The sequence below is a fragment of the Candidatus Villigracilis sp. genome, from assembly GCF_057083605.1.
The window spans coordinates 1-57,671 of the sequence record NZ_JBXMTI010000114.1 but is presented as its reverse complement, the minus strand read 5'-3'; the positions used below and the strand labels follow the sequence as shown (position 1 = coordinate 57,671).

The 57,671-nt window shown below is 48.4% G+C and carries 47 protein-coding genes and 1 tRNA gene (1 of these 48 running past the window's edge); 39 read left to right on the top strand and 9 right to left on the bottom strand.

What is annotated here, in order from left to right:
• On the bottom strand, positions 1-288 hold the 5' end (the start) of the coding sequence (locus tag AC14M5_RS16870; RefSeq protein ID WP_484030861.1) for an ATP-binding protein. Its footprint begins 3,153 nt before the window's first position; only the first 288 of its 3,441 coding nucleotides appear in the window; its start codon is at positions 286-288; its stop codon lies off the left edge, out of view.
• A 267-nt stretch (positions 289-555) separates the two neighbouring features.
• Between AC14M5_RS16870 and AC14M5_RS16865 the strand changes: the two genes are divergently transcribed.
• The 15 genes from AC14M5_RS16865 to hpf all read left to right on the top strand — a co-directional run bounded on the left by AC14M5_RS16865 (position 556) and on the right by hpf (position 16,442).
• Positions 556-1,458 (top strand): DMT family transporter, encoded by a 903-nt coding sequence (locus AC14M5_RS16865; RefSeq protein WP_484030860.1) that lies wholly within the window; start codon positions 556-558, stop codon positions 1,456-1,458.
• The gene (locus AC14M5_RS16860; protein WP_484030859.1) at positions 1,455-2,363 is read left to right on the top strand and encodes a diacylglycerol/lipid kinase family protein; all 909 of its coding nucleotides are present in this window, start codon (positions 1,455-1,457) and stop codon (positions 2,361-2,363) included. The genes AC14M5_RS16865 and AC14M5_RS16860 overlap by 4 nt, the downstream gene beginning before the upstream one ends.
• A gap of 95 nt (positions 2,364-2,458) precedes the next feature.
• Positions 2,459-3,064: a GNAT family N-acetyltransferase gene (locus AC14M5_RS16855; RefSeq protein WP_484030858.1), complete on the top strand. Its 606-nt coding sequence runs from the start codon at positions 2,459-2,461 to the stop codon at positions 3,062-3,064.
• Positions 3,061-4,314, top strand: coding sequence for a hypothetical protein (locus AC14M5_RS16850; RefSeq protein ID WP_484030857.1), 1,254 nt, complete (start codon positions 3,061-3,063; stop codon positions 4,312-4,314). The genes AC14M5_RS16855 and AC14M5_RS16850 overlap by 4 nt, the downstream gene beginning before the upstream one ends.
• 8 nt (positions 4,315-4,322) lie before the next feature.
• A complete protein-coding gene (locus tag AC14M5_RS16845) occupies positions 4,323-5,888 on the top strand; it encodes a hypothetical protein (RefSeq protein WP_484030856.1) in 1,566 nt (521 codons plus the stop codon).
• Complete coding sequence (locus AC14M5_RS16840; protein ID WP_484030855.1) at positions 5,857-7,347, top strand: hypothetical protein; 1,491 nt, start codon at positions 5,857-5,859, stop codon at positions 7,345-7,347. Before AC14M5_RS16845 ends, AC14M5_RS16840 begins: the two co-directional genes overlap by 32 nt.
• Before the next feature lie 60 nt (positions 7,348-7,407).
• Positions 7,408-8,109 carry a response regulator gene (locus tag AC14M5_RS16835; protein WP_484030854.1) on the top strand — a complete coding sequence of 234 codons (702 nt, stop codon included), beginning with the start codon at positions 7,408-7,410 and terminating at the stop codon, positions 8,107-8,109.
• 4 nt (positions 8,110-8,113) lie between these two features.
• Positions 8,114-9,121 (top strand): histidine kinase, encoded by a 1,008-nt coding sequence (locus tag AC14M5_RS16830; RefSeq protein ID WP_484030853.1) that lies wholly within the window; start codon positions 8,114-8,116, stop codon positions 9,119-9,121.
• A 154-nt stretch (positions 9,122-9,275) separates the two neighbouring features.
• Complete coding sequence (locus tag AC14M5_RS16825) at positions 9,276-10,340, top strand: CpaB family protein (RefSeq protein ID WP_484030852.1); 1,065 nt, start codon at positions 9,276-9,278, stop codon at positions 10,338-10,340.
• Positions 10,341-10,372: 32 nt separating this feature from the next.
• Complete coding sequence (locus AC14M5_RS16820; RefSeq protein WP_484030851.1) at positions 10,373-11,614, top strand: CpaE/TadZ family protein; 1,242 nt, start codon at positions 10,373-10,375, stop codon at positions 11,612-11,614.
• Between the two features lie 11 nt (positions 11,615-11,625).
• Positions 11,626-13,077 (top strand): TadA family conjugal transfer-associated ATPase, encoded by a 1,452-nt coding sequence (locus tag AC14M5_RS16815; protein WP_484030850.1) that lies wholly within the window; start codon positions 11,626-11,628, stop codon positions 13,075-13,077.
• A gap of 59 nt (positions 13,078-13,136) precedes the next feature.
• On the top strand, positions 13,137-14,090 hold the full coding sequence (locus AC14M5_RS16810; RefSeq protein ID WP_484030849.1) for a type II secretion system F family protein: 954 nt from the start codon (positions 13,137-13,139) through the stop codon (positions 14,088-14,090).
• Between the two features lies 1 nt (position 14,091).
• Complete coding sequence (locus AC14M5_RS16805; protein ID WP_484030848.1) at positions 14,092-15,057, top strand: type II secretion system F family protein; 966 nt, start codon at positions 14,092-14,094, stop codon at positions 15,055-15,057.
• A 49-nt stretch (positions 15,058-15,106) separates the two neighbouring features.
• Complete coding sequence (locus AC14M5_RS16800; RefSeq protein ID WP_484030847.1) at positions 15,107-15,835, top strand: ComF family protein; 729 nt, start codon at positions 15,107-15,109, stop codon at positions 15,833-15,835.
• Between the two features lie 43 nt (positions 15,836-15,878).
• Entirely contained in the window at positions 15,879-16,442 is a 564-nt protein-coding gene (hpf, locus tag AC14M5_RS16795; protein ID WP_484030846.1) for a ribosome hibernation-promoting factor, HPF/YfiA family, read from the top strand.
• 178 nt (positions 16,443-16,620) lie between these two features.
• On the opposite strand, the gene AC14M5_RS16790 is transcribed toward hpf, so the two are convergent.
• Both AC14M5_RS16790 and AC14M5_RS16785 read right to left on the bottom strand, forming a co-directional pair.
• A complete protein-coding gene (locus AC14M5_RS16790; protein ID WP_484030845.1) occupies positions 16,621-17,349 on the bottom strand; it encodes a prolipoprotein diacylglyceryl transferase in 729 nt (242 codons plus the stop codon).
• Position 17,350: 1 nt separating this feature from the next.
• A complete protein-coding gene (locus AC14M5_RS16785; protein WP_484030844.1) occupies positions 17,351-17,893 on the bottom strand; it encodes a peroxiredoxin family protein in 543 nt (180 codons plus the stop codon).
• Between the two features lie 275 nt (positions 17,894-18,168).
• Between AC14M5_RS16785 and AC14M5_RS16780 the strand changes: the two genes are divergently transcribed.
• The 7 genes from AC14M5_RS16780 to AC14M5_RS16750 all read left to right on the top strand — a co-directional run bounded on the left by AC14M5_RS16780 (position 18,169) and on the right by AC14M5_RS16750 (position 26,253).
• Entirely contained in the window at positions 18,169-18,972 is an 804-nt protein-coding gene (locus tag AC14M5_RS16780; protein ID WP_484030843.1) for a DUF429 domain-containing protein, read from the top strand.
• Between the two features lie 21 nt (positions 18,973-18,993).
• A complete protein-coding gene (gene tkt / locus AC14M5_RS16775) occupies positions 18,994-20,964 on the top strand; it encodes a transketolase (protein ID WP_484030842.1) in 1,971 nt (656 codons plus the stop codon).
• A gap of 130 nt (positions 20,965-21,094) precedes the next feature.
• Positions 21,095-21,553 (top strand): ribose 5-phosphate isomerase B, encoded by a 459-nt coding sequence (rpiB, locus tag AC14M5_RS16770; RefSeq protein WP_484030841.1) that lies wholly within the window; start codon positions 21,095-21,097, stop codon positions 21,551-21,553.
• Between the two features lie 97 nt (positions 21,554-21,650).
• Positions 21,651-22,061, top strand: a complete 411-nt coding sequence (locus AC14M5_RS16765) for a four helix bundle protein (protein WP_484030840.1) — start codon at positions 21,651-21,653, stop codon at positions 22,059-22,061.
• Between the two features lie 73 nt (positions 22,062-22,134).
• The gene (locus AC14M5_RS16760; RefSeq protein ID WP_484030839.1) at positions 22,135-24,804 is read left to right on the top strand and encodes a bifunctional transaldolase/phosoglucose isomerase; all 2,670 of its coding nucleotides are present in this window, start codon (positions 22,135-22,137) and stop codon (positions 24,802-24,804) included.
• Between the two features lie 73 nt (positions 24,805-24,877).
• Entirely contained in the window at positions 24,878-25,900 is a 1,023-nt protein-coding gene (locus AC14M5_RS16755; protein WP_484030838.1) for a transposase, read from the top strand.
• A gap of 14 nt (positions 25,901-25,914) precedes the next feature.
• The gene (locus AC14M5_RS16750) at positions 25,915-26,253 is read left to right on the top strand and encodes a 4a-hydroxytetrahydrobiopterin dehydratase (protein ID WP_484030837.1); all 339 of its coding nucleotides are present in this window, start codon (positions 25,915-25,917) and stop codon (positions 26,251-26,253) included.
• Between the two features lie 297 nt (positions 26,254-26,550).
• On the opposite strand, the gene AC14M5_RS16745 is transcribed toward AC14M5_RS16750, so the two are convergent.
• Complete coding sequence (locus AC14M5_RS16745; protein WP_484030836.1) at positions 26,551-28,830, bottom strand: hypothetical protein; 2,280 nt, start codon at positions 28,828-28,830, stop codon at positions 26,551-26,553.
• A 614-nt stretch (positions 28,831-29,444) separates the two neighbouring features.
• Positions 29,445-31,007, bottom strand: a complete 1,563-nt coding sequence (locus AC14M5_RS16740; RefSeq protein ID WP_484030835.1) for a glycoside hydrolase family 36 protein — start codon at positions 31,005-31,007, stop codon at positions 29,445-29,447.
• Positions 31,008-31,425: 418 nt separating this feature from the next.
• Between AC14M5_RS16740 and AC14M5_RS16735 the strand changes: the two genes are divergently transcribed.
• The 11 genes from AC14M5_RS16735 to AC14M5_RS16685 all read left to right on the top strand — a co-directional run bounded on the left by AC14M5_RS16735 (position 31,426) and on the right by AC14M5_RS16685 (position 44,042).
• Entirely contained in the window at positions 31,426-31,932 is a 507-nt protein-coding gene (locus AC14M5_RS16735) for an Lrp/AsnC family transcriptional regulator (RefSeq protein WP_484030834.1), read from the top strand.
• Between the two features lie 18 nt (positions 31,933-31,950).
• Positions 31,951-33,249 carry a guanitoxin biosynthesis PLP-dependent transaminase GntE gene (gene gntE / locus AC14M5_RS16730; RefSeq protein WP_484030833.1) on the top strand — a complete coding sequence of 433 codons (1,299 nt, stop codon included), beginning with the start codon at positions 31,951-31,953 and terminating at the stop codon, positions 33,247-33,249.
• Between the two features lie 75 nt (positions 33,250-33,324).
• The gene (locus AC14M5_RS16725) at positions 33,325-34,635 is read left to right on the top strand and encodes an aminotransferase class III-fold pyridoxal phosphate-dependent enzyme (protein ID WP_484030832.1); all 1,311 of its coding nucleotides are present in this window, start codon (positions 33,325-33,327) and stop codon (positions 34,633-34,635) included.
• A gap of 76 nt (positions 34,636-34,711) precedes the next feature.
• Positions 34,712-36,178, top strand: coding sequence for a CoA-acylating methylmalonate-semialdehyde dehydrogenase (locus AC14M5_RS16720; RefSeq protein ID WP_484030831.1), 1,467 nt, complete (start codon positions 34,712-34,714; stop codon positions 36,176-36,178).
• A gap of 70 nt (positions 36,179-36,248) precedes the next feature.
• Positions 36,249-37,610: an aminotransferase class III-fold pyridoxal phosphate-dependent enzyme gene (locus AC14M5_RS16715; protein ID WP_484030830.1), complete on the top strand. Its 1,362-nt coding sequence runs from the start codon at positions 36,249-36,251 to the stop codon at positions 37,608-37,610.
• 123 nt (positions 37,611-37,733) lie between these two features.
• Entirely contained in the window at positions 37,734-38,849 is a 1,116-nt protein-coding gene (locus tag AC14M5_RS16710; RefSeq protein WP_484030829.1) for an ABC transporter ATP-binding protein, read from the top strand.
• A gap of 2 nt (positions 38,850-38,851) precedes the next feature.
• The gene (locus AC14M5_RS16705; RefSeq protein ID WP_484030828.1) at positions 38,852-39,775 is read left to right on the top strand and encodes an ABC transporter permease; all 924 of its coding nucleotides are present in this window, start codon (positions 38,852-38,854) and stop codon (positions 39,773-39,775) included.
• Positions 39,772-40,668 carry an ABC transporter permease gene (locus AC14M5_RS16700; RefSeq protein WP_484030827.1) on the top strand — a complete coding sequence of 299 codons (897 nt, stop codon included), beginning with the start codon at positions 39,772-39,774 and terminating at the stop codon, positions 40,666-40,668. Before AC14M5_RS16705 ends, AC14M5_RS16700 begins: the two co-directional genes overlap by 4 nt.
• 85 nt (positions 40,669-40,753) lie before the next feature.
• Positions 40,754-41,905, top strand: coding sequence for an ABC transporter substrate-binding protein (locus tag AC14M5_RS16695; protein ID WP_484030826.1), 1,152 nt, complete (start codon positions 40,754-40,756; stop codon positions 41,903-41,905).
• Positions 41,906-42,126: 221 nt separating this feature from the next.
• A complete protein-coding gene (locus tag AC14M5_RS16690) occupies positions 42,127-42,594 on the top strand; it encodes an Lrp/AsnC family transcriptional regulator (RefSeq protein WP_484030825.1) in 468 nt (155 codons plus the stop codon).
• Between the two features lie 245 nt (positions 42,595-42,839).
• Positions 42,840-44,042 (top strand): saccharopine dehydrogenase family protein, encoded by a 1,203-nt coding sequence (locus AC14M5_RS16685; RefSeq protein ID WP_484030824.1) that lies wholly within the window; start codon positions 42,840-42,842, stop codon positions 44,040-44,042.
• Positions 44,043-44,084: 42 nt separating this feature from the next.
• On the opposite strand, the gene AC14M5_RS16680 is transcribed toward AC14M5_RS16685, so the two are convergent.
• Positions 44,085-44,855, bottom strand: coding sequence for a hypothetical protein (locus AC14M5_RS16680; RefSeq protein WP_484030823.1), 771 nt, complete (start codon positions 44,853-44,855; stop codon positions 44,085-44,087).
• Positions 44,856-45,146: 291 nt separating this feature from the next.
• Between AC14M5_RS16680 and AC14M5_RS16675 the strand changes: the two genes are divergently transcribed.
• The 4 genes from AC14M5_RS16675 to AC14M5_RS16660 all read left to right on the top strand — a co-directional run bounded on the left by AC14M5_RS16675 (position 45,147) and on the right by AC14M5_RS16660 (position 51,710).
• Entirely contained in the window at positions 45,147-47,054 is a 1,908-nt protein-coding gene (locus AC14M5_RS16675; protein WP_484030822.1) for an aldehyde ferredoxin oxidoreductase family protein, read from the top strand.
• Between the two features lie 139 nt (positions 47,055-47,193).
• On the top strand, positions 47,194-48,480 hold the full coding sequence (locus AC14M5_RS16670) for an aspartate aminotransferase family protein (protein ID WP_484030821.1): 1,287 nt from the start codon (positions 47,194-47,196) through the stop codon (positions 48,478-48,480).
• 67 nt (positions 48,481-48,547) lie between these two features.
• Entirely contained in the window at positions 48,548-49,906 is a 1,359-nt protein-coding gene (locus AC14M5_RS16665; RefSeq protein ID WP_484030820.1) for an aspartate aminotransferase family protein, read from the top strand.
• 76 nt (positions 49,907-49,982) lie between these two features.
• The gene (locus tag AC14M5_RS16660) at positions 49,983-51,710 is read left to right on the top strand and encodes an aldehyde ferredoxin oxidoreductase C-terminal domain-containing protein (protein WP_484030819.1); all 1,728 of its coding nucleotides are present in this window, start codon (positions 49,983-49,985) and stop codon (positions 51,708-51,710) included.
• Between the two features lie 198 nt (positions 51,711-51,908).
• On the opposite strand, the gene AC14M5_RS16655 is transcribed toward AC14M5_RS16660, so the two are convergent.
• Together AC14M5_RS16655 and AC14M5_RS16650 are read right to left on the bottom strand one after the other, a co-directional pair.
• Entirely contained in the window at positions 51,909-54,128 is a 2,220-nt protein-coding gene (locus tag AC14M5_RS16655) for a sensor histidine kinase (protein ID WP_484030818.1), read from the bottom strand.
• A 210-nt stretch (positions 54,129-54,338) separates the two neighbouring features.
• Positions 54,339-54,411 (bottom strand) — tRNA-Thr (locus tag AC14M5_RS16650).
• A gap of 114 nt (positions 54,412-54,525) precedes the next feature.
• Between AC14M5_RS16650 and AC14M5_RS16645 the strand changes: the two genes are divergently transcribed.
• Positions 54,526-55,779 (top strand): glycosyltransferase, encoded by a 1,254-nt coding sequence (locus AC14M5_RS16645; protein ID WP_484030817.1) that lies wholly within the window; start codon positions 54,526-54,528, stop codon positions 55,777-55,779.
• Positions 55,780-55,834: 55 nt separating this feature from the next.
• Here the strand turns inward: AC14M5_RS16645 and AC14M5_RS16640 are convergent, their stop codons facing one another.
• Complete coding sequence (locus AC14M5_RS16640; RefSeq protein WP_484030816.1) at positions 55,835-56,596, bottom strand: NYN domain-containing protein; 762 nt, start codon at positions 56,594-56,596, stop codon at positions 55,835-55,837.
• Positions 56,597-56,901: 305 nt separating this feature from the next.
• Here AC14M5_RS16640 and AC14M5_RS16635 point away from each other — a divergent pair.
• Positions 56,902-57,671, top strand: a 770-nt coding sequence (locus AC14M5_RS16635; protein WP_484030815.1) for a hypothetical protein, incomplete at its 3' end; no start/stop codon positions are given.

The following is a 57,671-nucleotide window of genomic DNA, read 5'->3' as shown; positions in this document are numbered from 1 at the left end:
AATGTGATCGCGGGCAAACTCAGGCGTGGACTTGCTCATCACGGTATTGTGGCGTGTGACCTCATCCGATTTCGCAGACTTGCCTTTGCGATCCAGCTTCAGGATGCAATGCTCTACGCGTTTCGTATCGTTTGACGATACGCTGACAAGATAGACAACCGCGCCAGACCAGCCTCCAACCAATAGTTGAAGCGGCGCGACAATTATCTTGTATGTTTCCTGTGCCAGATGAATGACGTGTTGATATTCTTCGGGCAGGGATTGAAAATCGGTTGTCAATTCAGGCACAGTATTTAATCTCTTTTCACTAGTCAAATAAAACGTCAGATACGATTCTTGCGAAATGATAAAATACTCTGGTAGGGTGTTATACCGAATGATTCTGTAAAGTCCCATTGTGGGATAATGTCAATACAAATTATAACCTCGCCTCCGCTGATGGGCAATCAAGCACAGGATTTATTTTACTCACGTGCTTACAAGCAGGTTTACTTTTATTTATCGCCATGGCCATGCGGCAATACTTGAACACGATCATTTAGTGGAAGGAAAACAATGCGGTTTAAGGCAGATATAACTCTCTTAATAGTTTCCATCATCTGGGGTTCCGCCTTCGTGGCTCAGCGCGTTGCGGGGCAGATGGGAAGTGTTTATCAATTCAACGGAGCGCGTTATCTGCTGGCGGCGCTGGTGGTCTTGCCGTTTGCATTTCGTGTAGGTCGGATTGCCAATCCGACCTACCTGCCACGTGCGCAATACAAATGGATGTTCGTTGCGGGCTTCTTTTTGTTTATGGGGAGTGCATTGCAACAATTGGGGATGGTCTACACCACGGCTGGAAACGCTGGCTTCATTACTGCTTTGTATGTGGTGCTCGTTCCCATTGCGTTGTTCATTTTCTGGGGCGAAAAGCCGCATTGGTTGTCGATAGTTGCAGTTGTATTGGCCGGGGCGGGGGCATTTCTCCTTTCGACAGGTGGCAGGTTCGAGGTCCGCACCGGAGACGCGCTTGAATTGATCGGTGCATTGTTCTGGACGTTACACGTCATCGTGCTGGGTAAGTATGCATCCAAGTTTGAGGCGATGTCCTTTTCCCTCGGTCAACTGATCGTGTGCGGACTCCTGAACCTCGCTGTTGGTGTATTCGTCGAGCCGCTGATGTCATTTAGCTGGCCGTTAATGTTTGCAATTGCTTATACAGCAATTTTCTCACTTGGTTTATGTTACTCGCTTCAAGTCTGGGCACAGCGCCATACTCCTCCAGCAGATGCGGCTCTGATCCTGAGTCTCGAATCCGTTTTTGCTGTTCTGGCTGGCTGGTTATTGCTAAATGAGACGTTGGTTGCCATCCAAATTTTTGGTTGTGTGTTGATCTTCATTGCAGTTTTGCTGTCACAATTCAAGGAGTGGAGTCTACGGGGTACAATTGATTATGACCACACCGTGGAGGGCAGATGACCGCCATCGTAGTATTAAACCCTTACTCGAATCGTTGGAAGGCAAAGGCTCGCTGGCCTGAAGCTGAGGCTGCGCTCAAAGCCGCAGGTGTTGACTTTGAAGTGGTCGCCTCTGAGCGCAAGGGCGCGTTAGTTGCACTTGCTGAAGAAGCTGCACGCGCAGGGTTTTCGCCTGTTATCGCGGCGGGCGGAGATGGAACCATCGGCGAAGTCGTTAATGGCATGATCCGCGCAGTTGCCGGCTCGGTGGAATACCCGATTGGTCCGCTTGGAATTATCCCTCTCGGTTCAGCGAATGATCTGGTGGATAATCTCGGCATTCCAAGGGATTTGAGCGCAGCCGCCAAAACCATTGCGGCAGGTAAAACGGATTTGATCGATATCGGCAAATGCAATGACCGATATTTTGCGAACAATTCTGCGGCAGGTTTGGAACCCTACGTCTCCACCAAGCAGGAAAAAATCCATTGGATAAGAGGCGTACCTCGTTATCTTGTCGCTGCAATTCAAGGCATTATGGATAAGCCCGAGTGGCACTCAAAACTTGAATGGGATGGCGGTTCCTTTGAAGGCCCGATTTCGTTGATCTCAATTGGGAACGGGCCGCGCACAGGTGGTATCTTCTTTATGTCTCCACATGCCGACTTGCGCGATGGCAAGTTGACATTTTCTTATGGCTATCGCGGAACGCGTCTCGGATTATTTCAGGCCCTGCCTCGTGCGATGAAACCCGATAAAGGTAGTTTCGTCGAAATGGATGGCATGTACGAAGTCAACGCAACGCGCCTCTCCATTGAACTGGATAAGCCATCTCCTGCACACACAGACGGTGAATTATTTCCCGAATGGGTGAAAAGCTTGAAATACGAAATCTTCCCGCAACGGTTAAAAATCCTCCTGCCATAGTAATGTAAATACGGAAAGCTAAATACAAAAATTGCATACTCTATGGATGAATTCATGGTTACGAATTATCCAACACGCAGTTTCATCCTTCCTCAATGACTGAACCTCTCGATCTTTCCTTCCACCCCCTCACGCAAAAACTTTGGCGTGATTTTGAGCTATTGTTTGGTGATAACGGCGCTTGTGGTGGTTGCTGGTGTATGTTCTGGAAATTGCGCGGGAAAGACTTCAGCGAGAATACCGGCGACTCGACCAGGCAAATGCAAAAGTCCATTGTGGATGCGAAAATTGTCCCTGGCTTGCTGGCTTATTCCGAGGGTTATCCCGTTGGTTGGATCGCAGTCGAACCGCGCAGCGCTTATCCAAAACTTGCGCATTCGCGTGTGCTAAAACCAATCGATGATCAGGAAGTATGGTCTGTCACTTGTTTCTTTATTGAAAAGAAGCATCGCCAGCAAGGCATCGCAGTTGAATTGCTGAAAGCCGCAGTCGAATATGTAAAAGGTCGCGGCGGCAAAATTGTGGAAGGTTACCCCGTGGATTCGGAAGAGGTTCAGCCAGCGCCCTTTGTCTTTACCGGTACTGCATCGGCATTTATCAAAGCTGGGTTCAAGGAAGCTGCACGCAACTCGCCCACACGTCCCATCTTTCGTTACATTATTTCCTCTCCCTCCGGGGGAGGGCAGGGTGAGGGGCAATGACATTTCAACCTCCATCCAAATCCCTCACTTCGCGTGACTACATATTTATTGCGCTGGTTGTGATCCTGTTTTTGATCATCTCATCTGCATTGGTCTTTGCAAATCTCACTCTCACGGGCGGCGGAGATTTTTATGTCCATTGGGTTGGGAGTCGTTCTTTTCTTTTTGAAAAAATTGATCCATATAGCGGACAGGTCCCTGTACAGGTTCAGGAATTGGTTTATGGAGACTCAGCGAAGGCGGGCGATGAGACTTACATTCTGGATACACCCTTTCACATTCTCCTGCTCTATTTTCCTTTTTCGCTTCTCTCCAACCCTCAGCTTGCCCGGGCGATATTTACCTTAATCCTCGAACTGGCCTTGTTCACCCTTACCCTGCTAAGCCTGCGCCTCACAGACTGGGAAGCGCCGCGTTACTTTTGGGCTCTGTTTTTATTATTTTGTATTTTCAATTACTATTCTTTTCAAGCCATTCTTGAAGCAAGTCCCGTCTTATTGCTTGGCTTGATCTATGCAGGCATTTTGCTTGCCCTGCGCGCCGAGCAGGATGAACTTGCAGGCGCATTGATGGCTGTCTCTTTATACTATTGGGAAGTTGGCGCACCGTTTTTGTTCTTGGTCGCCTGGCGCGTTTACAGTGAAGGGCGCGCAAGAGTGTATGCAGGCTTTGGAATGCTTTTGCTTGTATTACTGGCCATTTCTTTTCTCTGGTATCCAAATTGGATCATCCCTTATCTGCGTGCCGGCATGAATAACCTGCGCGAAGATTTTGGCTTCTCGATCCACGAGGCTTTTGCCCGAATATTTCCAACTCAAAGCGACACTGTCACATGGATTTTTATCGGCATCCTGATTATTGCCCTCGGCTACGAATGGAGCGCGGCTCACAACGCAGACTATAGAAGATTCTATTGGGTTTGCTGCCTGTCACTTGCAGCTTCACCCTTGCTGGGCTTCCGCACAGAAATGGAACACCTCGCTGTATTAGTGATTCCACTAGCACTCATCTTCGCTGTTGTTTATGACCGTTGGCAGCGCTTCGGAACTTTTTTGACGATCCTGCTCCTATTGGCTGTTTTTATACTTCCCTGGGCTATGTATTTCTTTGCCCTGCCTCGCTTTGGTGACTTGACTCAGAACATCATCTTCCTCTTTCTTCCATTATTCACCGTCATCGGCTTATACTGGATCCGCTGGTGGGCGATTCGTCCTCCACGAGTCTGGAGCGACATGGTATCTCGTCAGTAGGATTCGTAATGTCATTTCGTGCTTACTTCCTTCTTTTTATATCTGGCTTGATTCTGCCTCTCATCATCGCACAATTTCAGCCTGCCCCAGGCTACCTTGATTCAGATTATTATTTTGCGGGTGGAATTCAACTTTTTAAAGGGAACGGCTTCACCGAACCCTACTTATGGAACTATCTTGACGGAACTACCTCCTTGCCACATCCATCACACACATACTGGATGCCTCTGGCTTCCATCATCTCTGCTTTGGGTATGTGGATGACGGGTGATGCCACTTATGCTTCGGCGCGATTGCCTTTCATCATTATTGCCGCTTTGGTTGTGCCTGTCACCGCGGCCTTCGCTTATTCATTTTCCAAAAAACGCGACCTTGCGATCATATCTGCACTATTAGCGATTTTTTCCATTTACAATGCGCCTTTCGTTGGCGTAACGGATAACTTTAGTCTCTTCATGTTGTTTGGTGGTCTGTATTTCATCTTTTCCACCAAGCTGATTGAAGACCCGTCCCGTCAACGATATTGGCTTTTCCTCGGCTTGTTGGCGGGGTTGTTCGCCTTATCCCGCACTGATGGGTTGCTTTGGCTTGGGCTCACATTCCTGTTCATTTTGTGGCGTGCCCCTAAGGACTCTTTTTCACGAATTACGAATTACACACTACGCAATTCCCTCATAGCTTTCCTCGGCTTTCTCTTCATCATGGCTCCCTGGTATGCGCGGAACTTAAATGCTTTCGGAACCATCATGGCTCCTGGTGGAAGCCGCGCTCTCTGGCTTGAAAACTATAACCAGACTTTTATCTATCCACCTGAAGAACTTAGCAAAGAATCCTTTCTGGCAATTGGTTGGGACAAAATCATTGCAGCCAGAATGTGGGCACTGGGCATCAACCTACAAAGCGGATTTGCTGCGCATGGCGGCATCATATTATTTCCGTTCATTATTGCAGGCATCATTTATTATCGTAAAGATGAGCGGGTAAAACTTGCTGGCATCGCCTGGTTGATCCTATTTCTTGTAATGACATTCATTTTTCCATTTGCCGGTGCGCGCGGAGCATTTTTTCATGCAGGCGCGGCCCTCCAACCCATGTGGTGGACTCTTGTGCCTTTGGGTCTTGATGAGATTCTACTGTCGTTGAGAAAACGCAACTGGGGCAACGACCAGACCAAAGTTATATTCCGAAGCGCGCTGGTCATGATCGCGATCATCCTCACGGCCTTTGTTGTCAATCTTCGTTTGTTCAGTTTGGGGTGGGGTGAGGGCGAGTCGAATTACCCTGCTGTGGAGCAATTCCTGCTCACGAATGGGATCAAGCCTGATGATGTTGTGATCGTGCGTAATGCACCGGGTTATTATCTTGAAACAGAACGTTCCGCAATTTCAATTCCATATGGCGGCGAAGATGCGATCCTTGCGGTTGCAGATCAATTCGATGCAGGTTATCTGGTGCTTGAACCGCAGGCTGCACTTTCGCAAATAAAAAGTTTGATGGAAAATCCGCAAGCGAATAACAATTTCATTTTTTTAGGCGAGGTCAATGGTTCACACATCTTCAAGATCGACCAATGAAATTTCACAACGTGATTTGATAATCATCGCATTCGCGGCGTTGTTGATCGCGCTTATCTATTTGCTTACAAGCCGCTTCACCTACGCAATTGGCTTCCCCCTCGATGATTCGTGGATTCATCAAACCTACGCGCGCAACCTAGCATTGAATGGCGAATGGGCATTTCGCAGCGGCATTCCATCCGCGGGCTCCACCTCGCCATTGTGGTCGGCGTTGCTTGCCATCGGTTTTTTGTTAAAACTTGGGCCATACATCTGGGCTTATTTCCTCGGCATCTTAACTTTATTCGCACTCGCAGTTCTATGTGAATGGGCAGCTCGCAAACTTGTGAATTCTTATCGCCCTCGTTTCCCATGGGTCGGCATTTTTATTGCACTAGAATGGCATCTCGTTTGGGCGGAGATGTCTGGCATGGAAACTTTACTGCATGGATTGATCGTCACAACTGTTCTCGTTTTGCTGATGACGAACTCGCCTCGCTACTTGACCCTGGGCCTGCTCACCGGTTTATCAGCCTGGGTTCGCCCCGACGGTTTGACTCTGCTCGGCCCCGCTCTGATGACGATTTTTTTCATCGAACAGGATACCCGCTCACGTCTGACAGCGATGCTACGTTACACCATTGGGTTCGGTTCTCTTTTTGGATTGTACTTATTATTTAACCTTGCCATTGGCGGCACGCCCATGCCAAATACTTTTTATGCAAAGCAAGCGGAATATGCATCCTGGCAAATGCTGCCAATTCTTGAGCGTCTTGGGCAAATGTCACTGCAATTGCTGGTGGGCCCAAGCCTGGTATTGATTCCCGGTGTTGTCGGTTGGCTGCTAAAGTCTATTCGGGAACGCATGTGGGGCAGCCTTGCCGCGCTGATCTGGTGCGCAGGTTACCTTTGGCTTTATATTTCACGTCTCCCTGTTTATCAACACGGGCGTTATCTCATGCCTGCCATGCCAATATTTTTCCTCTTTGGTTTATTGGCTTTTGCTGAATTTGATAGCGGTAAAATGTTCGCTCGTTATCATTGGGTGGCGCAAACATTCTGGCGCGGCAGCATTGCCATGCTCACTTTTGCATTTATCTTTCTTGGTGCGAATTCCTATGCACGGGATGTAGCGGTTATTGAAAGTGAAATGGTGGCTACGGCAAAATGGGTCTCTGAAAACCTGCCCGCCGATTCGACCATTGCTGCGCATGATATTGGCGCGCTCGGGTATTTTGATAACCATGAATTGATTGATCTTGCCGGTTTGATCTCGCCAGAAGTTATTCCATTCATCCGTGATGAACCGCGGCTAGTGGAATTTTTAAATGAAAAAGGCGCGGATTATTTAATCGCTTTTCCTGAGTTTTATCCTCTTTTGTCTGAAGAGGGGGAGCAAGTCTTCACAACGAATAGTGAAATCACCTTGAAATTCGAGCGGCAAAATATGGTTGTCTATCTGTGGAAAAGCCCTTAATGGGTTAAAATAGTAACGTTTCATAAAACCAACTTCCATAAAAGAGAGAATGGGCAAGGGATGAACCAGATAACACTACTGATCGTTGATGATCATCCATTATTCCGCCAGGGCGTTGTAGACGCTTTGTCGCTGGAACCAGACATGCGCATTATCGCCCAATCGGCCACCGGGGATGACGCGCTGGAGTTGATCCGCGCCAAGAAGCCGACGATTGCGGTTCTGGATGTCAACCTGCCCGGTATGAACGGTCAGCAAATTACCCATCAGGTATCTCAGGATAAATTAGGCACTCGTATCATACTGATGACTGGCTATGATGATGTAGAGCAGGCCATCCATGCTGCGCTTGCGGGCGCACATGGCTACTGTTCCAAGGATATCGAGCCGCAAACTCTTTCCCGAATTATTCGTGAAGTTGCGGAAGGGAAATATGTTTTTGCAGGTAATGTATTTACCCGACGTGAGTTGGAATTATGGGTGGAAGAAAGAATGGAAGGCGCGCGCCGCTCATACAGTGAGCCTGGCACGCCTTTTCACCCCCTCTCGGATCGTGAAATGGAAGTACTGGCTTGTGTGGTGCGCGGAATGAGCAATAAAGAGATCGCCACCATGTTGGGAATCAGCCATCAAACTGTCAAGAATCACGTCACTGCCATCTTGCGAAAATTCGGCGTCGAGGATCGTACCCAGGCTGTTGTGTATGCTTTGAAGCGTGGTTGGGTAACACTAAAAGACACCGATATGCGTCATCAGGAATGATCTAATGAGCGATACAGAATTAATGGATTACCAGAGTGAACTTAAGGAAACCCAACGCGCCTTGCGTGAAGTCACGTTGATGATCGAACAAAGCCAGGGCGAGCTATCAAAGATAACTCAGCGTAATGCGGCGATTTCGTCCCATCTTCAGCAGGTACAAAAACAAGGGGCGGCTGTCGAAGAACTTAAAATGGCATATGATTCCGCCCTGGATGTTCAACAAAGACTTTTCGTGATGCGTGGGCAATTAGAGAAGCTTCAAAATGACAAAACACATCTTGAAAAATATGCGGCTGTTTTAGAAAAAACAGTTTCGGGGACGGGTGAGGCTGTGGCCTCCTCCACCACTTCTGGAAGTACCAAAGGCCAAATGGCTGGAATTGAGATGATCGTTAATGCCCAGGAGGCGGAACGCCAGCGCTTATCGCGCCAGATGCATGATGGCCCCGCCCAGGCTCTTTCCAATTTTATCTTGCAGACTGAAATCGCAATGCGCCTATTGGATATCGACCCGGCACAGGCAAAGGAAGAATTGGGGAATCTAAAGACCTCGGCCATGGGCACTTTTCAAAAAGTGCGCAATTTTATTTTTGAATTACGTCCAATGATGCTGGATGATTTGGGATTAACCCCGACCCTCCGAAAATATACCGATGCATTTAAAGAACAAACTGGGCTGGATGTAAGCCTGACAGTTACCGGCACTGAACGCCGCCTTGAGCCTTATTTGGAAGTGATGATCTTTCGCGCTGTCCAAGAATTACTTGGAAATGCAGCTCGTCATAGCCAGGCCACTTTGGTCAAGGTTCAAATGGATATCGGAGCTGATCTGATCCGGGTTAGTGTGGATGATAACGGTAAGGGCTTTGACCCGGAAACGTTAAAAGAGTCAACTAATTTGGGCTTGAAACTTATTCGTGAGCGGGCAGAAATGCTGGGTGGGAATTTTGAGGTTGACAGCGTTGCCGGCTCCGGCGCCAGGATATCCTTTACAGTACAGGCAAAAATCTAATCATTTTTTCGCTGTTTTTGCAACTTAACAATATTGTAGTTTGAAAGACCAGTATTTCCTCGTTTGTCCGTAATATGTTTTTGCTATTTTTCTTGTATAATGAATATGTTATAAAATGTCTGATTAATATCGAATTCGAGGTAAGGAGAAGAATATGCGACGCGGTCGAACTCTCATTCTGGTACTTCTGATTATCATCATTGGTTTGGTGGTGGGTGTTGTAGCCATCCGTCAATATTTAATTACACAACAGGAGGAAAATCAGCCTGTATACGTTGATGTATATTACGCCGCTCAGAATATTCCACAGGGCGGCGAAATTACAGCGGAGGTACTTGCCACGATGAGAATTCCTCAGGAAAATGTTGTCGAGGTCATGTACACACGCGATGAACTGCCGGCGTTGACCAGTAATAAAGTGGCAAAGTTTCCTCTGGACCAAGGTGTCGTGATCACCGAATCGATGGTCAATGACGCATCGGCAGCGGTGCCGATCTCTGGGCCTCAATGGGCTTCATTGATTCCGCCAGGCATGACCGCAATGTCTATTCCTACCAGCCGCCTAGCCCTATCAGCGTATGCGATCAATGATGGCGCGCATATTAATATCAATGGTTGTTTCCTCTTTGTAGATGTTGATCCCGTCTTCCAGACAATATTGCCTAACCTAACCGGCACGCTAACTGGAACCGGCTTTGTGCCAGATACATTGCCCGTACTATCATTGGGCTCGAGTGCTTCTGGTTCGCCACAAGGCAGGCTGGAATTGGACCCGTCGGTTCAACAGCCATTTTATCTGGTTCCGTCCGAGGCGCAACGGCCCAGGATGGTTTGTCAAATGCTGCTTCAGGATGTGGTTGTGATGAAACTGGGTAATTTCCCGCTTATACCGACGGCTACAACCACCACTACCCAGCCAACCGACCCAAATGCTCAGCAGGCACAACCTGCAGCTCCTGACATCATTACCTTGATCGTATCACCTCAAGACTCCATTACGCTTTCCTATTTAATGTATACCAATGCACAGATTTCGATGACATTGAGGAATCCAACCGATCAGGCACGTCAGGCAACCGAAGCCTCCACTTTGCAATTCCTGCTTAGCCAATACAATATCCCTGTTCCTGCAAAACTTCCTTACGCAATGCAACCAGCTATCACCGACTTGATATCCCCGTTCTTACCGAATGATACAGTAACCGTACCTCCTCAATAAGGAATGGTTTTTAGGAATGGAAGTAATTTAATATGGCTTCAGACAAAATTCGAGTGCTTATTGTTGATGATATAGCAGAAACTCGTGAGAACATTCGCAAATTATTACAGTTTGAAACTGATGTGGATGTTGCCGGCGTTGCGAGGTCTGGCAAGGAGGGGATTCAGCTTGCACAGGAGTTGGACCCGGACGTTGTGTTGATGGATATCAACATGCCTGATATAGATGGGATTACCGCTACAGAAGAAATACGGAAGAAATCCCCCTATATGCAAATTGTGATCTTGTCGGTGCAGGGCGATCAGAATTATATGCGGCGGGCAATGTTGGCAGGTGCTCGTGACTTTTTAACAAAACCTCCAATGGGAGATGAGTTAATTTCCGCAGTCCGCCGTGCAGGCGAGATGGCACAAGCGGAGCGGAGCAAAAACGTAAAGCAGCAATATCCGGTAAACCCAGTCTCGGGCGCACCAATGGTAATGTCTGCTTTTGCACCTGTCTCAAAGGGCAAAATCGTTACCGTGTATAGCCCGAAAGGCGGCACCGGTTGTACAACCCTTGCAGTGAACCTGGCCATTGCATTACACAACGAAGATACTCGTGCTGTTCTCGTCGATGCAAATTTACAATTTGGCGATGTTGCCGTTTTTATGAACGAACAGGGGAAGAATACAATCCTGGAATTGGCGCCCCGTGTTGACGAGCTTGAACCAGATGTCGTCGAAGATATTTTAATAAAACATGAAGCTTCGGGCATAAGGATTCTGGCCGCCCCCCAACGCCCGGAAATGGCAGAAAAGGTCTCAGCCGAGCAATTCACAAAAGTATTGCAGTTCTTACAGCGTATGTATTCCTATGTTGTGATAGACACATCTCCCATCTTGACGGATGTGATCCTTTCCACAATTGATATAAGTGATGTGATCGTATTGGTAACCACCCAGGAAATCCCTGCGATCAAGAATGCCCGTTTGTTCCTTGATTTGTTGCATACCATGGGTATCACCAAGGAGCACGTTGTTTTTGCCATGAATCGATATGACAAGCGAATCGCAATTACTCCTGAGCGGGTAAGCGAAAATCTCAAGCATGAAGTTTCAGTGTCCATCCCTCTTGATGAAAAAGTTGTTATTCCTGCGGTCAATCGCGGTGTGCCGTTTATGCTGGATAACAAATCCCAGCCAGTAGGAAGAGGAATTTTTTCATTGGCCGAAGCAGTTCGAGCCCGGCTAAATGTGTTGGAAGCTGAAGGTGAAGCAGCTGTTAAACGTTAAGGAGTTTTATTATGTCGTTACTTCGACGTATTGAACAAGGTCAAGGCGGCCAACAGGAAGGCGGATCGCCGTCACCTACGCCGCAACAATCTGGAGGCGGTCAGGCCGGGTCGGGAGGTGGCGGAGGCGATTCTTCCCGCCTTTCCTCCCTGCAGGCCAGACGGGTGAGTGCTCCGATCACATCTCCACAAGCGGGATCATATTTTGATCTTAAGACCCGCGTTCAGAATAAATTACTCGCGGAAATTGATCCTTCGATGGATGTTTCGCGGACTGAAGAAGTTCGCCGCACCATCCAAAATTTATTTGAACAGATCCTATCGGAAGAAAATATTGTTCTTTCCCGGCCTGAACGTGCGCGCTTATTTGAGCAGATCGCCGCCGAAATACTTGGGCTTGGTCCATTACAGTCATTACTGGAAGATGACACAATTACTGAAATCATGGTGAATGGACCCAAGAATATTTATATCGAGCGGAAAGGAAAGCTCCATCGTGTGCCGGTGACCTTCGAAAGCAACGAGCATGTGATGCGCATCATTGACCGTATTGTTGCGCCATTAGGCCGCCGTATCGACGAATCCAGCCCATATGTGGATGCGCGTTTGCAGGATGGTTCTCGTGTCAACGCGGTTATTCCTCCCATTTCGCTTGTTGGCCCTGTTCTAACAATTCGTAAATTTTCGAAGAACCCGATTTCTGTTGAGCAAATGATACAGTTTGGTTCGGTCACAAACGAGGCAGTCCAATTTCTCAAGGCCTGTGTTGAAGCGCGTTTAAATATCATTATTTCAGGCGGTACTGGTTCTGGTAAAACAACCTTTTTGAATGTGCTTTCCAGTTTCATCCCATCTGATGAGCGCATATTGACTATTGAAAATGCCGCGGAGTTGCAACTACGCCAGGAACATGTTGTCACACTTGAATCCCGCCCACCCAACATTGAAGGACGCGGCGAAATTACCATTCGTGATCTAGTGATCAACGCCCTTCGTATGCGCCCTGAACGCATTATCGTGGGCGAGTGCCGCGGTGGGGAAACGCTGGATATGTTACAGGCAATGAATACGGGCCATGATGGTTCCATGACGACAGCCCACGCAAATTCTCCGCGAGATGCGCTCTCTCGTATTGAAACCATGTGTCTCATGGCAGGCATGGATCTGCCGATTAGAGCTATTCGCGAACAGATGGCAAGCGCCGTAGATGTAATTTGCCAGCAGGAACGCATGCGCGATGGAACGCGTAAAGTCACTACCATTGCAGAAGTGAGCGGTATGGAAGGCGACGTAATTACCATGACCGATATCTTTATCTTTGAACAGTCAGGCATGGAAAACGGACGGATCGTTGGTCGTCTTCGACCGACAGGCCTTCGACCAAAATTTATGGACAAGATAGAAACGGCGGGAATCCACCTGCCTCCATCCATATTTGGCATTGGTGAACGCCGCAGATATTAAGTCAAAGATAAGAACGTTGGTATTGATATGTCTTTGAAGTATTGCTGAGAAGGAACAAGATGACCTGGATTATTATCATCGGTGGCGTAGTCATAATCGTGCTATTGATTGTGGGGATTATTGTTTCCTCCAATAGTGAACGTTCGCTGGTTGAACAACGCCTTGGTCAATATTTGGATGAAGACAAACAGAGTGTGGATCGTGAAGTCCAGCGCTCTGTGATTACCGACTGGGTCTCCAAACGAGTTGAAAAAACATCTTATGGGGATCGTATTGCCCGTGAACTTGCCCGCGCAGATCTAAAATTTAAAGTTGCTGAATATTTTGTTCTAATTGCAGTTTGCATACTATTAGTCGGCTTGATTGCATGGTTTTTTGGGAATCGCCATCCGATTTCCGCGTTGATCGGAGCGGTTGCTGGTGCTTTTGCTCCCCGCATGTATGTAAAAAGACAGCAGAAGCAGAGATTGCAAAAATTCAACGATCAATTGTCTGATATGCTCAACTTGATGGTGAATGGTTTGCGTGCAGGCTACTCAACCATGCAGGCAATGGAGGCCATCAGTAAGGAATTGCCTGCCCCAATATGTGATGAGTTTCGCCGGGTTGTGCAGGAAATGCAGATCGGTATTACGATGGAAACTGCGCTTGAAAATTTGCTTCGCAGGATACCGAGCGACGATTTGGATTTTGTTGTAACAGCAATCAATGTACAAAGAGAGGTCGGCGGTAATCTTTCCGAGATTTTGGATAATATATCCTTCACGATTCGTGAACGTGTTCGTATTAAGGGCGAAGTCCGCGTGTTGACATCGCAAGTTCGGACATCAGGCACTGTGCTTTCCCTGATCCCGTTTTTCCTTACACTCATATTGTGGTTTCTCAATCCCGAATATTTGATGGCTGCTACTAATGGCGGCCCTCTTTGTACAGCGGCAATTATTTGCACTGTGCTTGGTTTGATCAGTTCCAGTTACTTTATCATGATGCGTATTGCGGATATCGAGGTCTAGTATGTCAACTGGTATTAGCATCTTTGTCGGAGTCTTGATCTTGGGCGGAGCCATTTTGCTAGTGATCGTTGGGCGGCGCTATGCCCGCCAGGCCGATCAGGATGAATCTGACCCGGTTATGGCCCGCCTTGCTGAAGCCACGCAGCGCGGTGAATCTGTCTCCCTTGAGGATATTGAGCTGCAACAACCCTTTATGGAGCGGGTTGTTGTTCCGGTTATGAAAAAGTTTGGGGAGATTTCCACAAGATTTACACCTCAAAGACTTTTGCAGGAGACAACACTCAAACTTGAATTGGCCGGCAACCCCGGACGCATTGATGCCTCAACTTTTTTGGCTACTCGTTTTGTAGGCGCTACCATCTTTGGCGGCCTTTTGCTGCTGATTTCATCCCTTCCTCAAGTGGACTGGCCGTTTGGTAGAGTCGTATTAATTGTAGGCATATTTACTGCCTTGGGATTTTTCTTTCCGCAGTTATGGCTGCAAAGCCGTATCAATAGCCGTCAAAACGAAGTGCGCAAAGCGATGCCAGATGCGCTTGATCTGTTGACGATCTGCGTGGAGGCCGGGTTGGGGTTTGATGCAGCCATGTCGAAAGTCAGCGAAAAATGGGAGAATGAACTTTCGATTATGTTTGGGCGCTGCATCCGCGAAGTCCAGCTTGGGAAAACACAGCGTGAGGCTTTGCGTGATATGGCAGATCGCATTGGTCTGCCTGAGTTGACCAGCTTTGTCGCGGCTGTCATCCAAAGCCAGATCCTGGGCGTGAGTTTGGCTAAAGTATTGCGTATTCAATCAGACCAAATGCGCATGAAACGCCGCCAGCGCGCGGAAGAGGAAGCTCATAAGGCGCCTGTGAAGATGATCATCCCGATGGCGCTTCTTACATTTCCATCCATTATGATCATTCTCATGGCTCCCGCTGCCTTCCAAATTGCCGGTGCATTTGGCGCATTTATTGGGCCCTAGCTCAAAATCTCAAAAAAATTGAACTGCCGTTTTATATTAAGAGGCAGATTTGACAAACTGGAAATACAATTTATATCGTTCTGTTTGGGGTACGCTTGATTTGCTATTTCCGCCTGAATGTGGGGGATGCGGCAGGGTCGGCTCGCGCTGGTGCGCTGACTGCCAAAATCGTGTAAATATCTTGAATGGAATCCTTTGTGATATTTGCGGCCTGCCACGTGATAAAGCTGGTGTATGTGAAACCTGCCTCGCAGACAGACCGCACTTCCGCGCGTTAAGGGCCTGGGCGGTTTTTGATGAACCTGTCCAAGCGGCACTACATAAATTGAAATATCGTCGTGATGTTTCAATGGGTGACTCGCTTGCCTATCAAATGGTGGCCTTTGTGAAGGATTTGAACTGGCAGATCGATGTGATTGTGCCGATACCGTTGGGAAGGCAAAGGTTAAAGGAAAGAGGCTATAATCAAGTTGGAATGATCGCAAAACCACTGGCGTTGGCGCTAAATATGCGATACGCACCAAATGGATTGATGCGCCAAAAAGAGACGCGCTCTCAGGTGGGGTTGACAAAGTTGGAGCGCAAGACGAATGTGCAAAATGCCTTTCAAGCTGGGGCGGGGGTATATGGAAAAACTGTTCTCGTGATGGATGATGTATCAACCACAGGGTCTACTTTATCGTCAGGTGCTGAAGCACTATATTCATCAGGTGCCAGGGAAGTGTATGCGTTGACAGTGGCGCGCGCGCTGCCTCATCATGGATTGAGGCACGTGTAGCGCTTTTTTGTTTGTGACTTGACATCCCAAAAAGGAGGACCTTATGTCCAACAAAGTGGAAGTTCAGACACGCAATATCCGTTTGACCGATAAGATCGAAGAGTACGTGAACAAGAAGGCGGGCAACCTCGATCATTATCTGCCGGCAATTGATGAGGCGCGAGTGGAGCTTTCTCATCAAAAAGCTGCCCGCGATGCCAAGGATCGTAATGTGGCCCAGATCACAGTTTTTGGAAAAGGCTTTACTTTGCGCACCGAAGAGCGTGCTGATGAGGCCCTTGCCGCTTTTGATCAGGCGATGGATAATTTACAGCGCCAGATCGAGAGATATAAGGGAAAACACTATCGTGGACGTGGCGATGGGCGCTCTGCGGCTGAGGTGGCAGACGATGTTATCGATGAAGAGACTGGCGAACTTTCTCCGTTGTTTGCCCGCAGGAAGAAATTTATCCTATATCCGATGACCGAGGATGAGGCCGTGGTACAAATGCGAAATCTGGGTCACGATAATTTCTTCATCTTTTACAATGCGGAGACGAGTAAGATCAACGTGTTGTATCGTAGGCGCAATGGCAGTTACGGGTTGATAGAGCCTGAGCTTGGCTAAGCGTGTTGAATGAAACTTGACTCGCCCCGAAATTAATCTTTCGGGGCGAGTTTGTTTTTAAGAGCAAAATGGGACGCTGATAAACGCGGAAAACGCGGATTCTTTTTTGAATCCGCGTTAACTATAGTACCCATTGGGTATCAGCGCTCGTCCGCGCCCCATTTAAATTGGGGGGTAATTAAGTTTTTATTTGTTGTTGTAATCTTAGTTCCATCAGGAAAAAACAAAGTGCAATGATTATCCATTCAATGATTTGATTTTGTCTTATTCCATTTACCATGATGAGGCTGTCTCCTCGGAAGGCTTCGATGATGAGTTGCGAAGATGCTGTCAGCGCGGCGAAGGTTAGGAAGAGAATGCCTGGGCGTGGATTCGCTTTTTTGAGCCAGATCAAGCCAAAGATTAAGAGAGAAGCGAGCGTCTCATAGATTTGCGTCGGGTGACGTGTGGCATTCCATAATTCAATCCCCCAGGGTAATGTCGTCTCTTTTCCAAAGGATGTGCCAGCTGCAAGATGACTTAATCCCAGCCCGATGGCGAGGATGGCGAAGAAAGGAGTAAGCGCATCGAGCGTTGACCAGAATTTTAGGTTGCGCCGCTGACCGTAAATGAATGCAACGATGAAAGCAGCCATCATTGCGCCAAACGGATCGAAGAGATCTGGGTTGATCGAGATGATACCAAGCGGACTTTTGGTGAAGGCGGAAACATTTTGCAAAATAAATGAAATACGCCCACCGATGACGAAGGCGATAAGGCCATAGAAAGTAATGTTATTGAGATCGTCTTTGCTGAGGCCGTGGCGTTCGGTGCGTTTTTCAGCGAGGGTCAGGCCGACCCATGCGGCGGCGACAAGCAGGATCATGTGGCGCGGAGGTGCGAAGAGATCACGGAATGTAGTGAGCATTTTATTTCAGAGCTTCTTCGATGCGAGTGCGCAGCAGCGCTTCGGACATGGGGCCGCCGATAACGACTTCGGTGATAATGCCCTGGCGATTGATAAAGTATGAGGATGGCAATGAACGGATTTGATAGGCTTTGCCTACATCTCCAGTTTCATCCAGCAGGATCGGGAAGGTGAGATTGAACTCTTCAACAAATGGGACAATCGCAAAGGGGTCGTCTTGATAGGTCATGTCTACTGCCAGCACGATGAAACCCTGGTCTTTGTATTCTTCGTACATTTTTTGAATGGCTGGCATTTCTGCGCGGCAGGGCGGGCACCATGTTGCCCAGAGGTTTACCAGCACCGCCTGACCCTTTAGCTCAGAGAGTGTGTACGTCTCACCCGTTGGGGTTTTGAGTGTGAAATCGGGGGCGGCGAAACCTGCCTGGGGAGCGGGAAGATTGCCCGAGGCGGATGCGCCTGATGCGTCGGCGGAGATCACGATCCATGATGCGCTCGCAATGAGGAGCAGAGTATAAAGAATGATTCGTTGGGTTCGGCTCATATTCCTGTTTTCTGTACCTTTGATTATTTCTTCTCTACCGTACAGTTCTCTTGTAAAAAACCTAAAGGTCTTTTTGGAAATTCTCAAATTTACGAAGGGAAAGCAGACCTTTAGGTTTTCTGTGTACGGTAAAGAAATTATTTCTAAATGATAACGGTTATGGCACACTTTTGGAAGTACAGAGTGCCGCATAAATAGCTAAACCAGAATTATGATATTTGCTCGCACCTTCCATGAAAGGTTTAGTAATCCAGGCAACAAGCGGTAAAATAGAAATGAACAACTTTCCTGTTGGTTTGACCTCACTGTATCTTACTATGTTCTTCACTGATTCTACTTTCATTGGCATAGACCCAACCTCCGGGCACAAATCCTTCACTTACACCGTATTGGATAAGGACCTGAATCTCCTTGCGCTGGCAGATGGTGAAATGGAAGATGTGACTGCATTTGCTGCTGGGCAGCAATCTGCAATGGTTGCTGTAAATGCGCCTGCCGGAGTCAACCGTGGTTTGGTGCGCGAGAAATTGAAAAAAACAATGCTTACACCTCATCAAATCCGTGGTGCGGAATTTCGTATGGCGGAATACGAACTTCGCGAGCGGGGCATTTCAGTTTCGGGTACACCTGCAAGCGTGGGTGTCTCTCCGGCGTGGATGCAATTGGGTTTTGAGTTATATCGTAAGTTGAATAAGCTGGGTTTCAAGAAATACCCCTCCGAGAAAGCACCATACCAAATACTGGAGACACATCCACATGCCTGTTTTAGTGTGATGGCAGGCAGTATACCGCTATCGAAACCCTCGTTGGAGGGGAAACTGCAAAGGCAGTTAATTCTTTTCGAGCGTGGGGTTCGCATCAAAGACCCAATGGAATTCTTTGAAGAGGTCACGCGCTACAAAATGATGAAAGGGGTTTGGCCGATTGAGTTGTTATACCTGCCTGAACAACTTGATGCATTGGTTGCGGCTTACGTGGCCTGGCTGGCGGTTAATAAGCCTGAACATGTCTGTTCCATTGGAGATATAAAGGAGGGAATGATCGTATTACCTGAAAAGGAATTAAAAGAAAAATATTAAGCGAATGGTAAAATACCTCACATGACAACCCAAACTCTTCAAACACGCGCAATTAATACTCTTCGTTTTCTTTCAGCAGACTGCGTTCAACAAGCAAACTCTGGTCATCCTGGTTTGCCAATGGGGGCGGCGGCGATGGCTTACACAATTTGGTCGCGCCATTTGCGGCATAATCCACGCAACCCAAAATGGGCAGGACGTGACCGCTTCGTTCTTTCGGGTGGGCATGGTTCCATGCTCTTATACTCTTTGCTGCATCTGACGGGTTACGATCTTCCGCTCGATGAATTGAAACACTTCCGACAATGGGAAAGCCTCACGCCCGGCCACCCTGAGTACGGATTAACTCCGGGTGTGGAAGTGACCACCGGCCCGTTAGGGCAGGGATTCGCCAATGGCGTTGGCATGGCCATTGCGGCCTCGCATCTCGCCGCGATCTTTAACCAGCGCGGCCACGAAATAATTGACCCTTTCATCTATGCCATTGTTACCGATGGCGACTTGATGGAAGGTGTTTCTTCAGAAGCTGCATCGCTCGCGGGGCACTTATCTTTGGGAAGGTTGATCTATCTGTACGACGATAATCACATTTCGATTGACGGCTCAACAGATTTGGCATTTACTGAAGACCGCGCTGTCCGTTTCCGTGCTTACGGCTGGCAAGTCTTGCGCGTGGAAGATGGCAATGATGTGGCGGCGATTGACAATGCCTTACAGGAAGCCAAGGCCGACCCGCGCCCTTCGATGATCATGTGCCGCACCACCATTGGATTCGGTGCGCCGACCAAGCAGGGCACAGCCAAAGCGCATGGTGAGCCGCTTGGTGACGATGAACTCAATGCCGCCAAAGATAATTTGGGCTGGCCCAAAGAACCGCGCTTCTTCATCCCTGACGATGTGCTTGAGTTTTATCGTAAAGCTGTTGACCGTGGGCGTGAGCTTGAATATGACTGGAAGCTGAAGTTTGATGCATATAAACGCCTGCACCCATCGTTAGGGGCAGAATTACAACGCCGTTTGAATGGCGAACTCCCCGCAGATTGGGTCTCTGCATTACCGACCTTTGCTCCAGATGCGAAAGGTATGGCAACCCGTGCCGCTTCTGGCAAGACCATCAACGCACTTGCTGCGAAACTCCCTGAACTTCTGGGCGGCTCTGCCGACCTTGCTCCTTCAAACAACACCAAAATTGATGGAAGTCCCGCCTTTCAAAAAGATTCCTACAATGGCCGCAACTTCCACTTTGGCGTGCGTGAACATGCCATGGGGTCTATCGTCAACGGCATGGCCGTTTTCGGCGGACTGATTCCATATGGCGGCACTTTCCTTATCTTTTCAGATTACATGCGCCCGGCGATTCGCCTTGCTGCATTGTCTCCTTATCCTTCAATTTTTGTCTTCACACATGATAGCGTTGGCCTTGGCGAAGATGGGCCAACCCATCAGCCTATTGAACATTTGATGTCATTGCGTTTGATTCCGAACCTGGTGCTGATCCGTCCTGCGGACGCAAATGAAACGGTCAAAGCCTGGAAGATAGCCATTGAAAGACGCGATGGCCCGACCCTGTTGGCACTGACCCGCCAGGCCTTACCAACATTGGATACCATCTCCGCGCCAGTTGACAAGGGCGCGTATGTCTTGAAGGATTTTGGCAAGCCTGAAATCATATTAATAGCATCTGGTTCAGAAGTAAGTCTTATTTTTGAAGCGGCGCAAAAACTTGCAGATGAAGGCATGGGCGTGCGCGTGGTTTCATTCCCAAGCTGGCAACTGTTCGAGAAACAGGATGAGGCTTATCGCGAGTCGGTGTTGCCGAAAAACATCCAGAAGAGACTCGCTGTCGAAGCAGGGGCAGGTTTGGGCTGGGAAAGATACGCAAAGTCCGTTATCAGCCTCGAACGTTATGGTGCATCCGCTCCGTATAAAGATATATTCAAGAACCTTGGGTTTACGGTTGAGAATGTAGTTGCGAAGGCAAAAGAACTTTAGATGTCGTTGCGAGGAGGGCTCGTACTCTTTCCGACGACACCTGCGCCGCGCGCCAGTGCGGTGAGCAATCTCTAACACGATGATGAGATTGCTTCGGGCTGTCGCCCTCGCAATGACATGAGGAGTTTATATGAAAATAGCAATAGGTTGCGATCATGGGGGGTTCCCGCTGAAAAATGTTGTGATCGAGTCGGTTGAGGCTTCTGGTCATGAAGTGATCGATGTGGGTACCTTCAGCGCTGATTCGGTAGACTTTCCCGACTTCACAAAAAAAGTGGGGGAGGAGGTTCAGTCGGGCAGGGCCGAGCGCGGAATTTTAGTTTGCGGTTCTGGAGTGGGTGCGGCGATTGCGGCCAATAAAATGAAAGGCGTTTACGCTTCGATCTGCCATGATACTTATTCCGCTGCACAAGGTGTAATGCACGATAATATGAATGTATTATGTTTGGGTGGCCGCGTGATCGGCCCCGAGCTGGTTAAAGTTTTAGTGCCTGCGTTTTTGATGGCACGTTATCTCGGCAATGATGACGGGGGCGAAAGACTGGCACGCCGAGTTGCCAAAATCATAGAAATGGAAAAAGATAGTTAACAAATTATCAAGTTGACAAGTTGGCAGGTTTGAAAGTTCGCAAGTTGAATATCTGCAAAACACACAGCTTGGATATTTGTGTACTTGAAGGAAAATTATGCCGACGATTACTTGCTTTGAAGAGATAGAAGCATGGCAGACCGCTCGTGAGCTAACAAAATTGGTTTATTCCATTATAGAGAACGGCAAACTCGCTAGAGATTATGGATTGAAAGATCAGATTCGCAGGGCATCCGTTTCAGTGATGAGCAATATTGCCGAGGGGTTTGAAAGCAAAACTCAGGCTTTATTTATTCGATATTTGGAAATAGCCAAGGCGTCAGCGGGTGAAGTGCGTTCACAACTGTATGTGTCTCGTGATGTGAATTATTTGACCGAAGAAGAATTCTCCAAACTTTTTCAAATGGCCGAAAAGGCTTCGCGCCAGCTTTTCCGATTTATCGATTATCTCGAAAGCCACCCACAATCTCATCGAATCAAGGAAGATACCGCAGAGTATGAAGTGTAACTTTTAAACATGCCAACTTTCTAACTTTTCAACCTTCAAACCTTCTAACTGTTAAACCTGGAAACGAGCCCTCATGAACCCCATTCAAAAACTAACATCCCTCAGACAATCCCTCTGGCTTGATAATATTCAAAGAAAAGTGATCGTGAACGGTGAGCTAAAAGCCATGATCGAACGAGGGGATATTCGCGGCGTTACTTCGAACCCGACAATTTTCCTAAATGCCATCAGCAAAACACATGATTATGACGCTGCATTGATCCCGCTGGCATGGGCTGGCTGGGATTCTGAAAAGATTTTTTGGCAGCTTGCCATTGAAGACATACAAGATGGCTGCGATCTTTTTCATGCTTTGTATGATGAAACCAAAGGGGCTGATGGATTTGTGAGTCTCGAGGTCAGCCCGGCCCTTGCAAACGATACCGAAGGCACCATCAAACAGGCAAAGGAATTATGGGAGCGCGTCAATCGTCCGAACCTGATGGTGAAAATCCCTGCCACCCGTGAAGGCATTCCTGCCATTCGTCAATCCATTGCGGCAGGTATCAATATCAATATCACGCTGATTTTTTCGCTTGATCGTTACGCCGCAGTGATGGACGCCTATCTTGCAGGGCTTGAAGATCGCGTTGCTCAAAACCTGCCTGTCCAACAAATTGCTTCGGTTGCATCTTTCTTTGTCTCGCGCGTGGATACGAAGATCGATCCGCGCCTGCCCAAAGATTCCCCTCTGCGCGGTAAGGCTGCAATCGCAAATGCAAAGCTTGCATACGAAGCCTTTGAATCCATTTTTACCTCTCCGCGTTTTGCAACTCTCAAGGCTCGCTTTCGCGCGCGTGTTCAACGCCCGCTTTGGGCATCCACTGGCACGAAGAATCCCGCCTATCCCGATACCTATTATGTCGATAACCTGATCGGCCCCGATACTGTTGATACTGTTCCACCTGCAACGCTCGAAGCCTTTCGAGATCACGGCGCTGCTGCGTTGACGATCACGCGCGGCCTCGAAGAATCGCAAGAGGTATTTCCGCAACTCAAAGCGCAGGGCATTTCCATGAGCACGGTTACAAAAGAGTTGGAAGAAGAGGGTGTGAAATCATTTGCAGACTCGCTGACCTCTCTTTTTGCAGCCATTGAGGAGCGGAGGAAGAACGCCGTCTCTTCGCTTGGACCTTTAGCTGATTCCGTTTCCGAACGTTTATCTCAACTGGAAATGGACTCTGTCCCCGCCCGCCTCTGGGCGCATGACCCAACCCTATGGACAAGCGACCCCGAAGGCCAGTCCGAAGTGAAGATCAGGCTCGGGTGGCTTGACTCAATCGACGATGCACGCAAACGCCTCGATGAATATTTATCCTTTGCAAAACAAGTCCACGATGAAGGCATTGATCGTGTCCTCGTGATCGGCATGGGCGGCTCGTCACTGACTGGTGAAGTGTTAAGTTCGTTGTTGGCAGGCGCAAAAATCGAAGCAAAAGTATCCCTTGCTATTCTGGATTCGACAGACCCACAGCAAGTGAAGCTCGCCTTTGAGAATTATCCGCCAGAGAAATCGCTGTATATCGTCGCCAGCAAATCAGGCGGCACTGCAGAGTTAATGGCCGCATTCGATTATGTTTGGAAATTAAGCAACGGAAATGGCTCGCGCTTCATTGCTATTACCGATTCTGGCACATCATTAGAGACTCTCGCAAAAGAGCGCGGCTTTAGAAAAATATTCAACCCCGATCCGAATGTGGGTGGCCGCTTCTCAGCATTGACTGATTTCGGTCTTGTTCCTGCGGCATTGCTTGGCATGGACATCGAAAAATTGTTGACGTCTGCTGAAAAAATAAGTAGTGCGTCAAAGCCAACATATAGCGCTGGCTTTGCATTAGGAGCCTTACTTGGAGAGTCTGCTCTCGCGGGCAGAGACAAGCTCACGATTTTGTCTGATGCGCCTGTATCCGCCTTGGCAAATTGGATCGAGCAAGTGGTTGCCGAGTCCAGTGGCAAGCAGGGGAAGGGAATCCTGCCCGTGGCCTTAGAACCTTTAGGCGTACCTGAAGTTTATGGAGATGATCGCCTGTTTGTATATCTGCGAAATAATGGCGAATTGGATGCTGGTATTGCCTCTTTGAAGAGCGCGGGTTTCCCCGTGATCGAATTACAAATTACCAATCCCTACGATGCAGGCGCGGAGTTTTACAGATGGGAGATCGCGATTTCAACGGCCTGCCATATTTTGGGAATTAACACTTTTGACCAGCCTGACGTGCAGGATAGCAAACTCCGCACACTGGCCAAGATCAAGGATTTTCAGCAAACTGGCAAACTAGCCGAAGTGGATCTGGTGGATGGGAAAGATGCCAAACCCGCCTTGGATAAATTTATATCTGGCGCAAAGGCTGGCGACTTCATCACGATCAATGCATACCTGCCGCGCAATAACGAAATGATCGATATGCTCCAAAAACTGCGGATTGCGATCCGTGAAAAGACAAAATGCGCCGTCACTGCTGGTTTTGGTCCACGCTTTCAACATTCGACAGGTCAATTCCACAAGGGCGGCCCGAATAAAGGATTGATTATCCAAGTTGTGTACGATGCTGAGAATGATATGGAAATTCCCACACAAGGTTTAACCTTTGGCACATTGCTCCATGCGCAGGCGCTGGGTGATTACGAAGCGCTAGTCGCCGCAGGCAGGCGCGTATTGCGTGTGCGACTGGATAAGTTGGAAGATTTGAAGAATCTAATGTAATTGTAGGGGCATAGCAGAGGACTTGCAGAACTTTGACAAGAGTTCGTCCCGCTATGCCCCTACGGAGTTATTTATGAAATACAACCCAGAAATTCATCACCGCCGATCCATTCGCCTGAAGGGATACGATTACACACAAGCAGGTGCGTATTTCATAACGATCTGTTCACATCAACGTGAGCATCTTTTTGGCGAGGTTGTTGATGGGGAAATGAAATTAAGCAAATTTGGTCTGGTGGCAAAGCAGCAATGGGAGAAATTGCCAAAGCGATTTCCCAATATTGAATTAGGTGCATTCGTATTGATGCCGAATCATGAGCATGGAATTATTCAAATCATCGAGTCTGACCGTAGGGGCATAGCGGAGGACTTGCAGAACCTAGACGAAGAATCGTCCCGCTATGCCCCTACCAAGAATCAACAAAAATTTGGAAAAATGATTCCAAATTCCACCCCCACCATCATCCGTTCCTATAAATCTGCTGTTGCATATCGAATCAATCTTATGCGCGGCACAAATGGATTTCCTGTTTGGCAAAGGAACTATTACGAACACATTATTCGAAATGAAAAGGAATGGGAGTTAATCACCAAATACATTGACTACAATCCCGTTAATTGGCAATTAGACCGCGACAACTTCAATAATATTCGCAATCTATCCACGCCTAATAGCATGGAGGATTACTTGAAAGATGCCGAAGAAATGATAGGATTAAAAAACCTTATGAATCCTTGGCTCGTTGTATGCGCAATTTACAACCTGGGCTTTGCCTTTTTTCATCTTCTCTTCTGGAAGATATTCCACTGGAAGGAAGACCTTGCCTCTTTGACCCATGTTAATAGCTCGGTCATGCAAATCCTGAATTTGCGTTTGACCTATGTGTTTCTGCTGATGGCGGTTGTGTTATTCGTATTTCAGGCGGAATTGGTTGTGACCAGCCTCGGTCAGACACTGCTAGCCGCGTTTTCTATCTTTTGGTTCATGCGAGCCATCGAGCAGATTGTCTTCTTTGGCCTGCGGAACTGGGTTTCCAATAGTTTAACGGTTATTTTCCTGATTGGCGGAATTCTTCACCTGCTGCCAATCTTTTAGAAGGAGTGAATAAAATGAACAAACTTGCCTCTGGAAAATGCGTCGCCTGTCGTGCTGGCGACCCGCCCTTAACCGATGCCGAGATCGCTGACCTGCATCCGCAAGTAGCGGAATGGCAGATCAAAGAAGTGGATGGCATCAAACGCTTGGAGCGGATCTTCAAATTCAAGAATTTTGTGGAAGCCCTTGGGTTCACGAACAAGATCGGCGTGATCGCTGAAGAAGAGGATCATCACCCGTTAATCATCACCGAGTGGGGCAGGGTCACCGTGCAATGGTGGACTCACGTTGTGAAGGGATTGCACAAAAACGATTTCGTAATGGCGGCAAAGAGCGACAAAATATTTAAGTAGGCAATATTTGAAACCTGATAATACATAATCAACTCACCTTATGCACCCAGCCGTGATTCCCGGAGCGGCAGCCGAGGATCTCTGAGATTATCGTGGCGACCCTCGGCTGCCGCTCAGAATGACACTGTGTAAGATGAGTAATTGGGGCGCCGATGAACGCTGAATTTCGCCGATAAAAGGCAAAGTCAGCGTTTTTTAACGCCCCATTTTGGGCTAGAAAGAAACTCACCCGCGAAAGATTAATTTCGGAGTGAGTCCTGTTTTATATCCCTTGATATTGCTGACGGGCACAGCTCCTTACGGTGCTCCTGCAGAAAGCGGGATTTTATCCACCGCGCCCGACTCTGCAATATATAACCATCGTCCATCACGGCTGACGACCATTCCCCAGGGGTCGCCGATGACAGGCGATGCCATTTCTGTGGATTGACCATTGAGGTCAATGCGAAATAGGATGTAAGGTCCATTAGGGATCAGGTAGATCTCGCCAGTAATGGGTGAGGCGGCCATGAGAGCCGGTCCGCCACCGCCAAGCGAACTGACGTTCGTGATCAAATTCCCCTGTCCGTTAAAATCCATAAAGAGCAGGTCGCGTGTCTCTTCGATAAAAACATACAGCCCTTTGTCTTGCGCTGGACTGATATGCGATTCGCCGTCGCCTAAAGGGATTCCACTAATTTCAGTTGCAATTACTTCAGATGTATCCACACCAGTTATGCGGACAATGGATTTGCTCTTTCCAAAGTCTCCTGCAACAGCATATAGTGCGCCGTCCGCGCCAAAGGTCATGCGGTGCGCGTACAGGCTTATATAATGCGTGGCTGCCCCATCCGTTTCGATTCGGACGATCTCACCGTTGGGTAAACCCACATAAACGATTCCATTTTCATCCACCGCCAGACCGGTGCGTCCTCCACCTATATTTGAATGATCGAAAACACTAACCATTCCACCGTCGGGGTTGATGCGCAGGACCTGATTGGTATTGGTCTCACTGGCGTAGATTTCCCCATTGAGCCCAACTTCCAGGTCTGATGCTTCAAAGCCGGCAGCGATCACCTTGGTCGTAAATTCAGGGTCAGACTGCCCGGGGGTGACTGGCGCGAGCCTGATCAGTTTCGAGTTGTAGGATGCGACCCACAATCCTCCCTCGTCATCGAAGGCGATGCCCCCCGGAGTGTGGTCGGGGAAGTTTCCTCCCGAATATCGTTGCCCGTCCACAACGAATGGTTTTTCGACTCCAGCGGGCGTCCATTGGCTCAAGCGATTGATACCGCGCGCCCAGATATCGCCTTCCTTGTCCACCGCAAGAAAACAGGGATCGAAACTGCACACATTCTCTGCAAGGACTGTCATCGTGCCAGTATTTACGTCCACCTTCCAAACCTGACTCTGGCGCGTTTGTGTGAGATAAAGTGCTCCGTCGAGTCCGAAGACGATGTTCTGCGCCATTGACAAATTGCTGACGACTATATCAGACATGCTGCCATGCCATTTGAGCAGGGCGCCCTCGGCTCGTGCACGGTCTGTGTAATACAGCTCATCTGCCGGACTGATGGCGATACTGCCAACGGGATTGCCCTTTACGCCCCAGAGATTTGTGACCTGTCCGTCTGGAGTGATGCGGAAGATGTAGTCCTGATTACTGACGTAAAGGTTGCCTTGCGAATCAAAATCAACGTCGCGCGGACCGCCAAGATCACGCGGACCGGCTAGCTGAAACTCCCTTACCGTATTCAGGAATGCCAGATCGTCCATCGTCCCATTTTTTGCGACGCGCACCACATGGCGGCCAGTCCAATCAGCGACGTAGAGCATGTTGTCCGGTCCCCAAACTATTCCCGCTGGAATCTGCAGGAATGAGCGGTACGCATATTCTGCAAGCGTGTCTGTTTCCGAGATCCAAACGTGACCCAGGCGCTCGGTGGCAGGTGCGGACGGTGTTAGTGCTGCGGTTGGTATGGGCAACACGACCGCGGTAGGATTGGAGGCTCCCGCTTTAGCAGGATCGGTTTCTTCTACCAGCGTAACTGACAGCCCCTCGATCATATCGCCGGTTTCACCGCTCATCCATGTCTGAATAAAAATGGAGCGGATCGGCAGGTTACCAACAGCCGAGAGCGGCATTTTCACCTCGATCACATCATCTTGCGCAGCGGATAGCCCGGCCAGCGGTTGCATATCACCTGTTACAGGAAATGTCGAGAAAACAGCCTGGTTCTTCTCAGGCCATACGCTGACCTGAAAATTGGATTCTCCGCCATCCACATCCATCAAGATGTCATAGTGATCGGTTGCGCCCTGCGTGTACAGGCGGATGAAAAGGTAAAGATAGCGATCATTGCTAAAGGCGCGTACTTCGCCCAAGTCAGGCGTATTGATTCTTTGGTCGCCCTCCACGTCCGTGCCAGTTACAGGATATGCCTCCCAGTCCCCACCTTGACCATCGATCAGTACATGAGTTTGCACATCGCCTTGTGTTGGGGTGGAGGTGGCCTTTGGGGTAGGAGACGCGCACCCGCCAGATAGACCCAATATAGTCATCATCGAAATGGAGATGTAGATATATCTCTTCATTATGTTCGCTCCTTCAACTGATGTACCGCCCGCCAATTTGCGTCATCGTCCCCATTAGGAGATACTGGCAGGTCGGTGATTTGGCGGAAAAGACTCAACGGTAGAAGCACTTTTTGGGACTGGAACCCCTTAGGCGGGGGCAACACTCCGCCTATCTTGTACACCTAATTTGAGGCGGCTCTTTCTTGCACCAGAAACCATGACCGAAACAACCGAACCCACATGGATGGTTAACCCATACCAATAACTTTAAGAAATTGTGGCACAAAACCAAGCCAATTTCAACAACTCGGCGTAAGAACTGACCAAAGTAACCCCGAACTTATGACAAATAGAGGCTTTGCCGACCAAGATGCACAAGTAGACAGATATTGCTTTATGAATAAGACTAAACGGGCTGGTGGCTTGCGCACAGCCCAGTAGGGTAATCATCGTGAAGACAAGAATAGGCTTGTTCAGATTCAGTTCAGTATCCTTACAAGCAATTCGGGCTGCCTAAGATGTTTTGTCAATCAGTGATAGTAAAAAGGTTCTCTCGCCCCGATTCATCGGTTATTTGTCACAAATGCGAAAGGGGGCAAGGTTTCAAGCCTTTCCCGCTTTAGTGTATGTGATTACAGACTTGCTCTTCTTTTTCTTAGCGCCTTATCGTCCATTGATTTAAGTGTCCTCAGCACGAACGGGAAACTGCCCAGCCAACCTAGGAATTTTGCCCAAAGTAATACAAAGCCTCTCGGAATTTCAGGGAATGAAACTGTGGAAGTAAAATCCACAGAGCGGTCATCTAGGCGGAAGACGTAGCGGCTCTCTTGCGTTATCTTTGGTGTGGCGTTCAAGAAAGCTCGGACTTGCCCACGCTCCGCCTCCGTCATCCATTGCGGCAGGTCGGAGGTGGCTTTGAAGTTGCAGATCAACGCCAGGTCTTGCAAAAGGAGCTTATGCTCCTCGGCCAGTGAATTTTCTTTTGATTCAAAATATTCCACGTCAGGGTCTATGTGCAATAAATTCTTTAACCACAAACGATGAACCACCGTGCGGATGGCGTTCCTTGTGCCAGGTGTGGTGAAGTTGTATAGCAGGGTTGCGTCGCGGTATTTTTCCCAATCATGCGAAACATCGGGGCCAATGCGCATGGCATCACATAGCCCAATGGCAGGGAGGATGGGCGTGCCGCAGGTCAGGAAGAACGCGTCCGCGCCCATGGCTTCGCGCATCACCCGCAGTGACTCGCGATAGGCCGCCTCGCGCGGCATGTCTTTGTAGCGTTTGCCATTCAACGCGCCTGCATATAAAAAGTCCAGTTTGAGATAGTCAAAGCCGCAACTGCGAACCCGCTTCATGAGCGCAACCAGCCACGAGATTACGTCAGGATGCGTTGTGTCGAGCGCGTACAACTGCTCACCCCAATTGAATCCTGCAGAAACGAATCGCCCGCGCTCATCCTTCAAAAACCAATCCGAATGTCCGCGGAAAAGTTTGGATGATCTTACAGCGATCAATGGCGCAAGCCACAAGCCCGCCCTTCTGCCCGTCGATTTTATTTTTTCAGCCAGCGCATTCATGCCCGAAGAAAATTTTCGGTTTGCTTCCCAATCGCCAATTGAAACCTGCCAGCCGTCGTCCACTTGCAAAACATCAAAAGGCAGGTCGCCCAACTCGTCAAAAGTTTTAAAAAGAATCTGCTCGTCGATCATGGTGTACAAGCTGTACCACGAGCACCAGACGCGCGGCGCGCCATTCTTTTTTATCTTTCCAAAACGATTTCCCAACTCTTCGGCATATTGATTGAAAACGACTTGCTCCTGCCCATGAGCCATGAACCACTCGATATCATCCGCCTCACTCCACCCTGATAGCTGATTCTCGACGAGGGATACATACGCATCTGTGGCAAGCGCGCCCAGCAGAAGGATGCTGCCATCCTCGAATTCCACTGCGCCCACCCATGAGCCAATGGGAATCGTTTTGCGAACATGCTGCGTATCCACTTGCAGAGGGTAAAAGATATCAGGCTTGGGTATTGGCATCGGATTTAGATCGGTCCACGCGGCCAGCGACCAGGACTGCCATCCATGCCGATAATATTTTATGGGTTTGGAAGCCAGCTCAATTTGAAGGTCTTTCGTTTTTACGATCTTTGATATGCCTTGAATCTCGGAAAATTTGATGATTGACATGCGCGATCCTCTAATTGTGCGAAGCCGCGATAATAATGCATCCAGGAATTATTGGCTAGATGATTAAAGATAGATTTTTTAACGATTGCCTATCAGCGCTTCACGAAAACGTAGTAGCGACTTTAGTCGTTTGACTCAAGAGCGACGAAAGTCGCCACTGCGAATGCCTGTCGTTGCGAGGGCATTCTTGCTCTTTGCCCAACACTTGCGCCGTGGCCAGTGCGGTGAGCAATCTCCAACTCAGCGAGGGGATTGCTTCCCCATTCGGGTACGATGTCGTCGGAAAGTGCAAGTGCCCTCCTCGCACATCGTCCCCGAATGGGGAATGGCATAGCACTCTTTCTTATTTTTCCCTTGACGATTAAAAGACCGTAAGGTATATTTCGCGTGTTGCTTTCGGAAGAGATGTGGTTAAAATATGTATGAATTCGACAAAACAGATATAAAAATCGTCAATTTGCTTCTTGAAGATGGGCGAATGTCCGCCTCTGAGATTTCGCGCCGCATGGGTGATATTTCTGAGCGCGCCGTCCGCTATCGTATTGATAGGATGATCGATGAAGGGGTAATCCAGATCAGCGCCGTGGTCAGCCCAGAGGCGCTTGGCTATACCATCAAAGCCGATATCTGGCTGGAAGTTGAGTCAGATCTGATCCTGGAAGTGGCGAAGAAGATGGCCGCCTTTGAAAATGTTACATACGTTGCCTGCGGCATCGGCCAGAACGATATCAGTATTCAGGTGGTTGCAAAAGATACGGCGGAAATTTATCACTTCGTAACCGAAGTAGTTCGCAAGGTCCCTGGGGTTCGCAAGACCACAACTTCCATTGTGCCGATCATTCTTAAGGATGTGTATCAGTGGCGCGTGCCTGAGCGAATCGCGAATGAATTGTCCGAGAACGAATCAGTAACAGCATCCAAATAATCCATTGAAGGAGAGTGTATGTTCGGTTCGAAGACGCAAGCATTGCAGCAGCGCGCGCAAAAGGTTGTGCCCCTGGGGGTGAATTCCAATTTTCGTTTTTGGGGTGATGGTATTACTCCTTATGTAGAGAAAGCCAAGGGCGGCTATTTATGGGATGTAGACGGCAAAAAATATATTGATTATCGAATGGCCTTCGGGCCTGTTATTTTGGGCCACTCCTACGATGAAGTTGACCAAAAGGTGATAGAAGAAATTCAAAGAGGCGTACTCTTCGCCATGACGGGCGAGCTTGAAATTGCCGTGGCAGAGATGATCGTTGAGATGTCTCCCGCGATTGACATGGTGCGCATGGCTTGTTCTGGCACCGAAGCCACCATGCACGCCATTCGTGTAGCGCGCGCCTTTACTGGCCGCGACCTAATTCTAAAATTTGAAGGCAATTATCACGGCTTCCACGACCATACTCTTTGGTCAACTTATGCGCCGGTGGAAGCCTATGGCAATCGTCGCAGCCCGATCCCTGTGCCGGCCTCTTCTGGCATTCCAAAAGCCATGCGCGAATTCATTATCACTTTACCATTCAACGACTTTGATGGCTTCGAGCGTGTGATGCGTTCCTGTGGCGAACAAATCGCCGCCGTGATCTCGGAACCATGTCAGGGCAATTGCGCGGCCATCAATCCGCAGGATGGATTCCTCGAACTCATCCGCCAGAAAACCGAAGAATATGGTTGTGTCTTTATTTTGGATGAGGTCAAGACGGGCTTCCGCATTGCGAATGGCGGCGCGCAGGAATACTACCGCCTCAAACCGGACCTAGTCACGTATGCCAAAGCTTTGGGCAATGGTTACCCCGTAGCGGCTTTCGGCGGCAAACGGGAGATCATGTCTATTATTGGGCAGGGTGTGGCACAAGGCGGAACGTATACAAATAACAAGCCTGGTATTGCGGGCGCGTATGCCACATTGAGCTTATTGAAATCCCAACCTATTTTGAAAACCATCGAAAAACGCGGACAACGTCTCATGGACGGATTGAAGGAAATTTTTGAAGAGAACAATATCCCTGTTGTCTTCACAGGCTACCCTGCTATGTTCTCGTTCTCGCTGAATATTGAGTCTGTTACCTGTCAACGGGACTGGGCCAAGAGCGACCATGACCTCTACCTCAGGCTTGCGGATAAAGCTATCACTCGCGGCATCATGCCAGATCACGATGCACGCGAACCGTGGTTTCTATGTTACGAACACTCCGATATCGATATTGATGAGACATTAAATGTCTATGCCGAGATCGTGAAGGAAGTAAAGCAGTAAATTGTCAAACGTCGAACGTCGAAGGTCAAACGACTTTAGACTTTTGACCTTCGACGTTTAGCGAGGATAACCATTATGGCAAATGAATTGACTTCCAAAGAAATCATTGACCTCAATAAAGAATATACCTTTTTCTCCTGGTCTAATCAGGGACAGGTAAACCCTATCGCAATAACCAAGGCCGAAGGCGTTTATTTTTGGGACGCAGATGGAAAACGCTATCTTGATTTTGCCTCGCAATTGGTGAATACCAATGTAGGGCATCAACATCCCAAAGTTGTGAAGGCCATTCAAGACCAGGCTGCTATGTTGACCTTTGTTAGCCCCGGCGCTGCAACCGAACCACGCGGATTGTTAGGCAAAAAACTGGCCGAGATCACACCAGGTGATTTGAAGAAAACCTTCTTTACACTGGGTGGCGCGGAAGCTAATGAGAATGCGATCAAGATTGCGCGTCAATTCACTGGCAGGCATAAAATCCTGGCTCGTTATCGCTCCTATCATGGCGCAACTCACGGCGCTATTGCATTGACCGGTGATTATCGCCGCTTGCCCGCCGAGCCTGCCATGTCTGGTGTTGTTCATATCCTCGACCCGTATTGTTACCGCTGTCCATTCGGTTGGACGAAGGATGCCTGTCATCGCGAGTGCATCAGCCACGTGGAAGAGGTCATTCAACACGAAGGCCCAGATCAGATTGCCGCGATCATTCTAGAAGGGGTAACAGGCACAAATGGACTCATTATTCCGCCCGATGAATACTGGCCTCGCATGAGAGAAATTTGCGATAAGTATGGAATTCTGCTGATATCAGATGAGGTTATGTCTGGCTGGGGTCGTACGGGCGAATGGTTTGCCGTGGATAACTGGAACGTTACACCAGACATCATCACAACCGCGAAAGGCATCACTTCTGGATATGTCCCGCTTGGCGCAGTTATTGTCCGCGAGCATATTGCAAAATATTTTGATAGTCATATGCTGTCCGCAGGGCTTACTTATAACGGTCATGCCCTCGCCTGCGCCGCGGCACTCGCCACGATTGAAGCGTACGAAGAAGAAAAGATTTTTGACAACGCCAAAAAGGTTGGTGAGCATCTTGGCAAGCGGCTGGAAGAATTGAAGGCCAAACATCCATCCGTGGGTGATGTGCGCTACATTGGCATGTTCTCTGCTTTGGAGTTGGTGAAGAATCGTGAAACGAAAGAGCCAATGGATATAGCTGCCTTGAAGAATTTCCTGGTTGCCAATGGCGTATATGTTTTCAACTTCAAGAACATCTTATTCGTTGTGCCTCCCCTGGTTATCACCGAAGAGCAACTGGATGCGGGCTTGAATTTGCTGGATGAGGGTCTGGCGGAGTTGCTGGATAAGATGGTTGTTTGATGCGTAGGGGCACAGCGAGTCTTGAAGTAGTTAAAGCTGTTCATTGTTTCGCTATGCCGTTGCATGAGGTGAATTTATGGAAATTCTAAATTATATAAACGGCGAATGGGTCAAGCCCACCGTCAAAGAATATTTTGATGTCATCAACCCTGCAACGGGTGACGTGATCGCGAAGACTCCACTCGGCACGAAGGCGGATGTGGATGCGGCGGCGAAGGCGGCCAACGATGCCTATGTTTCGTGGCGGCGTGTGCCCGTCAATGACCGTGTGCAATATTTATTCAAGCTGCGAAACCTCATGCGCGAGAATGGTGATGAAATTGCAAAACTCATCACGGACGAAGCGGGCAAGACATTTGAAGAAGCCAAAGCTGAGATGGTCCGTGCTTATGAAAACATCGAAGTTGCCTGCGGGATGCCGCATTTGAGCAAGGGCGAATTCGTGGAAGACATCGCGCCTGGCATCGATGAGATCATGATCCGCCAGCCAGTTGGTGTGTGTGCCACCATCGCGCCTTTCAACTTCCCTGGCATGATCCCATTTTGGTACCTGCCTTACGCGCTTGCAGCAGGCAATACGTACATCGTGAAGCCTTCCGAAAAAGTGCCGACGACCATGCAATTCATTTTTAAACTCATCGAAGAGGTCGGCTTTCCGAAGGGCGTGGTGAATTTGGTCAATGGTGCGAAGGAAACTGTGGATGGCATTCTTGAGCATCCCGCTATTCGCGCAATCACTTTTGTCGGTTCGACCAATACTGCAAAATATATTTATGCAACTGCCGCTTCACATGGCAAACGTGTTCAAGCACAAGGCGGAGCAAAGAATCCAGTCATTATTTTGCCTGATGCGGATATGGAGATGGCGACGAAGATCGTCGCCGATTCAGCCTTCGGGTGCGCTGGTCAGCGCTGCCTGGCAGTTTCCCTGGCTGTGACCGTGGGCGAGTCGCGCAATATGTTTAATGAATTAATTTGCGATGCGGCTTCATCAAGGACAGTTGGTTATGGCATGGACTCTGGGATTCAAATGGGACCCGTCATCAACATGGCCTCACAACAGCGTGTTGAGCAATTGATCTCGCTTGGCGCGAAGGAAGGCGCTGGCGTGCCTGTGGATGGGCGTGGAACGGTGGTGAAAGGCTACGAGCGTGGATCCTTCGTCAGACCGACGATCCTCTCCCAGGTCCAGCCGGGAAGCGAAATTGCAAAAACGGAAATCTTCGGGCCGGTGTTAAGTCTCATGCATGTGAATACCATCGATGAAGCCATCCAATTGGTGAATAGCGGACAATATGGAAATCAAGCCAGTCTGTTTACAACCAGTGGAAATGCCGCCCGCAGATTTAGGTACGAAGCTGATGCGGGCAATATCGGCATCAATATCGGTGTTGCCGCGCCGATGGCTTTCTTCCCGTTCAGCGGTTGGAAAGATAGCTTCTTTGGTGACATGCACGGACAGGGTATGGACGCGGTTGAGTTCTTCACACAAAAGAAAGTTGTGGTGGAGAGGTGGCCCAAGGAATGGAGCAGAAAGTTTTAACGGAGTCCAACATCTCCTGATGTTGGTGCGAAGTCAGAAGACTTCGCACTCCGAAGATAAAAGGATTTTTATGGCATACGATTACGAAGACGCATTAGATTATTCATCACGTTGGATAGACTTGATCCAGAAGAATGAGTTTCCTTCACAGGAGGAAGCCTATAAGATCATCGATGAATCAAAAAATAATTTTGCCGAGCATTACAACCGTAACTGGCTGGAGTATCGCAAATCTGTAACTGAGGCAGGTGATTGGGCGTCAGTGGAGTGGGGTGGCTCAGGCGCGGTATTCAAGGATGTGCTTGGGCGCGAGTATTTGGATTTCCTCGGCGGCTATGGCATGATGGATCTGGGTTGGAGTCATCCCGATGTAGTTGAGACCGTGAAGGCACAATTAAATCGCTCACCGATGCCTTCGCAGGAATTGATAGACCCCTTGCGCGGCGTACTGGCGAAGTTACTTGCTTCGATCACGCCCGGTGATTTGAAATATAGCTGGTTCGCAGCGAGCGGCACAGAAGCCAATGAAGCCGCAATGAAGATCGCAAAACTTTATACAGGCAAGACAGCATTCATTGTGGGTGTGAGAGCGTTCCATGGCAAGACCATGGGTTCGCTTTCATTGATGGGCAAAGCGGATTTCCGCACACCAATGGGGCCCATGTACGCGGGGCAGGTGTATCACGTCCCGTTTGGTGATGCGGATGCTGTCGAGAAGCAGCTTGAAATTTGCGAGAAAGTCGGCATTGGTGTTGCGGCGGTGATGTTTGAGCCAATTCAAGGCGAGTCGGGGGCCATTGTCCCGCCTGATGATTTCTGGCCTCGCATTCGTGCCGCAACGAAAAAATATGGTGTGCTGTTAATAGCTGATGAGGTGCAAACAGGTTTAGGCCGCACAGGAAAACTATGGGGTGTGGAACATTGGAATGTTGTGCCTGATATTTTGACAACCGCCAAATCCCTTGGCGGTGGTGTGATGCCAATCAGCGCGGTGACTACAACGGAAGAAATTTTCCACCCGATGATGTATCCAAACCCGTTCATGCACACTACTACCACGGGCGGTGGTGCGCTGGCTTGTTCTGCTGCGATCTCTGCCATTCATGTCACCTTGCGTGAGCGTTTGTGGGAAAAGGCTGCTGAGAAAGGCGAATACCTTATCAAAAATTTGGAGAAATTCGTATCGCAGTATCCACAAATTTATGAGAAAATTACCGGCAAAGGTTTATTGATCGGTATGCACTTTAAAACACCTGAGATCGGTTATAAAGTTGCTTCGGGGTTGTTCAAGCGTAATATTTTGGTCGCTGGCACACTCACCAGCGCACAAACCATTCGTATTGAGCCGCCTCTGATTATTTCACAGGAACAAATAGATACATTGCTTGACCGTTTGAGCGATGTATTGCAGGAAATGAGCAGGACAATGTAACAGACCTGACAGGTTTTGTTACGACTCTGATTAATTGAGATTCAGTGTATCAAAATCTGTTCGATTGGTTAAGAATTTATGGAAACCTGTCAGGTCTTAAGATACCCAACGCGGAGAAGATAGATGGCCAGTGAATTTGCAGTTGAGTTACGAGATGTTGTAAAGCAATTTATTACGCCTGAAGGAAATCAGTTGAATGCCGTGGATCGTGTGACCATGCAGATCAAGAACGGCGAATTCTTCTCAATGCTCGGTTCTTCGGGTTGCGGCAAAACTACTTCGTTGAGAATGATTGCGGGTTTTGAATGGCCCACGGAGGGTGAAGTTTATATCGAGGGGAATCCCATGGGGCATACGCCGCCGTTCCAGCGTAAAGTGAACACAGTATTTCAGAGCTACGCGCTTTTTCAACACATGACTGTTTACCAAAACCTGGCTTTTGGTTTGGAAATGGAAGGCGCAAAAGAAGATGAAATTAAAAAACGGGTCGGACGCGCGCTCGAAATGGTTCAACTGACCGGGATGGATCGCCGCCGCCCCAGGCAGTTATCGGGCGGACAGCAGCAGCGCGTCGCACTTGCCCGGGCCTTGATCAAAACACCGGACGTTTTACTACTCGACGAGCCTCTCGGCGCCCTCGACTTGAAACTCCGCAAGGAGATGCAGCTTGAGTTGAAGGCACTACAACAGCAATTGGGTATCACGTTTATCTATGTTACCCACGATCAGGAAGAAGCCTTGACCATGTCTGACCGTATTGCGGTGATGAGCAAAGGCCAGGTTCAGCAGATGGGTACACCGGTTGAAATCTATGAACGCCCATCCAATAAGTTTGTAGCAGACTTTATCGGGGAGTCTAATTTCCTCGAAGGCAAGATCAAGTCCCTGTCCAAGAATGAAGCGAGTGTTTTTATCCAGGCCTTAAATGCTGAAGTGACGGGCGTCCCGATTTCCGATGGATTGGTCAAAGGTGAGGAAGTTGTCGTTTCAATTCGCCCCGAGAAAATCCGCATTACTGAAAAGAGTGCCAAGAGCGAAAATCTTTTCCGTGCGAAGGTGTCGAATACGGTTTATATTGGTGCGGATACGCATGTATATTTGGATGCGCACGGTGCAAAGTTGAAGGTGCTGGAACAGAACCGCATTTCTCGTTTAGATCCGAAATCATTCTATGTTGTTGGGCAGGAAGTTTGGCTGATGCTCATGCCTGAAAATACGTTGGTTTTGAAGAAGGACTGAAAATGCTGAAGCGACTTCGTGAAAATAAATCCACACAGGGGACATTGCTGGCATTACCGACCACGCTGTGGTTATTTGTTCTGCTTATTATCCCTTTGTTCCTAACAATGATAGTGAGTTTCGGTCAGCGCAGCCCGGATGGGAATGTGATCTATACCTTCTCGTTAAGCAATTACACCCGTTTATTTGGCTACAGCACGGATTGCTCCGTTGGGCAGAATTCATGTTTTGATCCCTTGTATATGCAGATCCTTGGTCGGTCTTTATCCCTGGCACTCAACACAACCGTGCTGGTGATCGCAATGGCGTATCCGCTGGCTTATTTCATTGCGCGTTCAAACCCGAAAAAACGCAATATGTTTTTGTTCATGGTCTTGATCCCGCTTTGGACAAATTTCGTCATCCGCGTTTATGCCTGGATGATGCTACTCCGCAAGGAAGGCGCGATCAATATTATTTTCGGCTGGGCGGCGCATTTGTTGAATATTCCATTTACGCCGCTTGAAATGTTATATACGCCGGGCGCGGTATTGGTGGGTATGGTGTATGAATTCTTGCCTTTCATGATCCTGCCCATTTACACCTCGCTCGAAAAAATCGATAATTCCCTTTATGAAGCCGCTGCAGATTTGGGCGCGAATGCCGTAAAGACTTTCCTGCGAGTCACACTTCCGCTTTCCATGCCGGGTGTGGTGGCGGGTACGATTCTGGTGTTCATCCCAGTAATGGGAACCTTCATTGTCTCTGATATTCTCGGTGGCCGCCAGGTGATCCTGGTGGGCAACCTGATCCAGCGTCAATTTTTGGATGCGCGCGACCCGACCTTTGGTTCTGCTGCATCGCTGATCTTGATGGTAATGACCCTGATCGTCACATATTTCTACACCCGCAAGTTTGGGTTTGGAGAGGAGATTGTAGTCGCGTGAACCCCCACCGCCGTTCTCCCTTTGTGATCGCTGCGACAGTTCTGGTTTATTTTTTTCTGTATATGCCGATTGTTGGCCTGGTTTTATATTCCTTCAATGCATCGCGCGCCAACGTAACTTTTGAAGGATTCATCCCTGCCTATAGTGAGCGCGTGGTAATGGATGGAAGCCTCGTGAAATCCAGCCCATGCGGACCGTTTCACTGGTATTGTGACCTGGCTAAAAATAATGATGTCATGGAAGCGGCTGGCAATACGTTGACAATCGCATTTACCGCCACGATCATTGCTACGATAATTGGCACGATGGCTGCGCTGGCCCTTCAACGTTATGACTTTAAGATCAAACCGTTTTCACAGCTTTCACTTTATATTCCCATCGTAATTCCAGAAATCGTCATGGGTATCGGTATCCTTACCTTATTCAGCCAATTCTTTGGATGGGCAAACAATTTTTTCAATCTCGCGGGTGATGCCCGTCTTTCGCTTGGCATAGGCACGGTGACGGTGAGTCATATCGCATTCATGGTTCCATTTGTAACCCTGGTTGTGCAGGCGCGTTTACAAGGGTTCGATAAATCCTATGAAGAAGCTGCAATGGACCTTGGCGCAAACGAATGGACAACCTTTCGCCGTGTGACCTTTCCCATGATCCTGCCCGGTGTCATGTCTGGTGCGCTTCTGGCGTTTACTCTGTCGCTCGATGATTTTGTGATCACATTCTTTACAAATGGGCCAGGTTCCACAACCTTGCCAATTTATGTATATGGCCTCTTAAGACGTATCATCACGCCGCAGGTCAATGCGCTTTCCACGGTCTGGATATTGGTCGTGTTTTTTGCAGTGTTGACTTTGCAGTTGATACAGAATCGCGATCAAAAACAGCATTCTTAATGTCTTAACGCCAACTGACCTCAGGTATTTCGCGTCACGTATGGCGCGTGCCAAATCGATTTTCTATCTTCTAAAGGAGGAAGAGATGCGTAAGTCAAGTTTGTTTAATTTACTGGCCCTGCTCGTTGTTGCGAGCCTTGTGCTGGCAGCCTGCGGTGGGGGGGCAACAGAAGGCCCGGCTGATGATGGCCCCAAGGTTACCTCGTCCGGGTTCGCCTGCCCGGAACCTGAGTTCCCAGCAGAGGTTACCTCAACAGAGTTGAACATCTTCGTTTGGACGGAATATATTCCCGTTGAGATGGTCGAATGTTTTGAGCTGGTATACGGTATCACGGTCAACCGTGATGAATATTCCAGCAACGAAGAAATGTACGCCAAAGTTTCTGCTGGTGGCACCAACTATGATCTTGTCCAACCCACCGACTATATCATTGCGTTAATGGCCCGCCAGGACTTGCTACAGGAACTAGATCACGCCAAATTGCCAGTATTGGCAAATTTCGATGCAAATTACCTTGATTTTGAGTTTGACCCGGGCAATAAGTACACTATCCCATACCAGGCTGGTACAGATGCGATCGTGGTCAATACTGCCGCGGTGGAAAATGTTCCGCAGTCATGGGCTGATCTTTGGAACGAGGAATATGCCGGCAAGATGGTATTCCTTGACGATTCGCGTGCCGTAATCGGTTTAACCCTGTTGACTCTTGGCTACAATGTGAATACGACGGATCCCGCTCAACTGGAAGAGGCAAAGAACAAGCTCGCCGAACTTGTGCCGAACATCAAACTCTTTGACAGCGACAGCCCCAAGACCGCATTGATCGCCGGTGATGTCGACTTAGGCATGACCTGGACAGCCGAAGCCTTGCTTGCCCAACAGGAGAACCCTGCCATTGAATACATTTATCCCACTGAAGGCGCGATCCTTTGGCAGGATAACTGGGCCATGCTTGCAGACGCACCTCATGCAGATGCTGCGTACGCCTGGTTGAACTACACCATGCAGGGCGACATTTTCTGGATGATGCTGCGCGACTTCCCCTACACCAATCCGAATACTGCGGCACTTGAGTATGCCAAGGCAAATGAAACCGAGTTATATGATGCCTACATGGCTTCTCCGATCACCAACACACCCGCAGATGCCATTGCGAACGGTCATCGCATTGCCGATGTTGGTGAAGCCACTCCGCTTTATGATGATATTTGGGTTGAAGTCAAGGGCGGAAGTTAGTTGCTGTAAGAAGTAAGGTCTCACAGAAATAATAAAACATCCTGACAGGCTTGCGCTTGTCAGGATGTTTTTCATGTATTGATGCCCTATAGCTTTCGATGCAGCCACAAAATGGATAACTGGGGCCTCTAGAATGCGCAATAATTATAAAATATATAGAAATTATGAAAAATAGTTATAAAAACATTGACAAAAATGATAAAAAGGTATAATATGTGCCCGTGGAAAGCATAATCAGTTCTGAGCAGCGTGATCGCTTGGACGATACCGACCGTCATATTATAAATGCAATGCGCGTTGATGGGCGTGTGGCCTTTGCCCAGATTGCCGAACAGCTAAATGTCTCACCCGGCATGATTCGTCAACGTTACAACCGCCTTGTTGATCTTGGCTATCTCAAAGTTGTCGCTGTCACAAACCCTCTCATGATGGGCAAGCGTACCATGGCCATGATAGGTATTCGCACGGATGGCCGCAAAATGCTGGAAGTGGCCGACAAGTTGATCAAGTTTGATGAAGTTGTTTACATTGTTGTTGTCAGCGGCAGGTACGATATTATGGTCGAGGTCTTCTGCCGTGACCACGAAGATATGCTCAAATTCATGACAGAAAAATTAGCAAAAGTGGATGGAGTCCGCGAGACAGAATCCTTCATGCACTTGAAGATAGTAAAAGAGATTTATTTCTAAACTGGGAATTCGCCTCACCCCCAACCTTGGGCCTGCTGAGGCTTCCAACATCCTTTGTCTGCCCCCGAACATTTACGCTGGGCGGAGCCTCTTGAAAGGGATCATGAAAGTTTTAGTACGAATATTTAAGACCGTGGGGGATACGTTTGTAAGAGCGTATTTGTTGACTCTATTGATCGACCCATATAAAAACCAAACTAACCCGCGCTTGCGCGAGTTATAAAAATAAATGGAGAACTAAACTCATGAAAGTATTGCTCGTCGGAGTGGGCGGAGTGGGCGAAGCCATTGCCGCCATTGCCAAACCGCGCAAGTGGATGGAACTCATGGTGCTGGCGGATTTCAACGTAAAGCGCGCCGAGGAAGTGCAAAAGAAATTTGGCGATAACAAGCGCTTTCCTGTTGAGTTCGTTGATGCCAGCAAACGAGAGAGCATTGAAGAGCTGGCGAGAAAATATCAGGTTGACCTGATAATGAATTCAGTTGACCCTGTCTTCAACAAACAGATCTTTGACGCTGCGTACAACGTCGGTGCGAAATATATGGATATGGCAATGACACTTTCAGAGCCGCACCCAACTGATCCCTTCAACCAGACGGGTGTCAAACTTGGTGATTATCAATTTGAAAAGGACAAAGACTGGGAGAAGAAGAGCCTGCTTGCTCTGGTGGGCATCGGCGTGGAACCAGGCATGGCAGATGTATTTGCGCGTTATGCTCAAGATCACCTCTTTGATGAGATCGATGAAGTGGGAATCCGCGACGGCGCGAATATCAGTATTGAAGGCTATGAATTTGCTCCTAATTTCTCAATTTGGACAACCATCGAAGAATGTTTAAATCCGCCTGTCATCTATGAAGAGGGTAAAGGTTGGTTTACTACGCCGCCATTTTCAGAACCTGAAATTTTTGACTTTCCCGAAATTGGCCCTGTGGAAGTAGTCAATGTGGAGCATGAAGAGGTATTACTCATTCCGCGCTGGGTCAAGACCAAACGTGCCACTTTTAAGTATGGACTTGGTGACCAATTCATTGGCGTTTTGAAAACCTTGCATATGCTTGGTCTGGATAATAAAGAGAAGATCAACGTTAAAGGCATGCAGGTTGCGCCGCGTGATGTTGTTGCTGCATGTCTGCCTGACCCTGCCCACCTGGGCGACAAAATGTCCGGCAAGACCTGCGCGGGCACGTGGATAAAAGGCACGAAGGATGGCAAGCCGCGCCAGGTCTATCTATATCAGGTGGCGGATAATGAAGAATGTATGAAAACCTGGGGATGTCAGGCTGTCGTCGCGCAGACTGCTTTCAGCGCGGTCATCGCCATGGATTTGATCGAACATGGTCAATGGGCATGCGCAGGCGTGCTGGGCCCTGAAGCATTCGAGCCAACAGTTTTCATGGAAAAGATGGCCGATTATGGCTTTCCATATGGAATGAAGGAAATGTAGGTCGAAACTTGCATTCGAGTTATTCAAGGACTCGAATGCTTTTTACTCCTCTCTCATAATGTCCAGCAAATTGAGCAAGCGTTTTGACGCTTTGATAATTTTGTTTGACTGCCTGCTGATATTGTCAGCCGTTAGGTTGTCCTGAGTATCTGCCAGGGCCGCCTCAATACTCACAAGGGCGAGGGCAAGAGCGGATTTTTGAATCGCGTTATTCCCTTTTAATTTCCCCAGATTATCCGATAGCTCCTTGAGCTGAGGTGTGATGTTTTTTCCTGTCTTTTTGATGACTGGGGGTGCGAGTTCAGGTTCAAGAGTGGTGATTATTCGATTTTTTTGTTTTGCCGCCATATAAGTGTGGTTAATATCTGAGTGAATTCCTGCCCCAAAATGGACCTTGTATCCTATTAGCAATCCGTCATAAACGATCATTCCTTTGAATGGCAGCAGGATGGTTTCCACCATTTGTGGAAGAGCGTAGGGAGGAATTACTTCATCCAAAGGATCCTGAATCCCGTGTACAGAATAAACAAGATCATCCTTACTGATAAAGATCGAACCTTTCTTGAGGTGGCGCAGGATGAAGAAAGAGCTTTTGATGAACCGCGTCCATCTTTCAACGATCTGCAGTTCTTTGGTTGGAAGGTGATCGGGGTTTTCCAGAACATATGCCGTTATTAAACCGGGCTCCTTCCATAATTCGTTACGCGCCTTTAATTTCTTTTGGGTGTCAAGGTTGGCGTATTCTTCAATTGACGTAATGTTTTTCTGGAAGCCGTGTTTTTGGTTAACATAATATTGCAGCTTCCACATCAAATCGAAAAATAACTTCCCATCGTATGGCGAAAGCGTCATGAGAATTTCCTCTCCAGTAATTTTGGTGCGGGGCATATTGTAACCAGATTTCTTGAAATACTTGGATTAACCTGTGGAGTAGCAAAACGCCGAATGAACAGGATCAACTGTCGGTTAGGAAAGAGGCGGCGAGGATTGCGTGAGAAAATGCCGAATATGCAGTCCGATTTTGTCAGTTTCGGAAACGCCTGGTTGTGTTAAGTCCAGCCCGCTTGTTATAATTGAAAAAAGAAAAAACAAATGGAGGAACCCATGCCCAACGGTTATAACGGCAAGATTTTGCACGTGGATCTAACAAAAGGCACACTTGAGGTTGAAGAGCCAAATGAGGCTTTTTATCGAAAGTATCTTGGCGGCAGCGCGATGGCAATGCACTACATTCTACGCGATATGCCAAAAGGCGCTGATCCGCTTAGCCCTGAGAATGTGCTCACATTGTTCACCGGCGTTACAACGGGCGCGGCCATTTCCGGGCAGAGTCGCTTGAATGCGAATGCGAAATCGCCGATCAGCGGTGGGATAGGCGATTCTCAAAGCGGCGGATTTTTCCCGGCTGAGTTGAAGTTTGCGGGTTTTGATGGGATCGTGATCAAGGGCAAATCTCCTAAGCCTGTTTACCTGGCGATCATCGATGGGAAATATGAACTGCGCGATGCGGCTCATTTGATGGGGAAGAAGTCGGGGGAGGTGGATGACATCATCCATAATGAAGTTGACCCGAAAGCAGAAATTTTGCAACACGGCATGGGTGCGGAAAATGGTGTGTTGTTTTCGTCGCTGGTGAGCATGTCCAACCGCCATAATGGGCGCACAGGTATGGGCCTGGTGATGGCATCCAAGAATTTGAAGGCTGTAGTCGTACGCGGAAAGAAAAAAGTGGAGGTTGCGAACCAGAAGGCGCTCACCGCATTGAATCGCATTGGCCCCAAAGCCATTCCTGAAAATGGCGATATGGATGGGCTTGCAAAGTTTGGTACGGCTGTGGTCGTGCTGTTCAATAACACGATCGGAACCTTGCCGACTCGCAACTGGAATGAGGCTCAGTTTGAAGGATGTGAGCCAATCAGCGGCGAGAAAATGGCTGAGACGATTTTGAAAGAACGCGATACCTGCTATGCCTGCGTGGTGAAATGCAAGCGGGTAGTTGAAATCAAAGAAGGTGCTTACAAAGCTGACCCGCGTTACGGCGGCCCTGAATATGAAACGCTCGGCACGTTTGGTTCCTACTGCGGCATTGACGATCTTGCTGCGATCTCAGTTGCGAATCAGATATGCAACGAATACGCGGTGGACACAATTGCTGCTGGCGCGACGATTGCCTTTGCTATGGAATGTTATGAAAAAGGCGTCATCACTAAAGAACAAACTGCCGGGCTTGATCTTAAATTTGGAAATGTTGATGCCATGTTGAAAGCTCTCGAAATGATGGTGAAGGGCGAAGGCGAATTTGGTAAAACCCTAGGCATGGGTTCTGAACGCGCTGCCAAAGTTTGGGGCAAAGGTGCTGATGAATTCCTGATCACCGTCAAAGGTGCTGAGTCTCCTGCACATATGCCACAGGCCAAACGCTCGCTTGGCCTCATTTACGCTGTCAATCCATTCGGCGCGGATCATCAATCATCCGAGCACGATCCATATTACGAAGAAGGCGTGGGCGATTTCAACCTAGACCGCCTTAAGCAAATCGGCTTGAGTTCTCCCCAGCCCGCTTACAGCCTTAATGAGGAAAAAGTCCGCTTCGCATATGAGACCGAGGTCTTCTACTCCATGCTTGATTCGGCTGAACTCTGTCAGTTTGTTTATGGCCCCACCTGGACGTTATATGATGGCAAAGATACTGCCCAGATGATCAATTCCGTTACAGGCTGGGATATGACCGTTGAAGAATTGATGGAAGTGGGCCGCCGTCGGCTGGATCTATTTCGTGTCTTCAATGCCCGCGAGGGATTCGGGCGTAAGGATGACAAGCTGCCGAAGAAATTTTTCAAGCAGTTGCAGGGAACTGGCCCCACCGCGGGTTTCGCTCTGACTCACGAGGAAATTGATTCTGCTATTGATACCTACTACAAGCTGGCAGGTTGGACCTCAGATGGTGTGCCGACTCACGAGACCTTGAAGAAGCATGAGGTTGAGTGGGCGGCGGAATACTTGCCTGCTTAAAAAGACATTTGATAATTTGATATTCGGGCCTCGAAAATCGGGAGTCGGGAATCGTTTTTGACGAAGCCGACTCCCGAATTACGAATAACGAGTATCGGTTTTGATTGTGTAATACTTTTCGAAATCCAGAAAGATGAACATGACAACGAATCAACTATATCAAGAGAATTTCCCCTACATGACTCCCGCGTGGAGTCGTATCTTCAATTTTGTGGCTGACCGAGCTGAAGGCGCTTACATCTACACAGATGACGGCAAAAAACTATTGGACTTTACCAGCGGAATTGGCGTCACGAACACAGGCCATTGTCATCCGAAAGTGGTGGAAGCCATCCGCGAACAGGCGGGTTTGTTCCTGCACGCGCAAGCCAACATCGTCATCCACAAACCGATGCTGCAATTGATCGAAGAAATTCGTAAGGTTGCCCCATCCTCGATTGATAGTTTCTTCTTTGCTAATTCAGGCGCAGAAGCCCTGGAGAATGCCGTAAAAATTGCCAAGGCTGCCACAGGCAGGCAGAATATTATTGTCTTCAATGGCTCCTTCCACGGACGCACTCATGCCACAATGGCATTGACCACTTCCAAGACGAGCTACCGCACCGGGTTTGGGCCGCTGCCTGCGGGCGTTTATGTCTCACCATTCCCCTACGCCTTCAACCTGGGTATGACTGAAGAACAGGCAAGTCAATATGCCTTGAATCAACTTGAATATCTACTTGCATCACAGACCGCGCCAAAGGATACCGCTGCGATCCTGATCGAATCTGTTTTGGGTGAGGGTGGTTACATTGTCCCGCCCAAATCCTTCATGAAGGGCTTGCGCGAGATCTGTGACAAGCACGGCATTATGCTTATCTTTGATGAAGTGCAGTCAGGTTTTGGGCGCACGGGCAAATGGTTCGCACTCGAACACTTCGATGTGATCCCTGATATCATCACTGCCGCCAAAGGTATCGCCTCGGGGATGCCGCTCTCTGCCGTCTTTACCCGCACCGATATTATGAAGAAACTTGATGTTGGTTCCATTGGCGGAACCTATGGCGGGAACGCAGTCGCTTGTGCGGCAGGTGTGGCAACCATCCGTGCGATGCGAGACGAAAAGATGTTGGAGAATGCCGCAGATAAAGGTATCCAATTGATGACGGGCCTGCGCAAATTTCAGGAGGAATATCCGCAGATCGGCGACGTGCGCGGACTCGGGCTCATGGTCGGCACTGAATTCATCGTTGACGGAAGTCAGGCGAAAGCCAAGCAATTGGTAAAGGATGTAATTCATTCAGCTGAAGAAAAGGGAATGCTGTTGCTGTCCTGTGGAACTTACGACAACACCTTGCGTTGGATCCCGCCGTTGAATGTGACGAGCCAACAGATTAATGATGGCTTGAAGATATTTGGTGAAGCGTTGAAGGAAAATAATCCGTAGGGGCACAGCGGAGGCGTTAAGGACAAAACCCTTTATAGTTCCGCTGTGCCCCTACATAGAAAATAACATGACCCAATCCCTGGATCGCAATAAACTCGCACAGCTCCTCAAAAGCGAAGCAGAACTCTTTCACAAGAATCACCCTAAATCCTACGAACTATATCAACGCGCACGCAAGTCATTGCATGGCGGCGTGCCCATGCTATGGATGATCCGTTGGGCGGGTTCATTTCCCGTTTTTGTCAAAGAGGCCAAAGGCGCACACTTCACTGATGTGGATGGTAACGACTATATTGATTTCTGCCTCGGTGATACGGGTGCCATGACAGGCCACGCACCCGAGGCAACGGTCAAGGCCATCACCGAGCAAATCCAAAAAGGCATCACGCTCATGCTGCCTTATGAAGATGTGATTTGGGTCGGCGAGGAACTCCAACGCCGCTTCAAACTTCCGTATTGGCAGTTCGCGCTTACCGCCACCGATGCGAATCGTTTCGCGCTTCGAATGGCACGCCTCATCACGGGCCGTCCGAAAATTCTAGTTTTCAACTATTGCTATCACGGCTCGGTGGATGAGACCTTCATCACCCTCGATGAAGAAGGCACGCCCATGTCACGCCCCAATAACATGGGCCCGCAGGTTGATCCGCGCGAAACATCCAAAGTCATTGAGTTCAATGATGTCGCCGCGCTTGAAACGGTGCTTTCATCACGCGATGTCGCTGCCATTCTTGCCGAACCTGTGATGACCAACATCGGCATCATTCATCCCAACCCGGGTTATCACGATGCCTTGCGTGAGATAACTCGCAAATATGGGACTTATCTGATCATTGACGAGACTCACACAATCTGCACTGGCCCTGGCGGATATACCGCTTCACACTCCCTCGAGCCTGATTTTTTGACCGTCGGCAAACCCATCGCTGGAGGCGTTCCCGCCGCGGCCTATGGCTTCACTGAAGAAGTATCAAAAGCCTTCGCCGAAAAACTCGCCATGGACGACGCCGATGTTGGAGGCATTGGCGGTACACTTTCAGGCAATGCCCTGTCCATTGCGGCGATGAAAGCCACTCTGCAATATGTGCTGACAGATGAGTTTTACTCAAAGGCGATAAAACTTCAGGAACAATTTACTGCGGGTGTTGAAGGAGTCATTAAAGAATTCAACCTGCCATGGATCGTTAAGCAGTTAGGCAACCGTTCTGAATACTGGTTTCGTCCCAACCCGCCAAAGAATGGCGGAGAAGCCCATTCTGCGATTGACCCTGAGCTTGATCGTTACATGCACCTCTTCGCCTTAAACCGTGGCATTCTGATGACACCCTTCCACAATATGGCGTTGATTTCCCCTGAAACCACGCAAACCGATGTGGATTATCATACGAAGGTGTTTAAAGAAGCAGTGCGATCTTTATTTGCATAAACCCTGTCGAAGGTCAAAAGTCGAAAGTCAATTCGGCGACCTTTGACCTTCGACTTTTTACTTATTGGAGAATTACATGACCGAATATAAATCGGAAATCTGGCGTGTGAATGTGCGTGAGCAAACGCTAAAACGAGAACCCATTCCGCAGATATGGCAACGTTTGGGTGGGCGTGGATTGATCGCGCGCATCCTCATAGATGAGGTTGATGCAAAATGCGACCCACTTGGCGCGGGGAATAAACTTATCTTCACGCCTGGTTTGTTGGTGGGGCACATTCTCTCATCTACAGATCGTATTTCGATTGGCGGAAAATCTCCCCTGACAGGCGGCATCAAAGAAGCCAACGCAGGCGGGCGGACTGGCTATCACATGGCCTTCATGGGAATCCATGCCATGATCATCGAAGATGTCCCCGAAAAGGAAGGCTATTGGGTTTTACACCTTTCCCTGAATGGCGCAAAATGGGAAAGAGCAGATGACCTGGTTGGGCTTGGTGTTTATGAAACTGCGCCAAAACTATTGGAGAAATATGGCGATAAAGTTGCCATTGCCATGATTGGCCCTGGCGGTGAAATGCGGATGAAGTCTGCGGGCATTCAAAATATTGATAAAGATAGAGTGCCATCACGCATTGCTGCTCGCGGCGGATTGGGCGCGGTGATGGGCTCGAAGGGATTAAAAGCCATAGTGTTTGACCATGCCGGTGGGCAGAAACCAGCTATCGCGGATACTGAAGCGTTTAAAGTTGCACAGAAAGATTACACCAAAGCTGTCATGGAACATCCGCAATCCATTACATATCGAGATTATGGCACAGCCGCGATGACTCAATTGACTCAGCGTTTCGCAGGCATTCCTGTTCATAATTTTTCGCGAGGAACTTTTGACCAGGTTGAAAATGTCGGCGGCGAAGCCTTGCGCGAATTTACTTTGACACGTGGCAAGCCATCCGATCCTGCACACGCCTGCATGGCAGGATGTACTATCAAATGCTCGAATGTCTTTGGCGGCGATGATGGCAAGGTGATCGTCTCGCCGCTTGAATATGAAACCATTGGCTTGATGGGCACAAACCTTGATATTGACTCGCTCGATAGCATTGGCCGCATGAACTGGCAGGTCAATGATTTGGGACTTGATTCGATTGAGGTTGGCGGTGCACTTGGCGTTGCGGCAGAAGCAGGCTTGATGAGATGGGGGAGCGAAGAAGATGCGTTGAAGTTAATCGATGAGATACGCAAAGGCACTGAGTTGGGAAGGTTGCTCGGTGATGGCGCAGTGGCGGTTGGCAAAAAATACAATATCGAGCGTGTACCTGCCGTGAAGGGTCAGGTTATGTCTGCTTATGAACCTCGCTCGATCAAAGGCACAGGCGTTACCTATGCAACGACCCCGCAAGGTGCCGACCACACCTGCGGTTTGACTATCCGCGCGCAGATCGATCATCTTGACCCGAATGCGCAAAAGGATGTTTCACTCAATGCACAATTGAACATGGCTGGTTATGACACTTTGGGCGCCTGTATCTTTGCAGGGTTCGGGTACGCAGCTACGCCTGATGGTGTTGTGAAGCGTTTGCTCAAAGCTCGTTATGGCTGGGATGACCTCCCTGATAATATCTTACAAGCTTTAGGAAAAGAGACGATCAAGCTGGAGCGCGAGTTCAACAAGCGCGCAGGCTTCACCGCAAAAGATGATCGCCTGCCAGAGTGGATGACGAAGGAAGCCATCCCTGAGAATGGCTCGGTATTTGATGTAAGCGAGGAAACGCTCGATCATATTTTTGATGGAATTGAATAATTCACCTTACGCGCCGATTTGTGATTCCCTGAACGGGGCGAAGGGTCTCTACCCCTGCAACCAGAGATTCTTCGCTCCGCTCAGAATGACACTATGTAGGGTAAGTGAATACTAAAGAATTCCGAAGTCCAACAGGCTTCGGAATTCTTTTTATTGTAGGCAGTTTCAACTTGAATTACAGTTTTATCAAAGAAAAAATTATTTTGTTTCATCGAACATGATCTGATCTGAGAGCGTAAAGTAAAATGTTGTTCCCTTTTCCGCATCGCCAGATTCGATCCAAACCTTTCCACCATGAACTTCAATAATGCGCTTCACCAGTGCCAACCCAACCCCTGTTCCTTCGCTGTTCGTGTCTAATTTATCGAATAGCCCAAAAACCTTATCGTGGAATTCCTGTTTGATCCCAACCCCATTATCTCTTACGAAAAAAACATTTTCATCCCCTCGCGTCTCCGCACCGATTTCAATTTTTGGCTCTTGCTGATCCCCCATAAATTTTGATGCATTGTCCACAAGGTTCTGGATGACTTCGATGAGGCGCTCTTTATCACCGAACACTTCGGGAAGTCCGATTCCAACTGCTACCTTGACCTGCCTCGCTTTCAATTGACCTTCAACTCGTTTTAGGGCTTCTCTCACGATCTCCTCAAACGGTACGCTCTGTGGTCGATTCATTACGCGGCCAATACGTGAAAGTTCCAGCAGCTCATTCAAGAGGCGGTGCATTTTTTCGGTCGCTTCAGAAATGCGGTCGATGTCACTTTGCATGCGGTTAAAGTTTCCGTTGCGGGCATCCTGTTCAAGATATCCCAGGAAGCCACGGATGGTAATGAGCGGCGATTTTAGATCGTGTGAGGCTGTATAAGTAAACCGCTCCAACTCCGCGTTCTTTGATTCCAATTGGGCGATCAATTTTTCCTGAATGGTCAATTCCCGTTTCAGGGATTCCTGCAATCTTGTATTCTCAATTGCCACAGCAAGATTCGCGGCAATGGTCGAGAGCAAACGAACGTCATTTTCTGTGAAGGCATTTTCGATTTCCATATCCTGCACCGAAATAACGCCGATGGCCTGGTCGCCGATCATGAGTGGCACTGTCAGCGATGACTTCGCAGGTTTATTGTCGTAATAAATTGCGCCATGCTGTGCAGAGACTTCCACCCAATTCCTGTTTATCAAGAGCGGCTGCTTCATTTCCATCACGCTGGAGGTTATACCCTTCCCAAATTTTAGTGGAGCATCTTCCATGTGCTGGTTATTATCAAAATAATACGGAAAGTAAATCAAATTGGATGATTTATCAAGGAGCGCGATAAACAAGCTGGTAACACTGAATGTGATCCTGATTTGTTCCCCGCTATGTGTGATCAGTTTTTTCAAATCCGTTTTGGTGATCAACGCTTCACTTACGCCTCGCACAGCATCCAGATCCGAGAGCCGCTTCTTCAATTCATCCTCGGCAGTTTTTCGGGCGGTAACATCCAGCATAAATCCCTGCACAAGGCCCCGATTGTCGGCGTCTACTGAAAGCAGGCTCTCATCGTAGATCCAAATATAGTTTCCATCTCGTGTTTTGAGGCGGTATTCCAGTTGAGGCATAATCCCTGTTTTAAGAGCAAGGTTCTCCATCTCCATGTTTTTTCTGCGGTCATCAGGGTGCATCTGGTTGTACCAAAGGTTTGGGTCTCTTAGCCATTCTTCGGGGGTGAAACCTGTGATCTGGGTAATCTGCGGGCTGACATATTCCCAGCGTCCACTTTGGCCGGGCTCAGCAATGTAGATCACGGCAGGGATGCGCTCCACCAGGCTGCGGTAACGGTTCTCTGCGTCCCGCAATTTTCCCTCCATTTGTTCGCGTTCCTGTAACTCACTATTTGCCTTCGTAATATTTTCATTTAATCGGTTGATGAGAAGCCATTGTAGGATGGCTACGAGCGCAATACTTAAACCAACTACAAAATAATCTGCAAAATAATTGTATTGACTGAATTGATTGACAATTACACCCTGTGACTCCAGGATTCCAACTGTAACTACCATGAGTAGAATAATAGAACCAATAATTAATGAGCCGCTCTGTCCTGCAAGAATGCCGGCCGAAATAAGAACAACCACCAACCCCACCACCGCTGTATCGCGGATGCCATTGTTCGATATCATCAGGCTGGAGATCAATGCAAGTGAGGCAAGCAGGGCCCCCCAACTTGCAATGGCAAAATATCCATGCGCTGCCAGCCAAAGTGATGCCAAAAACACAATACCAAGGACGATCATCTGCCATCGATTCACACCCATAAGAGCTAGGATAGAGGCAGCCACCAAACTGGCCACAAGGTCGTAAATGACTATTTTCCGAGTCCCGGGATCTGATAAAGGTGGATTGGGTGGGAGTAATTTCCTGAAAAAGTGACTCATTAATTGGAATTCCTAAAGAGAAAATATCAACCTTGCTACATAATATCGCACAATTTGCTCAACGAGGGCTATGAAATAGTTATCGGAGTCCAAAGCCTCCAGACTTTGCTGGAGTGAACTCAACGACTCTAGCCATTATTTTCTGTTTTCATCAATCGTCCATTAAAAGCCAGAACCCAGGTTTTGCCTGGGTTCCATGTTCATTGCCAGAGCCACCGGTCGGCTACGACCCGACGACCTAACGATTACGAATCGTTTGCTCTACCAGCTGAGCTACGGTGGCTTATTACCTAAAGAATTAGCTGTATGTATTCTTTGAGCGGCGGGATTATAAAGGATTTGGTTTAATCCCGCAAGTTTTCGAGTTTTCGCGTCGTCTAGTCTATGGAGAAAATCTATGCTTCGTATTGCAATGCTTTCCTATCACACCTGTCCGCTGGCAACACTTGGGGGTAAGGATACCGGTGGAATGAATGTATATGTCCGCGATCTGACGCGGGAGTTGGGGCGTATGGGCATCCATGTGGATGTTTTTACGCGTTCGCAGGATGAGCATGTGCCGCATGTATTGCATGACCTCGGTTATGGCAATCGTGTGGTGCATATCCCTGCCGGGCCTGAGGTGCCGAAAAGCAAAAGTGATATTGCGACATACATCCCCGAGTTTGTGGAGGGAATTAAGCAGTTTGCGGCTGAAAAAGGCATTGACTATGATGTGATCCATAGCCATTATTGGATGTCTGGTTTGGCGGCCGAAGAATTGAGTAATGCCTGGGGCGGTGTTCCCATTGTGCATATGTTCCATACATTGGGAGAAATGAAAAATAGGGTGGCACGTTCTGAGGATGAGCGGGCAGGCGAGGATCGACTCAATGGTGAGAGGCAGGTTCTCCGTCGGGCGGATCGGATCGTTGTCGCCACCATGGCAGAGTTGACCCAGCTTCGTTTCTTGTATCGAGCTGATTCTCGTAAAATGGTTACGATTCCACCCGGGGTGGATACCAGCCATTTTTATCCGATCCCACCAGATGAGGCAAAGCAATTTATCGGCTTGAAGCCAGAAAATCGCATGGTGCTTTTTGTGGGACGAATTGAGCCGCTAAAAGGAGTAGATACACTGATTGAGGCGATGGCTTGTTTGGATCTGCAACGAATGCATCGTCCCGTTCATTTGGCGATCATTGGCGGTGAAGTAACAATAGATCCTGAGGATATGTCTGAAGAGATGACGCGTCTGCAGAAGTTATGTGACGATCTGTGTATGGGGGGGATGGTTGTCTTTCTTGGAAAACGCGGGCAGGATACATTGCCGTATTATTACTCGGCCGCAGAAGTGGTTGTGATGCCTTCGCTTTATGAATCTTTTGGGATGGTGGCGCTTGAAGCAATGGCCTGCGGTGTACCTGTGATCGCCTCGGAAGTGGGTGGGCTTGGTTATCTGGTGCAGAATGGTCTCACCGGCTATACCATCCCCGATAGTGACCCTGAGGCTTTGTGCGATAAACTCTCAAAGCTTTTGGGAGATGCGACCCTGCGGAAACAAATGGGGCGGTTTGCTTCAGAGTATGCATCCGATTATGCCTGGGAAAAGATAGCCTCACAAATTGTTGAAGTGTATAACGATGTCTTGAGCAAGGAAAAAGCACTTTGAATTTGATTGCAAAATAAAACAACCCCGATGAGTTCGAGTTCATCGGGGTTGTTTCTTACTCCTTCATTCTCACATAAAAAATTATGGGCCCGCCATTTTCCTGTACACGCATTTCAAAGCGGTCACTTAACTTACTGATCATTTTCGAGAGTTGTTTATGACCATACGTACGGGGATCGAAGCTGGGGTCTACCTGGTAAAGGGCATTGCCCATATTTGCCAGCGACGCCCATCCATCCTGTTGGACCGCCATTTCAAACGCCTGGGTTAGGATCGGCATTGGGTCGAGCTCTTCCTTTTCACCTTTGGCTTTCTTTGTTCTGGCATTGTTCAAGCTCTTTTGCTGCACCGATTTTTTTTCTGCGGCAAGGTTTTCAGTGTAAACAAATACATCGCAGGCATTTACAAATGGTTTGGGAGTTTTCTTTTCTCCGATGCCCATCACGAAAATACCTGTCTCGCGGATGCGGGTAGCCAAACGAGTGTAATCACTATCACTGGAAATAAGGCAGAAGCCATCTACCACGTTCGAGTGCAGGATATCCATCGCATCAATGATCATTGCGCTATCTGTTGCGTTTTTTCCAATCGTATAGCGGAATTGTTGAATGGGTTGGAAGGCGTGGAAGTTAAGCGTATCCTTCCATGAATTCATGCTGTTCGTGGTCCAGTCCCCATAAATTCGGCGGACAGTAACCTGCCCATAACGGCCTGCCTCAACCAGCATTTGAGAAAGCAAGCCCGCCTGGGCATTGTCGCCGTCGATAAGCATGGCAATCTTGTTGCGGGCGAGAGGTTTAATCTGTTCGTCTGTCATGGAATAATTATATACCTTTTTACTGGGTTTTATACCCTGCGAGCCGACCATCAAATTGAAATTTGTTGACCCCTTTGCAGAAGAATCAACGACTAACTCCGGGAGAAGAAGATCGATATAAGGATCATAGTTTGCGACAAGAGAATGCCCGGACTTGTGCCTGACATTTAGAAAATATTATCAATCTTGCAAAGTCATTATTAAAATCACTCGATTACGAGCCTCTGACTGCTTATAGCACCTATGTGTATGATACAATGCCGAAGCTTTTCTAAAAAGGGTATATTTTTATAACTGAGGTCTGCATGAAGGAAAAATTTATCAAGTTTCTTAACCTCAAGCCAGATGAAGCCAGACTGGCTTTTTCGCTTTGGTTGTTGATCGCTGTAAATACTTTGGTATTGGAATTGTCAGATGTAGTAGCAACGGCTGGGTTCGTAAGCAATCTTGGAATTGATAAAGTACCGTGGTTGTGGTTGGGAACAACTTTGCTGACCATATTCGCAGTTGGCGGCTATTTGGTGGTGATCGACAGATACCCGCGCCTGCATTTGGTTACATGGTTATTGGTCGGTCTGGCTGTTCTATATTTGTTCCTTGAATTTTTGTTCGCCTTTCAAGTTGCTGATTGGTTTACCTACCCAATTCTCTACCTGCTGGCAGACCAACAATTTATGATCATGCCGCTGGCATTTTGGGCACTGGCAAGTGATGTATATGCAGTAACTGAATCGAAACGGGTGTTTCCCTTTATCGCTTCTGGCGCTGTCATTGGAGGGTTGATCGGGAACGGCTCCGCAGCCTGGGTAACGTACCTGGCGGAGAAATATTCCTTTGGTCTCTCTCAAATTTTTACAGGTGTCGCCATAATCTTGATATTAAGTGCATTATTCTTGCGAGTCACCTTCCTTAAGACCACAGTTAAGACACGGCAATCTCGTGAAGAGGATGCTAATCTGCGGGATACCATTAATATTGGTCTGGATTATTTCCTCAATATTCCTGTATTTAAGGTCGTTGGCATTCTGATGTTGTTCACTGGCGTCGTCCTGACGTTGATCGAGTTTAATTTCCT

What these genes read in the sequence shown, in the direction of transcription:
- AC14M5_RS16865 (WP_484030860.1), top strand. Translation starts at nt 556, where the DNA reads ATGCGGTTTAAGGCAGATATAACTCTCTTAATAGTTTCCATCATCTGG.
- AC14M5_RS16860 (WP_484030859.1), top strand. Translation starts at nt 1,455, where the DNA reads ATGACCGCCATCGTAGTATTAAACCCTTACTCGAATCGTTGGAAGGCA.
- AC14M5_RS16855 (WP_484030858.1), top strand. Translation starts at nt 2,459, where the DNA reads ATGACTGAACCTCTCGATCTTTCCTTCCACCCCCTCACGCAAAAACTT.
- AC14M5_RS16850 (WP_484030857.1), top strand. Translation starts at nt 3,061, where the DNA reads ATGACATTTCAACCTCCATCCAAATCCCTCACTTCGCGTGACTACATA.
- AC14M5_RS16845 (WP_484030856.1), top strand. Translation starts at nt 4,323, where the DNA reads ATGTCATTTCGTGCTTACTTCCTTCTTTTTATATCTGGCTTGATTCTG.
- AC14M5_RS16840 (WP_484030855.1), top strand. Translation starts at nt 5,857, where the DNA reads ATGGTTCACACATCTTCAAGATCGACCAATGAAATTTCACAACGTGAT.
- AC14M5_RS16835 (WP_484030854.1), top strand. Translation starts at nt 7,408, where the DNA reads ATGAACCAGATAACACTACTGATCGTTGATGATCATCCATTATTCCGC.
- AC14M5_RS16830 (WP_484030853.1), top strand. Translation starts at nt 8,114, where the DNA reads ATGAGCGATACAGAATTAATGGATTACCAGAGTGAACTTAAGGAAACC.
- AC14M5_RS16825 (WP_484030852.1), top strand. Translation starts at nt 9,276, where the DNA reads ATGCGACGCGGTCGAACTCTCATTCTGGTACTTCTGATTATCATCATT.
- AC14M5_RS16820 (WP_484030851.1), top strand. Translation starts at nt 10,373, where the DNA reads ATGGCTTCAGACAAAATTCGAGTGCTTATTGTTGATGATATAGCAGAA.
- AC14M5_RS16815 (WP_484030850.1), top strand. Translation starts at nt 11,626, where the DNA reads ATGTCGTTACTTCGACGTATTGAACAAGGTCAAGGCGGCCAACAGGAA.
- AC14M5_RS16810 (WP_484030849.1), top strand. Translation starts at nt 13,137, where the DNA reads ATGACCTGGATTATTATCATCGGTGGCGTAGTCATAATCGTGCTATTG.
- AC14M5_RS16805 (WP_484030848.1), top strand. Translation starts at nt 14,092, where the DNA reads ATGTCAACTGGTATTAGCATCTTTGTCGGAGTCTTGATCTTGGGCGGA.
- hpf (WP_484030846.1), top strand. Translation starts at nt 15,879, where the DNA reads ATGTCCAACAAAGTGGAAGTTCAGACACGCAATATCCGTTTGACCGAT.
- AC14M5_RS16790 (WP_484030845.1), bottom strand. Translation starts at nt 17,349, where the DNA reads ATGCTCACTACATTCCGTGATCTCTTCGCACCTCCGCGCCACATGATC.
- AC14M5_RS16785 (WP_484030844.1), bottom strand. Translation starts at nt 17,893, where the DNA reads ATGAGCCGAACCCAACGAATCATTCTTTATACTCTGCTCCTCATTGCG.
- AC14M5_RS16780 (WP_484030843.1), top strand. Translation starts at nt 18,169, where the DNA reads ATGAACAACTTTCCTGTTGGTTTGACCTCACTGTATCTTACTATGTTC.
- tkt (WP_484030842.1), top strand. Translation starts at nt 18,994, where the DNA reads ATGACAACCCAAACTCTTCAAACACGCGCAATTAATACTCTTCGTTTT.
- rpiB (WP_484030841.1), top strand. Translation starts at nt 21,095, where the DNA reads ATGAAAATAGCAATAGGTTGCGATCATGGGGGGTTCCCGCTGAAAAAT.
- AC14M5_RS16765 (WP_484030840.1), top strand. Translation starts at nt 21,651, where the DNA reads ATGCCGACGATTACTTGCTTTGAAGAGATAGAAGCATGGCAGACCGCT.
- AC14M5_RS16760 (WP_484030839.1), top strand. Translation starts at nt 22,135, where the DNA reads ATGAACCCCATTCAAAAACTAACATCCCTCAGACAATCCCTCTGGCTT.
- AC14M5_RS16755 (WP_484030838.1), top strand. Translation starts at nt 24,878, where the DNA reads ATGAAATACAACCCAGAAATTCATCACCGCCGATCCATTCGCCTGAAG.
- AC14M5_RS16750 (WP_484030837.1), top strand. Translation starts at nt 25,915, where the DNA reads ATGAACAAACTTGCCTCTGGAAAATGCGTCGCCTGTCGTGCTGGCGAC.
- AC14M5_RS16745 (WP_484030836.1), bottom strand. Translation starts at nt 28,830, where the DNA reads ATGAAGAGATATATCTACATCTCCATTTCGATGATGACTATATTGGGT.
- AC14M5_RS16740 (WP_484030835.1), bottom strand. Translation starts at nt 31,007, where the DNA reads ATGTCAATCATCAAATTTTCCGAGATTCAAGGCATATCAAAGATCGTA.
- AC14M5_RS16735 (WP_484030834.1), top strand. Translation starts at nt 31,426, where the DNA reads ATGTATGAATTCGACAAAACAGATATAAAAATCGTCAATTTGCTTCTT.
- gntE (WP_484030833.1), top strand. Translation starts at nt 31,951, where the DNA reads ATGTTCGGTTCGAAGACGCAAGCATTGCAGCAGCGCGCGCAAAAGGTT.
- AC14M5_RS16725 (WP_484030832.1), top strand. Translation starts at nt 33,325, where the DNA reads ATGGCAAATGAATTGACTTCCAAAGAAATCATTGACCTCAATAAAGAA.
- AC14M5_RS16720 (WP_484030831.1), top strand. Translation starts at nt 34,712, where the DNA reads ATGGAAATTCTAAATTATATAAACGGCGAATGGGTCAAGCCCACCGTC.
- AC14M5_RS16715 (WP_484030830.1), top strand. Translation starts at nt 36,249, where the DNA reads ATGGCATACGATTACGAAGACGCATTAGATTATTCATCACGTTGGATA.
- AC14M5_RS16710 (WP_484030829.1), top strand. Translation starts at nt 37,734, where the DNA reads ATGGCCAGTGAATTTGCAGTTGAGTTACGAGATGTTGTAAAGCAATTT.
- AC14M5_RS16705 (WP_484030828.1), top strand. Translation starts at nt 38,852, where the DNA reads ATGCTGAAGCGACTTCGTGAAAATAAATCCACACAGGGGACATTGCTG.
- AC14M5_RS16695 (WP_484030826.1), top strand. Translation starts at nt 40,754, where the DNA reads ATGCGTAAGTCAAGTTTGTTTAATTTACTGGCCCTGCTCGTTGTTGCG.
- AC14M5_RS16685 (WP_484030824.1), top strand. Translation starts at nt 42,840, where the DNA reads ATGAAAGTATTGCTCGTCGGAGTGGGCGGAGTGGGCGAAGCCATTGCC.
- AC14M5_RS16675 (WP_484030822.1), top strand. Translation starts at nt 45,147, where the DNA reads ATGCCCAACGGTTATAACGGCAAGATTTTGCACGTGGATCTAACAAAA.
- AC14M5_RS16670 (WP_484030821.1), top strand. Translation starts at nt 47,194, where the DNA reads ATGACAACGAATCAACTATATCAAGAGAATTTCCCCTACATGACTCCC.
- AC14M5_RS16665 (WP_484030820.1), top strand. Translation starts at nt 48,548, where the DNA reads ATGACCCAATCCCTGGATCGCAATAAACTCGCACAGCTCCTCAAAAGC.
- AC14M5_RS16660 (WP_484030819.1), top strand. Translation starts at nt 49,983, where the DNA reads ATGACCGAATATAAATCGGAAATCTGGCGTGTGAATGTGCGTGAGCAA.
- AC14M5_RS16655 (WP_484030818.1), bottom strand. Translation starts at nt 54,128, where the DNA reads ATGAGTCACTTTTTCAGGAAATTACTCCCACCCAATCCACCTTTATCA.
- AC14M5_RS16645 (WP_484030817.1), top strand. Translation starts at nt 54,526, where the DNA reads ATGCTTCGTATTGCAATGCTTTCCTATCACACCTGTCCGCTGGCAACA.
- AC14M5_RS16640 (WP_484030816.1), bottom strand. Translation starts at nt 56,596, where the DNA reads ATGACAGACGAACAGATTAAACCTCTCGCCCGCAACAAGATTGCCATG.